This is a genomic window from Kosakonia sp. PSU_27 (assembly GCF_039409795.1).
GTDB lineage: Bacteria > Pseudomonadota > Gammaproteobacteria > Enterobacterales > Enterobacteriaceae > Kosakonia.
The window spans coordinates 401,557-457,947 of the sequence record NZ_JBCIVK010000003.1; the positions used below are offsets into that span (position 1 = coordinate 401,557).

54 protein-coding genes (1 of these 54 only partly in view) are annotated in these 56,391 nt (G+C 55.1%); 35 read left to right on the forward strand and 19 right to left on the reverse strand.

What is annotated here, in order from left to right; translation table 11 throughout:
• Positions 1-977, reverse strand: partial view of a YeiH family putative sulfate export transporter gene (locus AAIG26_RS08820; RefSeq protein WP_020454396.1) — the 5' portion only. 73 nt of this gene lie to the left of the window's left edge; only the first 977 of its 1,050 coding nucleotides appear in the window; its start codon is at positions 975-977; the stop codon falls past the left edge of the window.
• A gap of 101 nt (positions 978-1,078) precedes the next feature.
• Between AAIG26_RS08820 and yieE the strand changes: the two genes are divergently transcribed.
• The 7 genes from yieE to cirA all read left to right on the forward strand — a co-directional run bounded on the left by yieE (position 1,079) and on the right by cirA (position 8,856).
• Positions 1,079-1,945, forward strand: coding sequence for a DNA-binding transcriptional regulator YeiE (gene yieE / locus AAIG26_RS08825; protein ID WP_045514131.1), 867 nt, complete (start codon positions 1,079-1,081; stop codon positions 1,943-1,945).
• 203 nt (positions 1,946-2,148) lie between these two features.
• On the forward strand, positions 2,149-2,907 hold the full coding sequence (locus AAIG26_RS08830; protein ID WP_343180639.1) for a transporter substrate-binding domain-containing protein: 759 nt from the start codon (positions 2,149-2,151) through the stop codon (positions 2,905-2,907).
• Positions 2,908-2,910: 3 nt separating this feature from the next.
• Positions 2,911-3,576 (forward strand): amino acid ABC transporter permease, encoded by a 666-nt coding sequence (locus tag AAIG26_RS08835; RefSeq protein WP_343180498.1) that lies wholly within the window; start codon positions 2,911-2,913, stop codon positions 3,574-3,576.
• A complete protein-coding gene (locus AAIG26_RS08840; RefSeq protein ID WP_045514135.1) occupies positions 3,576-4,232 on the forward strand; it encodes an amino acid ABC transporter permease in 657 nt (218 codons plus the stop codon). Before AAIG26_RS08835 ends, AAIG26_RS08840 begins: the two co-directional genes overlap by 1 nt.
• The gene (locus AAIG26_RS08845; protein ID WP_020454391.1) at positions 4,213-4,950 is read left to right on the forward strand and encodes an amino acid ABC transporter ATP-binding protein; all 738 of its coding nucleotides are present in this window, start codon (positions 4,213-4,215) and stop codon (positions 4,948-4,950) included. The genes AAIG26_RS08840 and AAIG26_RS08845 overlap by 20 nt, the downstream gene beginning before the upstream one ends.
• 182 nt (positions 4,951-5,132) lie before the next feature.
• Positions 5,133-6,602: an amino acid permease gene (locus AAIG26_RS08850; protein ID WP_020454390.1), complete on the forward strand. Its 1,470-nt coding sequence runs from the start codon at positions 5,133-5,135 to the stop codon at positions 6,600-6,602.
• 274 nt (positions 6,603-6,876) lie between these two features.
• Entirely contained in the window at positions 6,877-8,856 is a 1,980-nt protein-coding gene (gene cirA, locus AAIG26_RS08855) for a catecholate siderophore receptor CirA (RefSeq protein WP_343180500.1), read from the forward strand.
• Positions 8,857-8,895: 39 nt separating this feature from the next.
• Here cirA and fghA read toward each other — a convergent pair whose 3' ends face one another.
• Positions 8,896-9,732 (reverse strand): S-formylglutathione hydrolase, encoded by an 837-nt coding sequence (gene fghA, locus AAIG26_RS08860; RefSeq protein WP_160269460.1) that lies wholly within the window; start codon positions 9,730-9,732, stop codon positions 8,896-8,898.
• A 151-nt stretch (positions 9,733-9,883) separates the two neighbouring features.
• On the opposite strand from fghA, the gene AAIG26_RS08865 reads away from it, so the two are divergent.
• The 9 genes from AAIG26_RS08865 to AAIG26_RS08905 all read left to right on the forward strand — a co-directional run bounded on the left by AAIG26_RS08865 (position 9,884) and on the right by AAIG26_RS08905 (position 19,051).
• Entirely contained in the window at positions 9,884-11,011 is a 1,128-nt protein-coding gene (locus AAIG26_RS08865) for a YbfB/YjiJ family MFS transporter (RefSeq protein ID WP_343180502.1), read from the forward strand.
• A gap of 126 nt (positions 11,012-11,137) precedes the next feature.
• Positions 11,138-11,803, forward strand: coding sequence for a GTP cyclohydrolase I FolE (gene folE, locus AAIG26_RS08870; protein WP_017459784.1), 666 nt, complete (start codon positions 11,138-11,140; stop codon positions 11,801-11,803).
• A gap of 18 nt (positions 11,804-11,821) precedes the next feature.
• Positions 11,822-12,982: a DUF418 domain-containing protein YeiB gene (yeiB, locus tag AAIG26_RS08875; protein ID WP_020454386.1), complete on the forward strand. Its 1,161-nt coding sequence runs from the start codon at positions 11,822-11,824 to the stop codon at positions 12,980-12,982.
• A 155-nt stretch (positions 12,983-13,137) separates the two neighbouring features.
• Positions 13,138-14,163, forward strand: coding sequence for an HTH-type transcriptional regulator GalS (gene galS / locus AAIG26_RS08880; RefSeq protein WP_343180505.1), 1,026 nt, complete (start codon positions 13,138-13,140; stop codon positions 14,161-14,163).
• Positions 14,164-14,457: 294 nt separating this feature from the next.
• Positions 14,458-15,456 carry a galactose/glucose ABC transporter substrate-binding protein MglB gene (gene mglB, locus AAIG26_RS08885; RefSeq protein WP_020454384.1) on the forward strand — a complete coding sequence of 333 codons (999 nt, stop codon included), beginning with the start codon at positions 14,458-14,460 and terminating at the stop codon, positions 15,454-15,456.
• Positions 15,457-15,537: 81 nt separating this feature from the next.
• On the forward strand, positions 15,538-17,058 hold the full coding sequence (gene mglA, locus AAIG26_RS08890) for a galactose/methyl galactoside ABC transporter ATP-binding protein MglA (protein ID WP_343180507.1): 1,521 nt from the start codon (positions 15,538-15,540) through the stop codon (positions 17,056-17,058).
• Positions 17,059-17,073: 15 nt separating this feature from the next.
• On the forward strand, positions 17,074-18,084 hold the full coding sequence (gene mglC / locus AAIG26_RS08895) for a galactose/methyl galactoside ABC transporter permease MglC (protein WP_020454382.1): 1,011 nt from the start codon (positions 17,074-17,076) through the stop codon (positions 18,082-18,084).
• Positions 18,085-18,262: 178 nt separating this feature from the next.
• Positions 18,263-18,490, forward strand: coding sequence for a hypothetical protein (locus AAIG26_RS08900; RefSeq protein ID WP_020454381.1), 228 nt, complete (start codon positions 18,263-18,265; stop codon positions 18,488-18,490).
• Between the two features lie 135 nt (positions 18,491-18,625).
• Positions 18,626-19,051 carry a hypothetical protein gene (locus tag AAIG26_RS08905; protein WP_269230683.1) on the forward strand — a complete coding sequence of 142 codons (426 nt, stop codon included), beginning with the start codon at positions 18,626-18,628 and terminating at the stop codon, positions 19,049-19,051.
• Positions 19,052-19,055: 4 nt separating this feature from the next.
• Here the strand turns inward: AAIG26_RS08905 and sanA are convergent, their stop codons facing one another.
• From sanA to AAIG26_RS08925, 4 genes are all read right to left on the reverse strand, one after another.
• Complete coding sequence (gene sanA / locus AAIG26_RS08910) at positions 19,056-19,775, reverse strand: outer membrane permeability protein SanA (protein ID WP_343180508.1); 720 nt, start codon at positions 19,773-19,775, stop codon at positions 19,056-19,058.
• A gap of 121 nt (positions 19,776-19,896) precedes the next feature.
• A complete protein-coding gene (cdd, locus tag AAIG26_RS08915; RefSeq protein WP_020454378.1) occupies positions 19,897-20,784 on the reverse strand; it encodes a cytidine deaminase in 888 nt (295 codons plus the stop codon).
• A 129-nt stretch (positions 20,785-20,913) separates the two neighbouring features.
• The gene (locus AAIG26_RS08920; RefSeq protein ID WP_020454377.1) at positions 20,914-21,609 is read right to left on the reverse strand and encodes a CidB/LrgB family autolysis modulator; all 696 of its coding nucleotides are present in this window, start codon (positions 21,607-21,609) and stop codon (positions 20,914-20,916) included.
• Positions 21,606-22,004: a CidA/LrgA family protein gene (locus tag AAIG26_RS08925; RefSeq protein WP_045510813.1), complete on the reverse strand. Its 399-nt coding sequence runs from the start codon at positions 22,002-22,004 to the stop codon at positions 21,606-21,608. The genes AAIG26_RS08920 and AAIG26_RS08925 overlap by 4 nt, the downstream gene beginning before the upstream one ends.
• Before the next feature lie 220 nt (positions 22,005-22,224).
• On the opposite strand from AAIG26_RS08925, the gene dusC reads away from it, so the two are divergent.
• Positions 22,225-23,175, forward strand: a complete 951-nt coding sequence (gene dusC / locus AAIG26_RS08930) for a tRNA dihydrouridine(16) synthase DusC (protein WP_343180509.1) — start codon at positions 22,225-22,227, stop codon at positions 23,173-23,175.
• A gap of 439 nt (positions 23,176-23,614) precedes the next feature.
• Here the strand turns inward: dusC and AAIG26_RS08935 are convergent, their stop codons facing one another.
• The gene (locus AAIG26_RS08935) at positions 23,615-24,529 is read right to left on the reverse strand and encodes a LysR family transcriptional regulator (RefSeq protein ID WP_343180510.1); all 915 of its coding nucleotides are present in this window, start codon (positions 24,527-24,529) and stop codon (positions 23,615-23,617) included.
• A gap of 73 nt (positions 24,530-24,602) precedes the next feature.
• On the opposite strand from AAIG26_RS08935, the gene AAIG26_RS08940 reads away from it, so the two are divergent.
• Positions 24,603-25,559, forward strand: coding sequence for an MBL fold metallo-hydrolase (locus AAIG26_RS08940; protein WP_343180511.1), 957 nt, complete (start codon positions 24,603-24,605; stop codon positions 25,557-25,559).
• Between the two features lie 38 nt (positions 25,560-25,597).
• Here the strand turns inward: AAIG26_RS08940 and yohP are convergent, their stop codons facing one another.
• Positions 25,598-25,684, reverse strand: coding sequence for a small membrane protein YohP (yohP, locus tag AAIG26_RS08945; RefSeq protein ID WP_017459799.1), 87 nt, complete (start codon positions 25,682-25,684; stop codon positions 25,598-25,600).
• Between the two features lie 106 nt (positions 25,685-25,790).
• Between yohP and AAIG26_RS08950 the strand changes: the two genes are divergently transcribed.
• On the forward strand, positions 25,791-26,564 hold the full coding sequence (locus tag AAIG26_RS08950) for an SDR family oxidoreductase (protein WP_097407461.1): 774 nt from the start codon (positions 25,791-25,793) through the stop codon (positions 26,562-26,564).
• Here the strand turns inward: AAIG26_RS08950 and AAIG26_RS08955 are convergent.
• Complete coding sequence (locus AAIG26_RS08955) at positions 26,561-27,145, reverse strand: DedA family protein (RefSeq protein ID WP_020454371.1); 585 nt, start codon at positions 27,143-27,145, stop codon at positions 26,561-26,563. The genes AAIG26_RS08950 and AAIG26_RS08955 overlap by 4 nt on opposite strands.
• A gap of 170 nt (positions 27,146-27,315) precedes the next feature.
• On the opposite strand from AAIG26_RS08955, the gene AAIG26_RS08960 reads away from it, so the two are divergent.
• Positions 27,316-27,903: a Yip1 family protein gene (locus AAIG26_RS08960; protein WP_020454370.1), complete on the forward strand. Its 588-nt coding sequence runs from the start codon at positions 27,316-27,318 to the stop codon at positions 27,901-27,903.
• A 170-nt stretch (positions 27,904-28,073) separates the two neighbouring features.
• Positions 28,074-29,018, forward strand: coding sequence for a D-alanyl-D-alanine endopeptidase (gene pbpG, locus AAIG26_RS08965; RefSeq protein WP_343180513.1), 945 nt, complete (start codon positions 28,074-28,076; stop codon positions 29,016-29,018).
• Here pbpG and AAIG26_RS08970 read toward each other — a convergent pair whose 3' ends face one another.
• On the reverse strand, positions 29,019-29,573 hold the full coding sequence (locus AAIG26_RS08970; RefSeq protein ID WP_020454368.1) for a GNAT family N-acetyltransferase: 555 nt from the start codon (positions 29,571-29,573) through the stop codon (positions 29,019-29,021). It lies immediately after the preceding gene.
• Between the two features lie 101 nt (positions 29,574-29,674).
• A complete protein-coding gene (gene dld / locus AAIG26_RS08975; protein WP_343180514.1) occupies positions 29,675-31,411 on the reverse strand; it encodes a D-lactate dehydrogenase in 1,737 nt (578 codons plus the stop codon).
• Positions 31,412-31,719: 308 nt separating this feature from the next.
• Here dld and bglX point away from each other — a divergent pair, with 308 nt between their 5' ends.
• From bglX to AAIG26_RS09000, 5 genes are all read left to right on the forward strand, one after another.
• A complete protein-coding gene (gene bglX / locus AAIG26_RS08980) occupies positions 31,720-34,017 on the forward strand; it encodes a beta-glucosidase BglX (RefSeq protein WP_343180516.1) in 2,298 nt (765 codons plus the stop codon).
• 149 nt (positions 34,018-34,166) lie between these two features.
• Complete coding sequence (locus tag AAIG26_RS08985; protein WP_020454365.1) at positions 34,167-35,084, forward strand: ABC transporter substrate-binding protein; 918 nt, start codon at positions 34,167-34,169, stop codon at positions 35,082-35,084.
• Between the two features lie 8 nt (positions 35,085-35,092).
• Positions 35,093-36,247, forward strand: coding sequence for an ABC transporter permease (locus tag AAIG26_RS08990; protein WP_343180517.1), 1,155 nt, complete (start codon positions 35,093-35,095; stop codon positions 36,245-36,247).
• The gene (locus tag AAIG26_RS08995; RefSeq protein WP_020454363.1) at positions 36,240-37,187 is read left to right on the forward strand and encodes an ABC transporter ATP-binding protein; all 948 of its coding nucleotides are present in this window, start codon (positions 36,240-36,242) and stop codon (positions 37,185-37,187) included. Before AAIG26_RS08990 ends, AAIG26_RS08995 begins: the two co-directional genes overlap by 8 nt.
• On the forward strand, positions 37,171-37,908 hold the full coding sequence (locus AAIG26_RS09000; protein WP_160269496.1) for an ABC transporter permease: 738 nt from the start codon (positions 37,171-37,173) through the stop codon (positions 37,906-37,908). The genes AAIG26_RS08995 and AAIG26_RS09000 overlap by 17 nt, the downstream gene beginning before the upstream one ends.
• On the opposite strand, the gene AAIG26_RS09005 is transcribed toward AAIG26_RS09000, so the two are convergent.
• Together AAIG26_RS09005 and mlrA are read right to left on the reverse strand one after the other, a co-directional pair.
• Positions 37,883-37,996, reverse strand: coding sequence for a protein YohO (locus tag AAIG26_RS09005; RefSeq protein WP_020454361.1), 114 nt, complete (start codon positions 37,994-37,996; stop codon positions 37,883-37,885). The genes AAIG26_RS09000 and AAIG26_RS09005 overlap by 26 nt on opposite strands.
• Positions 37,997-38,056: 60 nt before the next feature.
• Positions 38,057-38,788 carry an HTH-type transcriptional regulator MlrA gene (gene mlrA / locus AAIG26_RS09010; protein ID WP_020454360.1) on the reverse strand — a complete coding sequence of 244 codons (732 nt, stop codon included), beginning with the start codon at positions 38,786-38,788 and terminating at the stop codon, positions 38,057-38,059.
• A gap of 219 nt (positions 38,789-39,007) precedes the next feature.
• Here mlrA and AAIG26_RS09015 point away from each other — a divergent pair, with 219 nt between their 5' ends.
• The 3 genes from AAIG26_RS09015 to AAIG26_RS09025 are packed head-to-tail and all read left to right on the forward strand — an operon-like array spanning position 39,008 to position 41,948.
• Positions 39,008-40,696 (forward strand): sensor histidine kinase, encoded by a 1,689-nt coding sequence (locus AAIG26_RS09015; RefSeq protein WP_020454358.1) that lies wholly within the window; start codon positions 39,008-39,010, stop codon positions 40,694-40,696.
• Positions 40,690-41,409 carry a two-component system response regulator BtsR gene (btsR, locus tag AAIG26_RS09020; RefSeq protein WP_017459820.1) on the forward strand — a complete coding sequence of 240 codons (720 nt, stop codon included), beginning with the start codon at positions 40,690-40,692 and terminating at the stop codon, positions 41,407-41,409. The genes AAIG26_RS09015 and btsR overlap by 7 nt, the downstream gene beginning before the upstream one ends.
• A gap of 53 nt (positions 41,410-41,462) precedes the next feature.
• A complete protein-coding gene (locus AAIG26_RS09025; RefSeq protein ID WP_045510781.1) occupies positions 41,463-41,948 on the forward strand; it encodes a DUF1456 family protein in 486 nt (161 codons plus the stop codon).
• Positions 41,949-42,032: 84 nt separating this feature from the next.
• Here AAIG26_RS09025 and AAIG26_RS09030 read toward each other — a convergent pair whose 3' ends face one another.
• Positions 42,033-42,488: a YehR family lipoprotein gene (locus AAIG26_RS09030; protein WP_020454356.1), complete on the reverse strand. Its 456-nt coding sequence runs from the start codon at positions 42,486-42,488 to the stop codon at positions 42,033-42,035.
• Positions 42,489-42,575: 87 nt separating this feature from the next.
• Positions 42,576-44,609: a methionine--tRNA ligase gene (metG, locus tag AAIG26_RS09035; protein WP_343180641.1), complete on the reverse strand. Its 2,034-nt coding sequence runs from the start codon at positions 44,607-44,609 to the stop codon at positions 42,576-42,578.
• A gap of 283 nt (positions 44,610-44,892) precedes the next feature.
• Between metG and apbC the strand changes: the two genes are divergently transcribed.
• A complete protein-coding gene (apbC, locus tag AAIG26_RS09040; protein ID WP_045510777.1) occupies positions 44,893-46,002 on the forward strand; it encodes an iron-sulfur cluster carrier protein ApbC in 1,110 nt (369 codons plus the stop codon).
• A gap of 34 nt (positions 46,003-46,036) precedes the next feature.
• On the opposite strand, the gene AAIG26_RS09045 is transcribed toward apbC, so the two are convergent.
• From AAIG26_RS09045 to ugpC, 4 genes are all read right to left on the reverse strand, one after another.
• Entirely contained in the window at positions 46,037-46,462 is a 426-nt protein-coding gene (locus AAIG26_RS09045; protein WP_020454354.1) for a GNAT family N-acetyltransferase, read from the reverse strand.
• A 12-nt stretch (positions 46,463-46,474) separates the two neighbouring features.
• Positions 46,475-46,810 carry an RcnB family protein gene (locus AAIG26_RS09050; protein WP_020454353.1) on the reverse strand — a complete coding sequence of 112 codons (336 nt, stop codon included), beginning with the start codon at positions 46,808-46,810 and terminating at the stop codon, positions 46,475-46,477.
• A gap of 198 nt (positions 46,811-47,008) precedes the next feature.
• Positions 47,009-48,022, reverse strand: a complete 1,014-nt coding sequence (locus tag AAIG26_RS09055) for a zinc-binding alcohol dehydrogenase family protein (RefSeq protein WP_020454352.1) — start codon at positions 48,020-48,022, stop codon at positions 47,009-47,011.
• 108 nt (positions 48,023-48,130) lie between these two features.
• Positions 48,131-49,261: a sn-glycerol-3-phosphate ABC transporter ATP-binding protein UgpC gene (ugpC, locus tag AAIG26_RS09060; RefSeq protein WP_097407471.1), complete on the reverse strand. Its 1,131-nt coding sequence runs from the start codon at positions 49,259-49,261 to the stop codon at positions 48,131-48,133.
• A 352-nt stretch (positions 49,262-49,613) separates the two neighbouring features.
• Between ugpC and AAIG26_RS09065 the strand changes: the two genes are divergently transcribed.
• The 5 genes from AAIG26_RS09065 to AAIG26_RS09085 are packed head-to-tail and all read left to right on the forward strand — an operon-like array spanning position 49,614 to position 56,367.
• A complete protein-coding gene (locus AAIG26_RS09065; RefSeq protein WP_343180520.1) occupies positions 49,614-50,849 on the forward strand; it encodes an extracellular solute-binding protein in 1,236 nt (411 codons plus the stop codon).
• A 56-nt stretch (positions 50,850-50,905) separates the two neighbouring features.
• Positions 50,906-52,213, forward strand: coding sequence for a sugar ABC transporter permease (locus AAIG26_RS09070; protein WP_343180522.1), 1,308 nt, complete (start codon positions 50,906-50,908; stop codon positions 52,211-52,213).
• A gap of 10 nt (positions 52,214-52,223) precedes the next feature.
• Positions 52,224-53,075, forward strand: coding sequence for a sugar ABC transporter permease (locus AAIG26_RS09075; protein ID WP_343180524.1), 852 nt, complete (start codon positions 52,224-52,226; stop codon positions 53,073-53,075).
• A 4-nt stretch (positions 53,076-53,079) separates the two neighbouring features.
• Complete coding sequence (locus AAIG26_RS09080) at positions 53,080-54,279, forward strand: arabinogalactan endo-beta-1,4-galactanase (RefSeq protein WP_343180526.1); 1,200 nt, start codon at positions 53,080-53,082, stop codon at positions 54,277-54,279.
• Between the two features lie 30 nt (positions 54,280-54,309).
• Positions 54,310-56,367 (forward strand): beta-galactosidase, encoded by a 2,058-nt coding sequence (locus AAIG26_RS09085; RefSeq protein WP_343180528.1) that lies wholly within the window; start codon positions 54,310-54,312, stop codon positions 56,365-56,367.
• The last annotated feature ends 24 nt before the right edge of the window (positions 56,368-56,391 follow it).

Here is a 56,391-nt window from a genome sequence, read left to right on the forward strand (position 1 = left end):
CCCATGACCAGCGGTTTTGCCCCGGCATTCTTCAGCGCACTGACGTGTGTGGTCAATCCCAGCGCCGCCATCGCCATCGCCAGTAGCAGCGTATCCAGCGTATTCAACATGTTCACCATCGATGCCGGCAACAGATGGAACGAGTTAAATACCGCGACAGCCACAAAGCCCAGCGCAAACCACGGAATGGTCAGCTTGCTTTTTTCTGCCCCTTGTTGCGGGCTGAGCTGTTTAACGCGTGCGGCCAGCAGCAGTAAAAACGGTGCCAGCATCATTACGCGTAGCATTTTGGCAATCACGGCGGCATTTTCCGTTTCCGGGCTGATGGCATGACCGGCGGCAACCACTTGCGCCACTTCATGTACCGTTGAACCTACCCAGATGCCATAGGTTTCCGGGCTAAACCAGTGACCAACCAGCGGGTAGAGCGCCGGGTAAATAAAGATTGCCAGCGTGCCGAAAATCACGACAGTAGCGACCGCAACCGTCACTTTACTGGCTTCCGCTTTGACCACCGGTTCGGTTGCCAGCACGGCTGCCGCGCCACAGATACTGCTGCCTGCGCCAATCAGCCAGCTGGTTTTTTTATCCAGCCCGAATACTTTTTGCCCAAGAAAACAGGCCAGCAAAAAAGTACTCGATAGCGTCAGCACATCGATGGCGATACCGCTGACCCCCACGTCGGCAATTTGCGAAAACGTCAGGCGAAAACCATAAAGAATGATCCCCAGTCGTAACAGGTGCTGTTTAGCGAACAGTACGCCACCGTCGCAACGATGGTGCCAGGCGGGGTAGAGCGTGTTGCCAAGCAGCATGCCGATAAGAATAGCCAGTGTTAAGGCGCTCAGCCCAAGGCCTGCGACCGACGGGATCGCGCCAAGCCATAATGCGGCGGCGGTAATCAGGCCGGTCAACAGCAAGCCGGGAACAAAATGCCATGCCGGATGGCGTCGAGTCTGTAACGTGATTTCTGTCATAACCTTCTCCTCTCAATGGAGAAAAGGTTAAGGCGAACTGGTTTAAAGGTAAAATTGATTATATATTTATAATTAATCTTTATAAGTGGTAAGTGACCTCTATGCATATAACGTTACGCCAGCTTGAAGTCTTTGCTGAAGTGCTGAAAAGCGGCTCCACCACCCAGGCTTCGCAGCAGTTAGCGCTCTCGCAATCTGCGGTTAGCGCGGCACTGACCGATCTTGAAGGCCAGCTGGGCGTGCAATTGTTTGACCGCGTGGGTAAACGGCTGGTGGTGAATGAACACGGGCGTTTGCTCTATCCCCGCGCGCTGGCAGCGCTCGAACAGGCGACGGAAATCGAGCAACTGTTTCGCGAAGATAACGGTGCCATCCGCGTATTCGCCAGTAGCACGATTGGTAATTACATCCTGCCGGAGGTGATCGCCCACTACCGCCGCGATTTCCCCGATCTGCCGCTGGAACTGAGCGTGGGTAACAGCCAGGACGTGATCAATGCGGTAGCGGATTTCCGCGTTGATATCGGTTTAATCGAAGGCCCGTGCCACACCGCGGAAATTATCGCCGAGCCGTGGATGGAAGATGAGCTGGTGGTGTTTGCACCGCCATCATCGCCGCTGCTGCAAGGGCGCGTAACGCTGGAGCAACTCGCCGCTGCGCCGTGGATCCTGCGCGAGCGCGGCTCCGGCACACGCGAAATCGTCGACTATTTACTCCTCTCGCATTTGCCGCAGTTTCACCTGGGCATGGAGCTTGGCAACTCAGAAGCCATTAAGCATGCGGTGCGCCACGGGTTGGGCATTAGCTGCCTGTCGCGGCGCGTCATTGCTGAACAGCTTGAAACCGGTAGCTTAGTGGAAGTGCCGGTTCCGCTGCCCCGTCTGGTGCGCACGCTGTGGCGTATCCATCATCGTCAGAAACACCTTTCCAGCGCATTAAACCGCTTTATTCGCTACTGCGAGATTTGATTGCACCATCAGCAGGCGTCTGCACCGTTTTGGTGGTGCAGACGCAGCGCTGCAACCTTCGATTCATCCCTGAACTCCCCGCATGCCGCGCTCCTCCAGAATATATCGTATTGGCACATTAGTTGCAGAAAGTGATTCAAAGAATCTTTTGTTTCATGGGCGATGAGGTGTTGATGATGAAAACGTGGATAAAGGCCGCAGCGATGGCGACAATAATGATGGCTTGTGCCTCGCAGGCGATGGCGGATCAATTACAGGATATTCAGCAGCGCGGCGTATTGCGTGTGGCAGTACCGCAGGATTTCCCGCCGTTTGGCTCTGTTGGCACCGATCTCAAACCGCAGGGTTACGACATTGATATGGCCGAATATCTGGCAAAAGGCATGAAGGTGAAACTGCAACTGGTGCCCGTAACCAGCGCCAACCGCGTACCGTACCTGCAAACGCATAAAGTTGACCTGGTAATTTCCAGCCTTGGCAAAAATGCGGAGCGCGAAAAAGTGATCGACTTCAGCCGTGCCTATGCCCCGTTCTTCCTTGGCGTGTTTGGCCCGAAAGAGGCCACGGTGACCGATGCGAAAGCGTTAAGCGGCAAATCCATCGGCGTTACCCGCGGTGCCGTGGAAGACATGGTGCTGAGCGATATCGCGCCGAAAGATGCCGACGTGAAGCGCTACGAAGATAACAACACCACGCTTTCTGCTTATATGTCCGGCCAGGTGCAGTATCTCGCCACCGGTAACGTTGTTGTGGCGGCAATTGCGCGGCAGAACCCGCAAAAAGCGCCGGTCAGCCAGTTTATGCTGAAAGATTCGCCGTGCTATATCGGGCTAATGAAAAACGAACCAGCGCTGAAAGCGGAAGTCGACAAGCTGGTTGAGCAGGCGCTGAAAGAGGGCGAACTCAACAACTTGTCACAGAAATGGATGCAGGCGCCGTTACCGGCCAACTTTGGCGCGTAACGCATGACGACATCGCTTGATTTCGCCGCGCTCTGGCCGTTCTGGCCGGAGCTGCTGGCTGGGCTCTGGACCACGGTGACCTTAACCACGCTGGCGACGGTTGGCGGTGTGACGATCGGCATCGTCGGTGCGGCGCTGCGTAGCGGTAAACCCGGCGTGATAAGTGCCATCTGGGGCGCGTACGTTGAGCTTATCCGCAACACGCCATTTGTGGTGCAACTGTTCTTTATTGTGTTTGGTTTGCCGGGCCTCGGGCTGAAACTCACCGCCGGTGAAGCGGCGCTGATCGCCATGCTGGTTAACCTCGGTGCCTACAGCACGGAAATTATCCGCGCCGGGATCCAGGTGGCGCCGAAAGGGCAGTGGGAAGCCGCCCGCGTACTGGGGCTTAGCAAATCGCAAACCTTTTTACGGGTGATTTTGCCTCCCGCGCTGAAACGCATTTATCCGGCGCTGGTGAGCCAGTGCATTATCGTCATGCTGGGCTCGTCGGTGGTGTCGCAAGTCTCTTATGAAGAGTTGACCTTTATGGCCAACCTGATTCAGTCGCGCACGTTTTTAAGTTTTGAAGTCTATTTTGTCACCACGTTGCTGTATCTGATGCTGTCGCTGTTGATGCGCCAGCTGCTGCTGGCAATCGGGCGCAAATGGCTGGGGAGCGAGATCTGATGAGTACGTTTACCGACTGGGATATTCTGCGCAACCTGCTGCTGGCGGCGCGCTGGACGGTGCTGCTGTCGCTGATCGCCTTCGTCTGCGGCACGCTGGTAACGCTGCCGCTGCTGGTGTTGCGCATTAGCCGCTGGCGCTTACCAAAACGGTTTATCAGCGCCTACGCCGCGTTATTTCAGGGCACACCGCTATTGATGCAACTGTTCCTCGCTTTTTTTGGCCTTGCGCTGTTTGGTATTGATGTCAGCGCGTGGACGGCGGCGACGCTGGCGCTAACGCTGTTTACCAGCGCCTTCCTGCTTGATATCTGGTACGGCAGCATCAATGCGCTGCCAAAAGGGCAGTGGGAAGCCTGCCGCTGTCTGGGGCTGAGTTTTGGTCAAACGCTGTTTCGCGTGATTGCGCCGCAAGCCATTCGAATCGCCATTGCGCCGACGGTGGGCTTTTCCGTGCAGGTCATTAAAGGCACCGCGCTGGCGTCGATTATCGGTTTTGTCGAACTCACCAAAGCCGGCACCATGCTTAACAACGTCACCTTTGCACCATTCAAAGTGTTCGGGCTGGTGGCGTTGGGCTATTTCCTGCTGTGTTATCCGCTGTCGCGCTACAGCCGCTATCTGGAGAAGAAATTCCATGCCGCTCATCACCATTAATGAAGTGCAGAAATATTATGGCGACAACCATGTGCTGAAGGGCGTAAGCCTCGACATTGAAATGGGCGAAGTGGTGTCGATTATTGGCCGCAGCGGGTCGGGCAAAAGCACCTTACTGCGCTGCATGAACGGGCTGGAAGGCTACCAGGATGGCAGCATCAAACTGGGTGGTATGACGGTAACCGACCGGGAATCGCAGGCGCGTGAGATCAGCCGCTCAGTGGGAATGGTATTCCAGAGCTTTAATCTGTTCCCGCATATGACGGCGCTGGAAAACGTGATGCTGGCACCGCGCCGGGTGCTGAAATTGCCTGCTGACGAGTGCCGTCGCCTTGCCATTGAGATGCTGGAGAAAGTGGGGCTTGGCGAGCGTATCGACTACTATCCGGCCAATCTTTCCGGCGGTCAGCAGCAGCGCGTGGCGATTGCCCGTGCACTGGCGATGAAACCGAAAGTGCTGCTGTGTGATGAAATCACCTCGGCACTGGACCCGGAACTGGTCGGTGAGGTGCTGCGCGTGCTGGAGCAGCTTGCTCGTGAAGGGATGACGCTGATTCTGGTGACCCATGAAATGAACTTTGCCCGCGAAGTGGGTGACCGCGTCGTGTTTATGCATCAGGGAAAAGTCTGGGAGCAGGGTGACAGCAAGGACTTTTTCGCGCAGCCGAAAACACCGGAACTGCAGCAGTTTATCGCCTCGGTACGCGGTCTGAATTGATCTTTCTGCTCCCGTATCCGCGCGGGAGCTTATTTACCGCCTCGCAAGATCGTCCATTCACTGCTTTACTTATAATCCGTTGCCGATCATGAAGGTCTCTAATAAGAGGCGTTTTATGCCGGAAGGCCTGCGTTTCGTTTGCTACAATCGCGCCTCATTTTTTGGATGGATAGCATTTTCTTATGGTTTCCGAAACTAAAACCACAGAAGCGCCCACGCTTCGTCGAGAACTCAAAGCGCGTCATCTGACGATGATCGCCATTGGCGGTTCCATCGGTACAGGTTTGTTTGTCGCATCAGGGGCGACCATTTCTTCAGCGGGCCCCGGCGGCGCGTTGTTCTCCTATATTCTGATTGGCCTGATGGTCTATTTCCTGATGACCAGCCTCGGTGAACTGGCGGCGTTTATGCCGGTTTCCGGTTCGTTCTCCACCTATGGTCAAAAATATGTTGAAGAGGGTTTCGGCTTCGCGCTGGGCTGGAACTACTGGTACAACTGGGCGGTGACCATCGCCGTTGACCTTGTGGCGTCGCAATTAGTCATGACCTGGTGGTTCCCGGACACGCCAGGCTGGATCTGGAGCGCGCTGTTCCTCGCGGTGATTTTCCTGCTTAACTACATCTCAGTGAAAGGCTTTGGTGAAGCGGAGTATTGGTTCTCGCTGATCAAAGTCGCCACCGTCATTATCTTCATCATTGTTGGTGTGATGATGATTGTCGGTATTTTCCAGGGAGAAAAACCGGCGGGCTGGAGCAACTGGACGATTGGCGATGCGCCATTTGCCGGTGGTTTTTCCGCCATGATCGGTGTGGCAATGATTGTCGGTTTCTCTTTCCAGGGGACTGAGCTGATTGGTATCGCGGCGGGGGAATCGGAAGATCCGGAGAAGAACATCCCGCGCGCGGTGCGCCAGGTGTTCTGGCGTATTCTGCTGTTCTATGTGTTTGCGATTTTAATTATCAGCCTGATTATTCCGTACACCGATCCGAGCCTGCTGCGCAACGACGTGAAAGATATCAGCGTCAGCCCGTTCACGCTGGTGTTTGAGCATGCGGGTCTGCTCTCGGCGGCGGCGGTGATGAACGCGGTGATCCTGACGGCGGTGCTGTCGGCGGGGAACTCGGGCATGTACGCTTCCACACGTATGCTCTACACGCTGGCGTGTGACGGCAAAGCGCCGCGCATATTCGCGAAATTATCGAAAGGCGGCGTGCCGCGTAACGCGCTGTATGCCACCACGGTGATTGCCGCGCTGTGCTTCCTGACCTCAATGTTTGGCAACCAGACCGTGTATTTATGGCTGCTGAACACCTCCGGTATGACTGGTTTTATTGCCTGGCTGGGGATTGCCATTAGCCACTACCGTTTTCGCCGTGGCTATGTCGCGCAGGGGCATTCGCTGGATAACCTGCCGTACCGTTCGGGTTTCTTCCCGCTGGGGCCGATTTTCGCCTTCGCTTTGTGCCTCATCATCACGCTTGGGCAGAACTATCAGGCTTTCCTGGCCGACAGCATTGACTGGGGCGCCGTTGCGGCGACGTATATCGGTATCCCGCTGTTCCTTATTATCTGGTTAGGCTATAAATTTTCCAAAGGAACCCGTTTCGTGCGTTATAGTGAAATGGAGTTCCCGGAACGTTTCACGAAATAAATTCACTCTTTAGCCCTCTGTATGGAGGGCTTTTTTTTGCCCCTGCCAACATTCCCTCCCGCTGCGATAATTTACATAACTTTAATTTAACGCAATTGATAATCATTATCACCTAAATTAATGTAAGTGCCTGAATAAAAAGGGTGTCTGCCCGGGCTTTCTGCGCCCGAAGGCCAATAATTTCCTTGTCAGGGTCAATGTAACGCTGACGTGTTTGGCAGTGTGTGAGCACTATTCCTCGCAATTTTTTGTTTTTACCTCATGGAGTTATGGAATGTTTACCTTGAATCCCATCGTCCGGGGAGGCCTCTGCGCGTCCGCACTTTCTTTAGCGCTGCCGGTAATGGCCGTAGAGAATGGCGAAACGCTGGTGGTTACCGCGTCGGCAACGGAACAGAACCTGAAAGACGCACCCGCCAGTATCAGCGTGATCACCCAGGACGATTTGCAGCGCAAGCCGGTGCAAAATCTGAAAGATGTACTGAAAGAGGTGCCTGGCGTTCAGCTCACCAACGAAGGGGACAACCGTAAAGGCGTCAGCCTGCGTGGCCTCAACAGTAGCTACACGCTGATCCTGATTGACGGTAAGCGCGTCAACTCCCGTAATGCGGTTTTCCGCCATAACGATTTTGACCTTAACTGGATCCCGGTCGATGCCATTGAGCGCATTGAAGTGGTGCGCGGCCCGATGTCTTCCCTGTACGGTTCGGACGCCTTGGGTGGCGTGGTGAACATCATTACTAAAAAAATCGGCCAGCGCTGGACGGGCACGATTACTGCGGATAGCACGGTTCAGCAACATCGCGATCGCGGCGATACCTGGAACGGTCAGTTCTACACCAGCGGCCCGCTGATAGATGGGGTGCTTGGGCTGAAAGCCTTTGGTAGCGTGGCGAAACGCGAAAAAGATGGTCAGCAGAGTTCTAAAACGGATGCCAGCGGCCAATCGCCGCGTATTGAAGGTTTCACCAGCCGTGATGGCAACGTTGAGTTTGCCTGGACGCCAACCGACGATCACGATTTTACCGCCGGATATGGCTACGACCGCCAGGACAGGAACTCTGATTCGCTGGATAAAAACCGCCTTGACCGGCAAAACTACTCGCTGGCGCACAATGGCCGCTGGGGCGAAGTAAACAGTGAACTTCGTTTCTACGGTGAACAGATCGATAACAAAAACCCGGGTAACAGCAGCACAATTCGTTCGGAAAGCAACACGCTCGACGGCAAAGTGGTGCTGCCGCTGGGGCAATATAATCAGCTCGTTACGCTGGGTGGCGAGTGGCGCCACGACAAGTTAAAAGATCCTGTTAACCTGACCGGCGGCGACAGCAGCAAAACCTCGACCAGCCAGTACGCGCTGTTTGTTGAAGATGAGTGGCGTATTTTCGAGCCGTTGGCGCTGACCACCGGTGTCCGTATGGATGACCACGACACCTATGGCGATCACTGGAGTCCGCGTGCTTACCTGGTTTACAGCGCCACCGATACGCTGACCGTGAAAGGCGGTTGGGCGACGGCATTTAAAGCGCCTTCTCTGTTGCAGCTCAGCCCGGACTGGGCCACCAACTCCTGCCGGGGCGGTTGCCGCATTGTTGGCAGCCCGGAGCTACAACCAGAGACCAGCGAAAGTTTTGAACTGGGGCTTTATTACAGCGGGGAAAAGGGCTGGCTGGAAGGCGTGCAGGGTAGCGTAACGGCGTTCCAGAACAATATCGACGATATGATCAATATCAGCCGTACGTCGAGCCTGAGCGAAGCACCGGGTTACGCTAACTTCGTCGGTTTTGAGCGTAATGCCAGCGGCGTACTGGTGCCGGTATTCCGTTACTACAACGTTGATAAAGCGCGGATTCAGGGTGTGGAAACCGAGGTGAAAATCCCGTTTGATGAAGCGTGGAAGCTGACGCTGAATTACACCTATAACGATGGACGCAACCTGAGCGGTGGCGGCAACAAACCGTTACAGGATCTGCCGTTCCATACCGCCAACGGCACGCTGGACTGGCAAGCCACGCAGGACTGGTCATTCTATGTTTCTGCCAACTACAGCGGGGAAAAACGCGCCGTATCGCAGGGCGTAACACCGGGTGGCTACGTTATCTGGAATGCGGGCGGCGCATGGCAGGCGACAAAAAATGTCAAGCTGCGCGCGGGTGTGCTTAACCTTGGCGATAAAGATCTCAGCCGCGACGATTACAGCTACAACGAAGATGGCCGCCGCTACTTTATGGCGCTGGATTACCGCTTCTGATATGGAAAGCCCGGCAGCAGGACGCCGCCGGGACTCCCGCTATTTCAGCAGATGCTGCGCATGGAAGCGCAGATGATCTTCAATAAACGCAGCAATAAAGAAGTAACTGTGATCGTAGCCGGACTGGATGCGCAGCGTCAGCGGCCAGGATTTTTGCCGTGCCACTTCCGCAAGCCGCGCGGGCTGGAGTTGATCGGCCAGGAACTGATCATTATCCCCCTGATCGATAAGTGTTGGGATCGCGTCAGTTTCGTTGCTTTCCAGCATCAGCGCGCAGCTATCCCATTCACGCCATTGTTGCGCATCCTCGCCCAGATAAGCGCGAAACGCTTTTTGCCCCCACGGCACCTGCATCGGGTTCACTATCGGTGCAAAGGCGGAAACGCTGGTATAACGGCCGGGGTTTTTCAGCGCCATGATCAACGCGCCGTGGCCGCCCATCGAATGACCACTGATAGCGCAGCGGTCGCTGACGTTAAATTGCGACTGGATAAGCGTCGGTAATTCATCGCGCAGATAATCATACATACGATAATGCGCCGCCCACGGCTGCTCGGTGGCGTTGAGGTAAAAACCTGCGCCTTTGCCGAGGTCATAGCTCTCTGCATCTGCGACATCGTCACCGCGTGGGCTGGTATCCGGCATCACCAGCACAATGCCTAACTCTGCGGCTACGCGTTGCGCACCGGCTTTGGTGGTGAAGTTTTCGTCATTGCAGGTAAGACCGGAGAGCCAGTACAGCACCGGCGGCGGTGTTGCGCTGTATTGCGGCGGTAAGAAGATGCTAAAGGTCATCGTGCAGTTCAGTACGGCGGAGTCGTGGCGCCAGCGCTGTTGCCAGCCTTCAAAACAGCGGTGCTCTTCAAGCATTTCCATGCGGGGCTCCTTAGAATTTTTTACAGACAAAGTAAGGTGACTTCTTGTCATCATACAGGCTATTCCCTTTGCTGCGAGTAACTTTCACTTCCGCATAAACGCAACATACTGCATCATAAACATAACTTTACGTTAACATTTGGGGGCGCTAATGGCGCAACGTGTGGCGCTTTGTGGATTTATTGTGCTGGTGGTCGCGATGGGAATCGGGCGTTTTGCCTTCACGCCGCAGGTGCCGTTGATGATCCGCGACGAGCAACTGACCCTGACCAGCGCCGGGCTGGTGGCGGCGATTAACTACCTCGGTTATCTGCTTGGTGCCTGGGACGCAATGCGCGCGCAGCGACATATCGAAGTCCGTCTCTATCTGGGGATTGGCGGCGCGGTGGCACTCACTTTTCTCTCTTCACTTGCCGATAACGCGCTGCTTCACGGCGCGTTGCGCCTGGTGATTGGCGCAATGAGCGGCTGGGCGATGGTGCTCATTGCCGCCTGGACCAACGATCGGCTGGCACATGCCGGCAAGCCAGGACTGAGTGCCGCGGTATTCGCCGGGCCGGGTGCGGGCATTGCATTAAGCGGCCTGCTGGCGGTGGCGATCCAGGCAAAAGGCTTAAGCGCTGCATCCGCCTGGCAGGTGTATGGTGTGCTGGCGCTGCTGCTGGTGGCGTTGATTGCTCGCTATTTACCGCGTCCTGGCGAGTGGCATCGACCGGGCGAAAAGCCGCAGCCGCTACAGTTAACCACCGATCTTAAACGGCTGGTCTGGAGCTACAGCCTGGCCGGATTTGGCTATATCTTACCGGCGACGTTTCTGTCGCAAATGGCGGCGCTGCGCTTTCCTGGCAGCCTGTTTGCCCAGTTTGTCTGGCCGGTGTTCGGTGCCGCAGCGGTAGTGGGGATTGCGCTCAGTATTTTGCTGCGCCACGTTGGTCACAGCCATCAGCGGCTGGCGGTGGTGCTGTGGCTGCAAGGTGCGGGCGTACTGGCGGCATGGTTGCTGCCGGGGATGAGCGGGCTGGTGTGCGGTGCGGTGCTGGTGGGCGGCGGATTTCTTTGCGCCGTGCAGCTCTCACTGCTGTATGGACGCGAGCTCGCGCCCAATCACACACGTTATATGGCCGGGTTATTGACCACCGGCTATGCGATGGGGCAACTGGTTGGCCCTATGACTTCCGCTCTTTCCACCTGGCTTACGCAGCAGCTTGAACCGGCGCTAGGCGTGGCGGCAATTGCCCTGGTCATTGGCGGGGTTTTGGTCTGGAAACGCACGGCCTGAAAGGCGGCAGCGATTTCAATAATTATCGCCGCCAGGGCTGGATTATGTGCGCGACCTCACGCACAATGTTCGCTCACTTTGCGTTAACAACGCGAAGTTCGCCACACCTGCAGGAGAATAAAAAACATGTCATCACTCAGTAAAGAAGCGGCGCTCGTTCACGAGGCTCTGGTTGCCCGTGGTCTGGAAACGCCGCTGCGCCCACCGGTGCAAATGGATAACGAATCCCGTAAACGTCTTATCGCCGGGCATATGACCGAGATTATGCAACTGCTGAATCTCGATCTGAATGATGACAGCCTGATGGAAACGCCGCATCGCATCGCCAAAATGTATGTTGATGAGATCTTCTCCGGCCTTGATTACGCTAACTTCCCGAAGATCACCGTCATTGAAAACAAAATGAAAGTCGATGAGATGGTGACGGTGCGCGATATCACGCTGACCAGCACCTGCGAGCACCATTTTGTCACTATCGACGGCAAAGCCACCGTTGCCTATATTCCGAAGGATTCGGTGATTGGCCTGTCGAAAATCAACCGTATCGTGCAGTTTTTTGCGCAGCGCCCGCAGGTGCAGGAGCGACTGACGCAGCAGATCCTTACCGCGCTGCAAACGCTGCTCGGCACTAACAATGTCGCGGTTTCTATTGATGCGGTGCATTATTGCGTGAAAGCGCGCGGCATCCGCGACGCGACCAGCGCGACGACGACCACTTCGCTCGGTGGCTTGTTCAAGTCGAGCCAGAATACCCGCCAGGAGTTCCTGCGCGCAGTCCGCCACACTAACTAATTCGCTGGAGCCGCCGACATGGAGAGGAATGTCACGCTGGATTTTATTCGTGGCATCGCCATTCTCGGTATTCTTTTGCTGAATATCACCGCCTTTGGTTTGCCAAAGGCGGCCTACCTTAACCCTGCCTGGTACGGCGACATCACGGCGTCGGATGCCTGGACCTGGGCGCTGCTCGATCTCTTCGCGCAGGTGAAATTCCTCTCGCTGTTTGCCATTTTGTTCGGTGCGGGTCTGCAAATGTTGCTGCCGCGCGGTAAGCGCTGGATCCAGTCGCGCCTGACGCTGCTGGTGCTGCTCGGTTTCATTCATGGTCTCTTTTTCTGGGATGGCGATATTCTGCTGGCTTATGGGCTGGTGGGGTTGATTGCCTGGCGCATGGTGCGAGATGCGCAGAACGTGAAGACGATGTTTAACACTGGTGTGGTGCTGTACCTGATTGGCATTGCGGTTTTGTTGTTGCTGGGGGGAATTTCCGGTTCGCAACCGAACCGCTCCTGGTTGCCGGATGCGGCGAATGTGCAGTACGAGACCTGGTGGCGAGTCAGCGGCAGTATCGGGGAGGCCATCAGTAATCGTGCGGATATGCTCTCTAACGCGCTTCTGGCGCTGGGGGCGCAATATGGCTGGCAACTGGCGGGCATGATGCTGACAGGCGCGGCGCTGATGCGCAGCGGCTGGCTGAAAGGGCAATTCAGCCTGCGCCATTATCGCCGGACGGGGGCGCTGCTGATTGGCTTAGGGTTACTGATCAACATCCCGGCGATTATTGCCCAGTGGCAGCTTGGCTGGTCGTATCGCTGGTGCGCTTTTCTTCTGCAGGCTCCGCGCGAACTTGGCGCGCCGTTACAGGCGGTGGGTTATGCGGCGCTGGCGTGGGGGTTCTGGCCGCAGATCTGCGGTTATAAACTGGTCAATGCTATTGCCTGCGTTGGACGCATGGCGCTCACTAACTACCTGTTGCAAACGCTAATCTGTATCACCTTATTCAATCGTTTCGGGCTGTTTATGCAGTTCGACCGCCTGCAACTGCTGGCCTTTGTGCCGGCGGTGTGGGCCGTAAATATCCTCTTCTCTCTGTTCTGGCTCAGGCGTTTTCGTCAGGGGCCAATGGAATGGCTATGGCGGCAATTGACCGCACGTGCTGCAGGGACATCATTGGCTCGCACATCCAGATAACGATCTGGATCACAATCATTAACAAAACGGATGTAACCGTTTCCATTCATGTGATGCCACTCACGTAGCAATCGCCTGCTCGCTGCCAGAATAGCCTCCTTACTTAACACAGGGGGTGGCTGTGAACTGCCGCAATCCAGAAAAGGTGGGTAAAAATGATCACCATTCGTGACGTTGCCCGGCATGCGGGCGTCTCTGTCGCGACGGTGTCCCGCGTGCTTAATAACAGCGCGCTGGTCAGCCCGGAAACGCGCGAAACGGTGATGAAAGCCGTCGCCCAGCTGGGTTATCGCCCGAATGCCAACGCTCAGGCGCTGGCGACGCAGGTTAGCGACACCATTGGCGTGGTGGTGATGGACGTCTCTGATGCCTTTTTCGGTGCGCTGGTGAAAGCGGTGGATACGGTTGCGCAGCAGCACGAAAAATATGTGTTGATTGGCAACAGTTATCACGAGGCGGAAAAAGAGCGTCACGCCATCGAAGTCCTGATTCGCCAGCGTTGTAACGCCCTGATTGTTCACTCAAAAGCGCTAAGCGATGAAGAGCTGACAGGCTTTATGGAGCAGATCCCCGGCATGGTGCTGATCAACCGGCTGGTGCCAGGCTATGCGCACCGCTGCGTCTGCCTTGATAACGTCAGCGGGGCGGTGATGGCCACGCGCATGCTGCTCAATAACGGCCATCAGCGCATCGGTTATCTGGCCTCCAGCCACCAGATTGAAGACAACGATATGCGCCGCGAAGGGTGGTTCCGCGCGCTGGAAGAGCAGGGGATTAACGTCCCGGATAGCTGGGTTGGCACCGGTTCGCCGGACATGCAGGGCGGTGAAGCGGCGATGGTTGAGCTGCTGGGGCGCAACCTGCAACTTACCGCGGTCTTTGCCTATAACGACAGCATGGCGGCGGGGGCGCTGACGGCGCTGAAAGACAACGGCATTGCGGTGCCACAGCATTTATCACTGATTGGTTTCGATGATATTCCCATTGCGCGTTACACCGACCCGCAACTGACCACGGTGCGTTACCCGGTCGCTTCAATGGCGCGACTGGCGACCGAGCTGGCGTTGCAGGGGGCCGCAGGTAAGCTGGATCCAGAGGCTGCGCACTGCTTTATGCCGACGCTGGTACGCCGCCATTCCGTGACCGCACGACAAACTGTGGCACCGATCACTAACTTATAAACTTCGATGATGTAACCGTTTTCAATCTGTGAGTAAATTCACAGTATCTTAACAAGGCGCTGACTATGATGTCAGCGTTTTAGAAGCTGAAACACGATGTAACGGTGATTAATCACTTTCACTACAAGTGAGCGCTTTGAAACATCGAAGAAAGCGAACTTCTGGAGCGTTACCCGGACACGGACGAATGGAATTTTAGAGTGAACTTCGGTCGGCAGTAACGTCTTCGTAACAACTGACCCGCCGAGCATTATTCACAAGAACTACCCTGCATATAAAAAAACCGGAGATACCATGAATAAGAAGGTGTTGACTCTGTCTGCTGTTATGGCAAGCATGCTTTTTGGCGCAGCCGCACACGCAGCGGATACCCGCATTGGTGTGACCATCTATAAATATGACGACAACTTTATGTCGGTTGTCCGTAAGGCTATTGAGAAAGACGCCAAAGCAGCGCCAGATGTTCAGCTGCTGATGAACGACTCGCAGAATGACCAATCCAAACAGAACGACCAGATCGACGTGCTGCTGGCGAAAGGCGTAAAAGCACTGGCGATCAACCTGGTTGACCCGGCAGCGGCAGGTACGGTGATTGAGAAAGCGCGTGGTCAAAACGTTCCGGTTGTTTTCTTCAACAAAGAACCTTCCCGCAAAGCGCTGGATAGCTACGATAAAGCCTATTACGTGGGTACCGATTCCAAAGAATCCGGCGTGATTCAGGGCGACCTGATTGCTAAACACTGGGCGGCGAACCAGGGCTGGGATCTGAACAAAGATGGCCAGATCCAGTACGTGTTGCTGAAAGGCGAGCCGGGTCATCCGGATGCTGAAGCACGTACCACTTACGTTATCAAAGAGCTGAATGATAAGGGCATCAAAACTCAGCAGCTGGCTCTGGATACCGCAATGTGGGATACCGCTCAGGCGAAAGACAAAATGGACGCCTGGCTCTCTGGCCCGAACGCTAACAAAATTGAAGTGGTTATCGCGAACAACGACGCGATGGCAATGGGCGCGGTTGAAGCCCTGAAAGCACACAACAAATCGTCTATCCCGGTCTTCGGTGTCGATGCGCTGCCAGAAGCGCTGGCGCTGGTGAAATCCGGTGCAATGGCCGGTACCGTGCTGAACGATGCTAACAACCAGGCGAAAGCGAGCTTCGAGCTGGCGAAAAACCTGGCCGAAGGCAAAGGCGCGGCAGATGGCACTAACTGGAAAATCGAAAATAAAGTCGTTCGTATTCCATACGTTGGTGTAGATAAAGACAACCTGGCTGAAATCGCCGGTAAATAATATTAAGAAAGCATGTTCTCATTGGGCGCAACGACTGTTGCGCCCTTATAACACGATATGCCAGGCCAACAAGGTATAATTATGGTCAGCAATAATACTCAGTCGTCAGGTGAATTCTTGTTGGAAATGAGCAATATCAACAAGTCTTTTCCAGGCGTAAAGGCACTCGATAATGTCAATTTGAAAGTCCGTCCGCACTCTATCCATGCATTAATGGGCGAGAACGGTGCGGGGAAATCAACATTATTAAAATGTCTTTTTGGGATCTATCAAAAAGATTCCGGTAGCATTCTTTTTCAGGGGAAAGAGATCGACTTCCATTCCGCGAAAGAAGCGCTGGAAAATGGTATTTCGATGGTTCACCAGGAACTCAACCTGGTATTGCAACGTTCCGTGATGGACAATATGTGGCTGGGGCGTTATCCAACCAAAGGCATGTTTGTCGATCAGGATAAAATGTTCCACGATACCAAAGCCATTTTTGATGAGCTGGATATTGATATCGACCCTAAAGCACGCGTGGGAACATTATCTGTATCGCAAATGCAGATGATTGAAATTGCCAAAGCGTTCTCTTATGACGCCAAAATTGTCATTATGGATGAACCGACTTCTTCGCTGACGGAAAAAGAAGTCAATCATCTGTTTAAAATTATCCGTAAACTGAAAGAGCGTGGCTGTGGAATTGTTTATATCTCCCATAAAATGGAAGAGATATTCCAGCTGTGCGATGAAATTACGATTCTGCGTGACGGTCAGTGGATTGCCACCCAGCCGCTGGAAGGGCTGGATATGGACAAGATCATCGCCATGATGGTTGGTCGTTCGCTGAACCAGCGCTTCCCGGACAAGCACAACGTGCCGGGCGAAACCATTCTTGAAGTGCGTAATCTTACCTCGTTGCGCCAGCCCTCTATTCGCGATATCTCCTTTGATTTGCGCAAAGGCGAAATACTCGGTATCGCAGGTCTGGTCGGGGCGAAACGTACAGATATCGTTGAAACGTTATTTGGGATTCGTGAAAAATCCTCTGGCACCATTAAATTGCATGGCAAAGTGATTAATAACCACAACGCCAATGAGGCGATTAATAATGGTTTTGCCCTGGTGACCGAAGAACGTCGTTCCACCGGTATTTACGCCTATCTTGATATCGGATTTAATTCACTTATTTCCAATATTCAGAATTACAAAAACAAAGTGGGCTTGTTGGATAATAGCCGCATGAAGAGTGATACCCAGTGGGTCATCGACTCGATGCGTGTAAAAACACCAGGCCACCGCACGCAAATTGGTTCTCTTTCCGGTGGTAACCAACAAAAGGTTATTATTGGTCGTTGGTTATTAACTCAGCCAGAAATTTTAATGCTCGATGAGCCGACCCGTGGTATTGACGTTGGTGCGAAGTTTGAAATTTACCAATTGATTGCCGAGCTGGCGAAAAAGAATAAGGGGATTATTATTATTTCCTCTGAAATGCCTGAGTTGTTAGGCATCACTGACCGTATTCTGGTAATGAGCAATGGCCTCGTTTCCGGAATTGTTGATACTAAAACGACAACGCAAAACGAAATTCTCCGTCTTGCGTCTTTGCACCTTTAAGATCAGGGGCTCCTCATGAGTGCGTTAAATAAGAAAACTTTTCTCACTTATCTGAAAGACGGCGGTATTTACGTTGTTCTTTTAGTGTTACTGGCCATTATCATTTTTCAGGATCCCACTTTCTTAAGTCTGCTGAACTTAAGTAACATTCTGACCCAATCCTCCGTGCGTATTATTATCGCGCTGGGCGTAGCGGGGCTGATTGTGACCCAGGGTACCGACCTTTCCGCCGGGCGCCAGGTTGGCCTCGCGGCGGTGGTTGCCGCCACGCTGCTGCAATCAATGGAAAACGCCAACAAAGTATTCCCGGATATGGCTACCATGCCGATTCCGGTGGTGATCCTGATTGTCTGCGCCATCGGCGCGGTTATCGGCCTGGTGAACGGCCTTGTCATCGCTTACCTGAACGTGACTCCGTTTATCACCACGCTGGGTACGATGATCATCGTTTACGGTATCAACTCCCTGTACTACGACTTTGTTGGTGCATCGCCGATTTCCGGCTTTGACAGCGGCTTCTCGACCTTTACGCAGGGTTTTATTGCGCTGGGCAGTTTCCGTTTGTCCTATATCACTTTCTACGCCTTGATTGCGGTGGCGTTCGTCTGGGTGCTGTGGAATAAAACCCGCTTTGGCAAAAACATTTTTGCTATCGGCGGTAACCCGGAAGCGGCGAAAGTCTCCGGCGTTAACGTAGCGCTGAACCTGCTGATGATTTACGCGCTGTCCGGTGTGTTCTATGCCTTCGGCGGGATGCTGGAAGCGGGCCGTATCGGTTCTGCGACCAACAACCTCGGCTTTATGTATGAACTGGATGCCATCGCAGCTTGCGTAGTGGGCGGGGTTTCCTTCAGCGGCGGTGTGGGTACGGTTCTGGGTGTGGTGACCGGTGTGATTATCTTCACCGTCATCAACTACGGCCTGACCTATATCGGTATTAACCCGTACTGGCAGTACATCATCAAGGGCGGCATCATTATCTTCGCTGTGGCGCTGGACTCGCTGAAATACGCACGTAAAAAATAATCCCATCGTCTGTACCAGGCCCGCTCAACGAGCGGGCTTTTTTTTGCCCGTTTGCCGCCTTCTGTCATGGAGTAAGCCCACGCCTTCCCCCCAAAAAAGTTCTCTCGCAGTGAGTTGTTAAATTTTTTGCTTCGGTGCTACGCTCAATAAAGTTGCAATATTAATAAGGAGATTAAGGATGAACAGTGAGGGCGCGTTTCCTGCACTTCCCGTGATTGGCTGGCAGGTAGGGGTGGTTGAGGATTTGGATGGTGTGGTCGTGAAGTTTGGTTGCAGCACAGGGCCTTGCGGCGCGGGAGCAACGACGTTTGATTCGCCCTTTTTTAATTTAACGCCTGATATGGTGAGAAGCCTGATCTACGATCTTCAGCGTAGCCTGCAACAGCATGAGAGCAAAGTGGCCTGACGCTTCGCTTGCACGTCGGGTACATCCCATGTGCCCGATATTTAAGTCAATTCTGAATGCCTGTATGCCCATAGCTACTTACGCTTGAAAGAATGAATCTGTGAATGATGTTGTATCCGCAGCTCAGGGGCGCTTATGAATTTTGTTTATTTTACTGTTGATAATTTACCGCATGAAAAAAACTCACCCGTTAACTTCTCTTTGAAAAATGTCGAACTGTTGCGCGATGGCGACGTGATTGCCTCACTTGGCGATATCAAAATCACCGCATTGCCGTTTTTTTACTTTTGCCCGGTACCGACCGGCTTTCGCAAAATTGAGTTCAGAATGAAGAACAGCCCGCCTGCGCGAATCGTGTGTAGCGCAGGGTACTTAAAAAGCGGGGAATACCTGGTTAATACGCCGGACGGGGAGAAAGCTTTGTCCTTCAACGCGTTAAATGGCCACTGGACGCTCGATAAAGCCAGCCGTGCGGTTATCGATCATCGCCATTTTGTTGAGCGTGGTTTTACGCTTGTCCGTCCAGTAAAAACCAACAGCCGCAACGCATCCATTAACTGATGCTTCAGTTTTTTCCTTTCTTTTGTATATCGATAAGCTGCTCGGCGGTGACGGCCGGGTAGCCTTGTGCGTCGTCCGGCACTTCCTGCATTGACGGAATCGGCACCAGCGGGCCGAGGAAGCGCGGCTCCCGCTTGAACATGTAAAGATCGGCAATTGTGCCCAACCGCGCACCAAACTCGCGTACGCGTACGCTCCACATATCTTTCGGCGACGGCACAGCGTAACACTGCGCCTGGATGCCCATATGCCGGGCGATAAATAACGCGCGTTCGCAGTGGAAACGCTGGGTAATGATGATGAAATCGTTCGTGTCGAAGACTTTGCGGGTGCGCACAATCGAATCCAGCGTGCGGAAACCGGCGTAATCGAGCACGATGTCGGCAGGATCGACACCGGCGGCAATCAAATCCTTACGCATGGTCATCGGTTCGTTGTAGCTTTGCAGCGCGTTATCGCCGCTCAGCAACAGGTAGTTAACCTTGCCGCTGTTATATGCATTAAGCGCGCCCTGAATCCGGTAGCGGTAATATTGATTGATAACGCCAGTGCGGTAGTACTTCGCGGTGCCGAGGACAACGCCGACCTGGCGCCAGGGGAGATCCTGCAGGTCGTCGTAAATATAGGGGGCGGTTTTCCAGCTCATCCAGCGGTCTAAGCCAAGCGCAGTTAACAGCAGTAAGCCGATAAGGACTAACAAGCTGTAAGTAAAACGCTTTAACATGCAGCAGACTCGAACAGGATTAGAATGTCCCTCAGGCTACTTTACCCGTACGGCAAGCGCAAGAAACGGTAGTTCAATTGCGGGGTTTTTCATCACTGCGGGCGCGAACCCGCAGCGAGGATCATTTACTCAGCAAAACGCGTTCGACCTTCTCACATCCCAGCGCGCGCAATGTGGCGGCGGTGGCATCCCATTGGGTGAGCGGCGCATCGGCGCGTTCCGCCAGTACGGCGCGTTGAATATCCGCGTAATCAAAACCGCTGAGGCTAAGCAGATTCAGCGCGCCCTGCAATGGCGGCAGCGTTGGGTTGAAGGCGGCGTTTTCCGCGTAGCTACCGCTGAAGATGCGCCCGTCGCGACAAAGAATTGCCACGCCTGACGGCGAAGTCGTGTAGGGCGAGTGGCTTTTATTGGCCGCGTGAATAGCTGCCTGCGCGACGTCATCCCCGCGCAGTGAAAAACCGTGATCCTGTTGATCCATTAACAACGTTTTGATGTCGAGATCTTTTGGACCAAACGCGTCCGGCAGGTAATCGCCCAGCGTATGCGGCGCACGACCCGGCAGGTTAATGCGCAGATTCAGACCGCTGTTCAGTTCATTCATAAACTGGCGGCAGTGGCCGCACGGCGTGTAGTTGACGGTGATGGAAGAGAGCGCTTTTTCACCACGCAGCCAGGCGTGGCTGATAGCGCTCTGCTCGGCATGCACGGTTTGCTGCATTGTCGCGCCAGAAAACTCCATATTGGCACCGAAGTACCATGTTCCGCTGACGCCACGCGCAATCGCGCCCACGTTAAAGTGGGAAAGGTCGGTGCGGGCGCAGGCGGCGGCGAGCGGCAGCAACGCAAACGCCAGCGCGTCCTCGTCCAGCCCCGTCGCGCTTTGCAATGTTGCCACCTGCTCTGCGCTCAGCATGGCGGGGAAGTGCTCATCCGCCAGCAGAGGAGCCAGTGCGGTCTGTAGATTCTCCGCAAGCCCGGAAAAAGCAGTGTGAAAACGTGAATGCATAGCTGTGCCTCATAGCAGGGTATTGGAATCGTAGTTTACGGGGCTGCCTGGCCTCTATGTGTGATTCACTTCACACTATATGTGCAACTTATGAAACTCAAACGAAAAATGCGCGACGTATCGCAAATTTTAGCCCAGCAGCGCGAGGATAACCGGGAACAGAAACGGGGCGACCAGCGAAGTGATAATCCCGCAAATCACCAGCGCCAGCGAACTGAACGCCCCTTCCTGATAATCCAGCTCGGCGCAGCGCGCGGTGCCCAGCGCATGTGAGGCGGTGCCCATTGCCAGCCCGCGTGCCGATTTCGTGGTGATACGCATCAGGTTCAGCAAGGTATGGCCGAACACCGCGCCCAATACGCCAACAAAGATCACGCAGACCGCACTGATTGCCGGGATACCGCCAATGCTGCCGCCAACCGCCATCGCGATCGGTGTGGTGACGGATTTGGGTAATATCGACGCCGCAATTTCTGGTGTCGCGCCCATCAGCAGCGCCACAGCGGTACCGGAAAACATCGCCACCATGCTGCCGATAAAGCAGATAGTAATGATCGATTTCCAGCGGGCGCGAATCTGATGTAACTGCTCATAGAGCGGAAACGCCAGCGCAACAACGGCGGGTTGCAGCAGATCGTTAAGAATTTTACTGCCCTGGAAATAGTGGTCATACGGAATGCCCGTCACCAGCAGGATCGGGATAATCACCACCATCGCCACCAGCAGCGGGTTGAGCAGCGGTAGCTTGAAACGCGTGGCGAGTTTACGCGCGGCGAAAAACACCGCCAGTGTCAGCGGTAACGACCACCAGATATACGCCATCATTCTTTCTGCCCTTTTTGTCCTGCCACCTTACGCTCGCCGTGCACCAGATGGGTGCTCCAGCTCACCACCAAAAAGACGATAATTGTGCTCACCGCACAGGAAACAACAATCGGGCCGAACTGCGCGCGCAGCAGGTCGTAATATTGCATTACGCCAACGCCGATGGGCACGAACAGCAGCGCCATGTAACGGATCAAAATAAAGCAGCCGGGATTTACCCATTTGGCGGGCAGAATTTGCAGCGCCAGCAGCACGAACATAATCAGCATGCCGATAATGCTGCCCGGAATAGCAATAGGCAGCAGCGATGAAACAAAAATGCCTGCGTAGAGACAAGCGTAAATAAGCACAAACGCACGAAGGTACTGCCAGATAATATTCAGTGAGTTACTCATGGTGAAAGCCCTTGTCGAAACGCATTCATCATACAATTAAAGCGAAAAACGTGCTACTGATCACATCATGAATTGTGAGCATACCAAACATTCCATTCAGGAACGTTATGCATTCCCACAAGATTTACCGCGCGATATAGCCAAAAGTGTAGTGAAGAAAGGCACTTTCCACGCCTGAACAGAGACGCTACTATGGCGCCTCTTTTTTATGGGGCGAGATATGCGTGTATTACTGGCGCCGATGGAAGGCGTGCTCGATTCGCTGGTGCGCGAGCTGCTGACCGAGGTTAACGATTATGATTTATGCATCACCGAATTCTTGCGCGTGGTGGATCAACGCCTGCCGGTAAAATCCTTCTATAAAATCTGCCCGGAACTGCATCGTCAAAGCCGTACGCCTTCCGGTACGCTGGTGCGTATTCAACTCTTAGGACAATACCCGCAGTGGCTGGCGGAAAATGCGGCGCGCGCGGTTGAACTGGGCTCCTGGGGCGTCGATCTCAACTGTGGTTGCCCGTCGAAGCTGGTCAACGGCAGCGGTGGTGGCGCGACGTTGCTCAAAGATCCTGAGCTTATTTACCGTGGCGCAAAAGCGATGCGTGAAGCGGTGCCGTCGCACCTGCCGGTGACGGTAAAAGTGCGTCTTGGCTGGGACAGCCCCGCACGCGCGTTTGAAATTGCCGATGCGGTACAGCAGGCCGGCGCCAGCGAACTGGCGGTACACGGGCGCACCAAAGAAGATGGCTACAAAGCGGAGTGCATTAACTGGCACGCCATCGGCGAGATCCGCAAGCGGTTAACCATTCCGGTGATTGCCAATGGCGAGATCTGGGACTGGCAAAGTGCGCAGGATTGTATGGCCGCCACCGGCTGTGATGCGGTGATGATTGGCCGTGGCGCACTGAATGTGCCGAATCTGAGCCGGGTGGTGAAGTACAACGAGCCGCGTATGCCGTGGCCGGAGGTTGTCGCGCTACTGGCGAAATATTCGCGGCTGGAAAAGCAGGGCGATACCGGTTTGTATCACGTTGCACGCATCAAACAGTGGCTCGGCTATTTACGCAAAGAATATTCTGAGGCCAGCGAGTTGTTTACCGAGATCCGCGCCTATAAACATTCCGCCGATATCGCACAAGCAATCGCCCGCCAGCGCAGCCGCGTTGGCGTCTGACACGCGCCGGTGAACCTTTCGCAGGCTGTCTCGTTATGCGCTCGAATAAAGCTGGGTTGAAGCGCGGGTGTGGATTGTTACTGTGCAAGCAGGCGAAACCTGATCATCTGGCAACTGCCGGAGGTCAGGTTTTTTTGTTTCCGGGGTCTGAATGAATAGCGCCAAAACAGTAAACAACGTTGTTGTAGTGGTGCAGGGTGGCGGCCGCGCGCACAAGTGGTGATGAGTTACACCCGGTGAAAGCCGATTGATCTGGAAAGCGCCGCCAAAGCGGAGATCGCCAGACGTTGCAGTTTTATTGATGTCGAACGCGAGATAACGGCAGCGGCCCGGTATGCAGCCGTAAGAACTGTTTCTGCTGGTATCGCGCTGTCATCGCCAGTAACGGCGAGAGCCTGAAATAACCCGCATTCCGCCCGCGCAAACCGGGCAGAACGCGTCAGTTAAGACGCTTAGCAATAAACTCTTTCAGCCACATTACCGCCGGATCGCTGCTGTGGCGCTGATGCCACAGCAGCGCCAGCTCAATTGGCTGCACATCCAGCGGCAGCGGGCTGCTCGCAAAACCTCGTCTGCGCTGCCACTCCTGCGCCAGGCCTGCCGGTACGGTCGCCAGGGCTGGCATGGTCTCCAGTAATCCCGGCAGGGCGGCGAAGTGTGGCGTGGTGTAGTGGATGCGGCGCTGATGGCCGGTTTTGGCCAGTAGCGTGTCGAAGTGGCTGCTGGTGGCTTCCCGGTAGCTGACCATTAAATGCGGCTGTGCGGCAAAAGTATCGATATCCAGCGGTGCGCTCAACGCCAGCTGTTGCGGGTGCCAGAGCGTGATAAACGGCATGGTGGTCAGCACTTCGCGCTCCAGCCAGCGCGGCCCGGCCTCGGCGACGCTTATCGCCATATCCATTTCGCCGCCTTCCAGCCGACCGGCATCGCTGAATGGATCGCTGGCCACCACATTCAGACGCATGCCGGGCGCGGCCTGTTGCAGCGCCGGGATCAGCTTTGGCATCAGCCACATTTCCACCCAGTCCGCCATGCCAAGCGTCAGCGTGACGCTGGCAGTCTGCGGATCAAAGGCCGTTTGCTGAAACAGCGCGCTTTGCAACTGTTCCAGCAGCGGTAGCAGTTCCGTATGCAGTTCGATGGCGCGGGCCGTCGGCTGCATTTTATGGCCGCTACGGATAAACAACGGGTCGTCAAACAGCGTGCGCAGGCGTGACAATACGCCGCTCACCGCCGGTTGACCCAGATGCAGCTTATCCGCCGCAACGGAAACGCTCTGTTCGCGAAACAGCACGGCAAAGGCGATCAGCAAGTTAAGATCGATTTTGCGAAAATCATTCTCTTTGATAGTCATTATTACTCCAATCAATTGGAGTGATAGTAGCCGTTGCCGGATACTGGCGCAATGAAAACGACTGGAGAAGAGTATGAAACATTATCCACTTCTGTTGGCGCTGGCGACGGCAGGTTTGAGTTTTGGCGCTATTGCCGCCACACCGCTCTCAACGCACCAGCCGCAAGCGCCGGGCTTTTACCGTATGGCAATGGGCGACTGGCAAATCACCGCCGTTTCCGATGGCACCGTCGCGGTGCCGTTCGACAAATTGCTGACCCATATCACCCCGGAGCAGTTGCAGGAACGGATGGCGCAGGCCAGTTTACCCGTCAATGCCGAAACCTCGATCAACGCCTTTGTGATTAACACCGGTAAGCAATTAATTCTGGTGGATGCCGGTGCCGGGCAGTTGTTTGGCGACGCGGGCGGCCATCTGCCGGAAAACCTGCGTGCGGCGGGCATTGATCCGGCCACCATCGATACCGTGCTGCTGACGCATATCCATGCCGATCACTCCGGCGGCGTTCAGCGCGACGGCAAACCGGTGTTCGCCAATGCCACCGTACGGGTCGATCAGCGGGATGTTGATTTCTGGCTCAACCCGGCACATGAAAAAGAGGTGGAAGAGGGGCAGCGCCATACTTTTGCGGAATCCGAGCGCTCACTGCGCCCGGTGATAGATACCGGTAAGCTCAGCCCTTTCCGCGCGCCGACGCAAATTATCCCCGGCATTGAAGCGATCCCGGCACCGGGTCATACGCCAGGTAGCGTGATTTACCGCGTCACTCACGGCGGTAAGACGCTGATGCTGTGGGGCGATATTATTCACGCGCATCCGGTGCAATTACCGCAGCCGGAAGTGGCGATCCATTTTGATGTTAACCAGCAGCAGGCGGTAAAAACCCGGGAAAAGGTGCTGGCGCAGGTCGCGCGCGAAGGTGACTGGGTGGCAGCGGCGCATATCGCTTTCCCCGGTATGGGTAAAGTGATGAAAGCGGAGAATGGCTATCGCTGGGTGCCGGTGAATTACAGCGCGAAGGGGAATTAACCAGCCATGCCGGGTAGCGCCCGCTACCCGGCGGTACTTTAGAAGATCATCTTAAATACACCGGTGACCACCAGCAGACCAATCAGAAAGATAATCAGGATTGCCCAAAGCAGTATCTTCATCATTTTCTTCGTCCTTTTTATATGCAGGTAGTTAAAAGCGTAGGCAATCTCACGCAGTTGTGCCTTTTTCCTATACTTACCTGTCTATTTGTTAACCAGAGGACGACCTATGCCTGTAACCAAAGTTGCGATTGTGACCGCCGCCGATTCCGGGATTGGCCGACAGTGTGCACTGATGCTGGCCGAACAGGGATTTGATATCGGCATTACCTGGCATTCGGATGAAAACGGCGCGAAAGAGGCTGCGTTGCATGTTGAGGATCTTGGGCGGCGGGCGGAAACCATCCATCTCGATCTCAGCCAGTTGCCGGAAGGGGCGCAGGCGATTGAGACATTGATTTCCCGCTTCGGGCGTATCGATGTGCTGGTGAATAACGCCGGGGCGATGAGCAAAGCCCCGTTTCTTGATATGAAATTTGATGACTGGCGCAGCATTTTCACCGTTGATGTCGACGGTGCGTTTCTCTGCTCGCAAATCGCCGCCAGGCACATGGTGCAGCAGGGGCAGGGCGGGCGCATCGTCAATATCACCTCGGTGCATGAGCATACGCCGTTGCCGGACGCCAGCGCCTATACTGCAGCCAAACACGCGCTCGGCGGCTTAACCAAATCGATGGCGCTGGAGCTGGTGGATCACAACATTCTGGTAAACGCCGTCGCACCGGGGGCAATAGCCACGCCGATGAATAACATGCGCGACGAAGATGCAAAACCGGGGTCGTTACCCATTGTTCCACTGACAAGACCGGGCACCACCAAAGAGATAGCCAGCATGGTCGCCTGGCTCTGTTCAGAACATGCCAGCTACACCACCGGACAATCGTTGATTATTGATGGCGGTTTTATGCTGGCTAACCCGCAGTTCAAACCGAAAACGGCTTAGTCGTTTGACGCGTTGCGCTGGCGTTTTTTCCGCCGATGATGGAACCACCAGCGCAGCGCAACCACCAGCACGATGGCTAGAATCAGCCAGATCCAGCGTTTTACATGCTGGTCGAACTGGTGCAGCCACGGGCCAATCACTTCTCCGCCTACGTAACCGAGGGTGGTAAACAGCAGCGCCCAGACGATGGCGCCAACAATGTTGAGCGGCAGAAAGATTTTCGGTCGCAAGCGACTGGTGCCAATCAACAGTGGGCCAATAATGCGAAAGCCGTACATAAAACGTGAGCCGATAACAAACAGGTAGGGATGGCGGCGGATGAGCGACTGCGCCTGGTGGATTTTTTCCCGGTGGCGGGAGAAGCGGCGCAGGATTTTCGTGCCGTAGCGTCTGCCGACCAGATAAAGCAGCTGATCGCCGATCATGCCGCCAAGCGCCACGGATACCACCACCAGCCAGAACCGTAACAGCCCCTGGTGCGCGGCAACACCGCCCAGCAGGGTAATTGTCTCTCCTTCAGCCACACTGCCAATCACCAGCGCGGCGTAGCCGTACTGGCTAATCAGATGATTGATATCCATTGTTTTTACGTCCTCCCGGTAAAACGCTTATAAGCATACACCCGATATCGCGCCTTCGCCGGAATGACGCCGTTTCGTTGTCGCGGCATTTTTGTTGCTGTACAAAAAATAATCGCAATAGTGAATTATACTGACAGTGTCGATGTTCGGGCTGTCAGCGAGGGGGCGTTATGAACCATGTCTGGGGACTCTTTTCCCATCCCGATCGTGAAATGCAGGTTATCAAAGGCGAAAACGAGACAATTTCGCATCACTACACCCACCATGTATTAATCATGGCGGCCATTCCGGTTGTATGCGCGTTTATTGGTACCACGCAAATCGGCTGGAATTTTGGCGAAAACAGTGTGGTGACGCTGTCATTGTTTACCGGTTTCTATCTGGCGGTGCTGTTCTATGCGTTGATGCTCGGAGGCGTGGCGGTGATGGGCCGCGTTATCTGGTGGATGGCGCGTAGCTTGCCGCAACGGCCTTCATTAGGGCGCTGTATGGTGTTCGCCGGTTATGTGGCGACGCCGCTGTTTCTCAGTGGGATTGTGGCGCTTTATCCGCTGGTCTGGCTTTGCGCGCTGGTGGGGACGGTGGCGCTGTTTTACACCGGCTACTTGCTGTATGTCGGTATCCCGACCTTCCTGAATATCAATAAAGAAGAGGGCTTAAGTTTCTCAAGCTCGACGCTGGCGATCGGGGTGCTGGTGCTCGAAGTGCTGCTGGCGCTGACGGTGATCCTGTGGGGTTACGGTTATCGCTTGTTCTAAACCTGTTGCGTTGCTGGCGTAAATGTCGGCAACGCAATCTCTCGCAACGATTATCCTCTGGCGACAACCCTGCGTGGCGGCTATTATGCCAAAGCCAGCTCTGTTATTGCTCCGGCTGACAGAAGCGGTGTGCGTAATAACGTGCGTGAATAATTTTCAGAAGTCTCACCATGCAGAAATTTCGAGTTTCCTTATTAAGCCTGGCGTTAATCCTGGCTGCGCCCGTGGCGCCGTTTGCCGTCGCGAAAACCACAGCGGCGGCCACCGCCGCACAACCTGAAATTGCTTCAGGTAGCGCGATGATTGTCGATCTGCAAACCAATCAGGTTATCTACTCCAGCCACCCTGATCTGGTGCGTCCTATTGCTTCCATTACCAAGCTGATGACGGCGATGGTGGTACTGGATGCGCACCTGCCGCTGGATGAGAAACTCAAAGTGGATATCAGCCAGACGCCGGAGATGAAAGGGATCTATTCTCGCGTGCGCCTCAATAGCGAAATCAGCCGTAAAGATATGCTGCTGCTGGCGCTGATGTCCTCGGAAAACCGCGCGGCAGCAAGCCTTGCGCACCACTATCCGGGCGGTTATAACGCCTTTATCGCGGCGATGAACGCCAAAGCGAAAGCCTTAGGCATGACGAATACGCGCTATGTGGAACCGACGGGGCTGTCGATTCACAACGTCTCCACCGCCCGCGATCTGAGCAAACTGCTGATTGCCACCAAACAGTATCCGCTGATTGGTCAGCTCAGCACCACGCGTGAAGAGATGGCCACCTTCTCTAACCCGGCGTACACGCTGCCGTTTCGCAACACTAACCACCTGGTGTACCGTGATAACTGGAACATTCAGCTAACCAAAACGGGCTTTACCAATGCGGCAGGGCACTGCCTGGTGATGCGCACCGTCATTAACAACAAACCGGTGGCGCTGGTGGTGATGGATGCGTTTGGCAAATTTACCCATTTTGCCGATGCCAGCCGTTTACGCACCTGGATTGAAACCGGCAAAGTGCAGCCGGTTCCGGCTTCTGCATTGAGCTATAAGCGCCAGAAAGCGGCGCAGATGGCGCAAAACCCGTCTGCGGGTGAGCAGACCGCGCAAAACGATTAATTACTCCGGCAGCGTCCAGTCACCGTCGTTGAGTGGACGCTGCATAATCAGCGTATCCCGCCAGTCGCCTTTCTTGTAGCCGACGCTTCGCAACTGCCCGGCAATCTCAAAACCGTGCTTTTTATGCAGTCGCAGCGAACCGGAATTGTTGTTGCCATCTCCAATCACTGCAATCAGTTGCCGCCACGGGCCCGCTTCACAGCGTGCGATCAACGCGCTCATCAACGTACTGCCAATACCGCGCCCGGTCATACTGGCATCCACGTAAATCGACTCTTCAAGGGTATAGCGATACGCCTCGCGGGGACGGTAATAACCGGCATAGCAATAGCCGACCACGATGCCGTGATAGAGCGCCACCATCCACGGTAAACCCTCTCTGGCGATGTTGTTCATGCGGGTGCGCATTTCATCAATAGTAGGCGGGACTTCTTCAAAGGAGGCGCGGCCGTGCAGAACATGCCAGGCGTAAAGCGAAGCAATGGCGTGAACGTCTTCAGGGCAGGCGTCGCGCACTACCACCGCAGGACCGGATAAGATATCGACAGCTGACATGACGGGTGTGCTCCTTCAAAGCAGGCGGCCATAGAAACGTTTCTCTGGCGCTGTTCGCTACTCTATTACGAAAGGAGCACACAATACAGCCCGTCGCCGGGTTATTTCATCGCCGTTGACGATGCGTTATCCGTAGCAGCGTCTTCCTGCCAGAACTTACGCTTGCTGGTTTTACCGATGCCGGGGTTCATGCTGTTTGTCGGGTCGTTTTCTTTATAAAAACGTTTTAACGGCTCGGCGGCTTCATACAGATGGCCGACGTTATGCTCGGCCGGATACTGCGCGCCACGCTGGCGTAACAGTTCCAGCATTTGCGCTTTCAGCGCATGGGCATCCACGCCTTTTTTCACAATGTAATCCTGGTGGAAAACATGGCACATAAAGTGGCCGTAATAGAGCTTATGCACCAGTTGGCTGTCGATTTCCGGCGGCAGATGCTCAAACCAGTCGTTGTCATTGCGGCGCAGCGCGATATCCAGCGCCAGAATATCTTCCACTTCATCGGCATGAACCGCCTGGTAACGGATCGCCGCACCGGCGGCGGCAAAGCGGTGTAAAAACGCTTTGCTCCCTTCTTCCGGCGTACAGACAAAGAAATCCCCCTCGGCACTGGCAAAGTAGGTTTTCAGCCAATTTTCTGCTTCCGCAATGCCATCGCCGGACATTTTCAGCAGCAGGTGATGTTCATATTTATCGCGCCACGCTTTCATGCGCGGCGGCAGGTGAGACGGGAAAAAGCCGCTGATTTTTTGCAATGAGCGGTCAATAAAATGCGGCTTAAACACCGTCGCTTTTTCCAGTAACGCTTCGGTGCGGCCTTTCATGGTGAAGAAGAACGGCATTTTGTCAGTGCCGAGTTTATCGATCATCAGGAAGGTGTCTTTGCCGTAGCGTTCGGCGATATCGTAAATATCGCGATGCATATACTCACCGGCGATCGGCAGATGCTCGAAGTTCGCCAGAATATGACGGCGGATCTCCGCCAGCACTGCCGTTTGATTCGTACCGATGTAGAAGACCTGCTGGCGCGTTTCGGCCGGGAAGGTGTCCAGACGCACGGCGAAAACCGCTAGTTTCCCCGCACAGCCGGACGCTTCGAACAACCGCTGCGGATCGGCGTTGTAACGCGCCGGGGTGTCGGCATCGACATCGCGCACGCGGGTGACGTAATCATGATCGTGGCCGTGGCGCTGGTCGTGCAGTACGTCGCTATCGCTCACACGATCGTCATCAAGTTTACTGAGGATCTGCTCCGGCGTTTCCCCCAGCGAAATGCCTAAATGGTTCACCAGCACCAGTTTGCCCTGCTCATCGATACGCGCGAACAACGACATTTCGGTGTAGGCCGGACCGCGTTGCACCAGCGAACCGCCGGAGTTATTGCAGATCCCGCCGATAACAGATGCGCCAATGCACGAGGAGCCGATCACCGAATGCGGTTCGCGACCCAGCGGTTTAAGCGCTTTTTCCAGCGAATAGAGCGTGGTACCAGGGTAGGCCAGCACCTGTTCGCCGTTATCCAGCAGATGCAGCTTATCAAGACGCAGGGTGCTGATAATTACGATTTCCCGGTCATAATCATTGCCGTTTGGCGTTGATCCTTCCGTCAGCCCGGTGTTCGCCGCCTGCATCAGAATAATTTTATCGGCGTTAACACAGGCCTGCAGAACGCGCCACAATTCGACCAGCGAGCCGGGAAAAACCACAGCCAGCGCATTGCCCTGGCCAGAACGAAAGCCTTTACGATAGCGGGCCGTTTTGGCCGGGTCGGTAAGCAGATGAGAAGCGCCAACCAGCCGTTTGAGTTCGCTGATAAACGCGTTGTTTGGATGTGACATTATCCACTCCTTGTGGCTAATCATTGTTCAAGACATTTCATTCTTCGGGCCGCTTTTTACTGGCGTTAGCGCCCGGAAGCTTATCTCAGTAAGCGTCATAAGAATGTGAAGACCTGCCGCTTTGGCGCGTTATGCATGATGACGTGTAAAGTGCGCATTAATGTTAGCCCCGTAAAACCAAACGGGGGAGCGAATTCGCATAAAAATCAGAGTCCAACTCTGCAACACGTGCCAGGATTATGGCACACTGCGTTTCTTTCGCGGCCAGTGACCGCGGTTATGGGTGAAAAAACAAGAGAGTAAACGACATGAAATGGCTATGTTCTGTAGGTGTCGCTGTGAGCCTCGCGCTGCAACCAGCGCTGGCGGAAGAGATGTTCGGCAACCATCCGCTGACGCCAGAAGCAAGGGATGCGTTTGTCACTGAGTTGCTCAAAAAAATGACGGTCGATGAAAAAATCGGCCAGCTGCGTTTAATCAGCGTCGGGCCGGATAACCCAAAAGAAGCCATTCGCGACATGATCAAAGCAAGCCAGGTCGGCGCAATTTTTAACACCGTCACCCGGCAGGATATTCGCGCCATGCAGGATCAGGCGATGCAGCTAAGCCGCCTGAAAATCCCTCTGTTTTTTGCCTATGACGTGGTACACGGCCAGCGTACCGTCTTCCCGATTAGCCTCGGTCTTGCCTCCAGCTTTAACCTTGATGCGGTGAAAACCGTTGGTCGCGTTTCTGCCTATGAAGCCGCTGACGACGGCCTGAATATGACCTGGGCGCCGATGGTTGATGTCTCGCGCGATCCGCGCTGGGGCCGCGTTTCCGAAGGGTTTGGCGAAGATACGTACCTGACCTCTGAAATGGGGCGCACCATGGTCGAAGCGATGCAGGGCAAAAGCCCGGCCGATCGCTACGCGGTGATGACCAGCGTGAAACACTTCGCCGCTTATGGCGCGGTAGAGGGCGGTAAAGAGTACAACACCGTTGATATGAGCCCGCAGCGCCTGTTCAACGACTATATGCCGCCGTATAAAGCCGCGTTGGACGCTGGCAGCGGCGGCGTGATGGTGGCACTGAACTCCCTCAACGGCACACCGGCTTCCTCCGATTCATGGCTGCTGAAAGATCTGCTGCGTGATGAGTGGGGCTTTAAAGGCATCACCATTTCCGATCACGGGGCGATTAAAGAGCTGATTAAACACGGCACCGCCGCCGATCCGGAAGATGCCGTGCGCGTTGCGCTGAAATCCGGCATCAACATGAGTATGAGCGACGAGTACTACAGCAAATACCTGCCGGGCCTGGTGAAATCCGGCAAAGTGACGATGGCGGAGCTGGATGATGCCACCCGCCACGTGCTGAATGTGAAATACGATATGGGGCTGTTTAACGATCCGTACAGCCACCTGGGGCCGAAAGAGAGCGACCCGAAAGATACCAATGCCGAAAGCCGTCTGCACCGCAAAGAAGCGCGGGAAGTGGCGCGTGAAAGCATGGTGCTGCTGAAAAACCGTCTGGAAACGCTGCCGCTGAAAAAATCGGGCACCGTGGCGGTGGTGGGCCCGCTGGCCGACAGCAAACGCGATTCGATGGGCAGCTGGTCTGCGGCAGGCGTTGCCGATCAGTCCGTTACCGTGCTGACCGGTATTCGCAACGCGCTGGCTGGTAAAGGTGAAGTGGTGTATGCCAAAGGGGCAAACATCACCAATGACAAAGATATCGTTAATTTCCTCAATCTTTATGAACCGGCAGTGGTTGTCGATCCGCGCTCCCCGCAAGCGATGATTGATGAAGCGGTCGCCGCGGCGAAAAAATCCGACGTGGTTGTTGCGGTAGTGGGCGAAGCGCAGGGCATGGCGCATGAAGCCTCCAGCCGTACCGATATCACCATTCCGCAGAGCCAGCGTGATTTGATTGCCGCGCTGAAAGCCACCGGCAAACCGCTGGTATTGGTGCTGATGAACGGTCGCCCGCTGGCGCTGGTGAAAGAGGATCAGCAAGCCGACGCCATTCTGGAAACCTGGTTTGCCGGCACCGAAGGCGGCAACGCCATTGCCGATATTCTGTTTGGTGACTACAACCCGTCCGGTAAGCTGCCGATGTCCTTCCCGCGCTCTGTCGGGCAGATCCCGGTTTATTACAGCCACCTGAACACCGGGCGTCCGTATGATGCCGATAAACCGAATAAATATACCTCTCGTTACTTCGACGAAGCGAACGGTCCGCTCTATCCGTTTGGCTATGGCCTGAGCTACACCACCTTCAAGGTTTCTGACGTGAAGATGTCTGCACCGTCGATGACGCGCACCGGCAAAGTGACCGCCAGCGTTGAAGTGACCAATACCGGCAAACGCGAAGGCGAAACGGTTATTCAGATGTATTTGCAGGATGTCACCGCGTCAATGAGCCGTCCGGTCAAACAACTGCGCGGCTTTGATAAGGTGAACCTGAAACCGGGCGAAACCCAAACCGTTAGCTTCCCGATCGATATCAATGCGCTGAAATTCTGGAACCAGAAGATGAAGTACGATGCGGAGCCAGGCAAATTCAATGTCTTTATCGGCATTGATTCCGCACGCGTTAACCAGGGCGAGTTCGAACTGCGTTAACCTCTCACAGGCCGGGAAACCGGCCTGATTTCCCTCGCTATACCTTATTCCTTAATCGTTTAACCTTCTGACGCGACAAAGCCGCTAATTTTCGGCTACGCTCTTTTCTCAAGCTGCTGAAAAAGGCGGTAAAAAATGAGGGAAGTACAATGACAATCATGAAAAAGATTGCGTGCTCAATAGGGTTGATTGCCGCGGTGAGCCTCCCGCTGCAGGCGGCGGAGCCGGTGAAGGTCGGTTCCAAAATTGATACCGAAGGGGCGCTGCTGGGCAATATCATTTTGCAGGTTCTGGAAAGTCATGGCGTAAAAACAGTCAATAAAGTGCAACTCGGCACCACGCCAGTGGTGCGCGGCGCGATCACCTCTGGCGAGCTGGATATTTACCCGGAGTACACCGGTAACGGCGCCTTCTTCTTTAAAGATGAGAACGATGCCGCGTGGAAAAACGCGCAGCAGGGCTACGAAAAAGTCAAAAAGCTGGATGCTGAAAAAAACAAACTGGTATGGCTAACCCCCGCCCCGGCGAACAACACCTGGACAATCGCGGTGCGTCAGGATGTGGCGCAAAAAAACAAACTTAACTCCCTTGAGGATCTGAGCCGCTACCTGAAGCAGGGCGGTGAATTTAAGCTCGCCGCGTCGGCTGAATTCATTGAACGTACCGATGCGCTGCCCGCGTTTGAAAAAGCCTATGACTTTAAATTGAAGCAGGATCAGCTGCTGTCGCTGGCCGGTGGCGATACGGCGGTCACCATCAAAGCGGCGGCGCAGCAAACCTCCGGTGTTAACGCGGCGATGGCCTACGGTACGGATGGCCCGGTGGCGGCGCTCGGTCTGCAAACCCTGAGCGACCCGAAAGGTGTGCAACCCATCTACGCACCAACGCCGGTAGTACGCGAATCTGTGCTGAAAGCCTACCCGGAACTCGATACGTGGCTGAAGCCGGTATTTGCCAGCCTGGATGAGAAAACGCTGCAAAAACTCAACGCCAGTATTGCGGTGGAAGGGCTGGATGCGAAGAAAGTCGCGGCAGACTACCTGAAAGAAAAAGGTCTGGTGAAATAATTACCCCTATGGATGTTTCGATACGCTGCCATAACCGTGTGTTGTTGCTGTTGGCGGTGCTGGGCGGGCTGGCGGCGTGGCTGCCGTTTGTGAACTATGCGCCAAACCGGCTGGTTTCCGGTGAAAGCCGCGCCTTATGGCAGCTTTTTTCCGCGCTGTGGCTACTTGCGCCCTGTCTCTTACTGGCAATCAGCTTTATTCCCGGTCGCGGTGCGCAGGTGGCAACGTTGCTGTTTACCGAAGCGCTGTTCTGCCTGCTGGTATGGAGCGCGGGCAGGGCGGCGACCGATCTCGTGCAGACGGGCAGCCCGCTGGCGCGCACATCGCCCGGCAGCGGGTTGTGGCTGTGGCTGGCGCTAACGCTGTTGGCCTGTAGCGATGCGATTCGCCGCGTTGTGTCCAACCCCGTGTGGCGCTGGTTGCTGCATGCGCAGGTGTGGTGCCTTCCTCTCTATTTATTGATCAGCGGCGCGCTGGATAATCTCTCGCTGCTACGCGAATACACCAATCGGCAGGATGTGTTCAACGATGCGCTGGCGCAGCATTTAACGCTGTTGTTTGGCACGTTGCTACCTGCGCTGGTGGTCGGCTTTGCCATCGGGCTGTGGTGCTATCGTCATCCCTCTCGACAGGGGCCGGTGTTCGCGGTGCTCAACGTTATTCAAACCATTCCGTCGGTGGCGCTGTTTGGCTTACTGATTGCGCCGTTAGCCGGGCTGGTAAAGCAATTCCCCGAGCTTAGCCAGTTGGGGATTGCCGGCACTGGCATGACACCCGCGCTGATTGCGTTAATCCTCTATGCCTTACTGCCGCTGGTGCGCGGTGTGGTCGCCGGGTTAAACCAGGTGCCGCAGGAGGTGCTGGAAAGCGCCGAAGCGATGGGCATGAGCGCGCGCCAGCGTTTCTGGCAGGTGCGCGTGCCGCTGGCGCTTCCGCTGCTTCTGCGCAGCCTGCGAGTGGTGGCGGTACAAACGGTCGGGATGGCGGTGATTGCCGCATTGATCGGTGCGGGTGGGTTTGGTGCGCTGGTCTTTCAGGGGCTGCTGAGCAGCGCACTGGATCTGGTGCTGCTGGGCGTCATTCCGGTTATCGCAATGGCGGTGATCGTTGATGCGTTATTTGGCTTAGGGATAGCGCTGCTGAAGGTGAAACAGCATGATTGAATTTAATAACGTCAGTAAAACCTTTGCCGGGCAGTCCGCGGTGAGCCATCTCGATTTGCACGTTAAAACGGGCGCGTTTTCGGTGCTGATTGGCACCTCGGGTTCCGGAAAATCCACCACCCTGAAGATGATTAACCGGCTGGTGGAACACGATGAAGGCACAATTACTTTTGCCGGGACGGATATCCGCTCGCTGCCGGTGCTGGAGCTGCGCCGTCGCATGGGGTATGCCATTCAGTCGATAGGTTTATTTCCTCACTGGACGGTGGCGCAGAACATAGCCACCGTGCTGCAACTGCAAAAGTGGTCACGCGCGAAGCGCGACGCGCGGGTCGATGAACTGATGGCTCTGCTGGGGCTGGAGCCTGCCCTGCGCGAGCGCTTTCCGCATCAGCTCTCCGGCGGGCAGCAGCAGCGGGTGGGCGTTGCCCGCGCGCTTGCCGCCGACCCGGAAGTGCTGTTAATGGATGAACCTTTCGGCGCGCTTGATCCCGTAACCCGCGCGGCGTTACAGCAGGAGATGGTGCGCATTCACCGTCTGCTTGGACGCACCATTGTGCTGGTGACGCATGACATTGATGAAGCCTTACAACTGGCCGATCACCTGGTACTGATGGATGGCGGAAAGGTGGTCCAGCAGGGGACGCCGTTATCGATGCTGACCGCGCCGCGTAACGATTTTGTGCGCGAGTTTTTTGGCCGCAGCGAGCTTGGCGTGCGGCTGCTCTCATTGCGGCAGGTGAGCGCTTATCTGCGCAGTGAACGCGTTGCTGTCGGCGAACCGCTTCAGGAAGCGATGACGCTGCGTGAAGCGCTCTCGGCGTTTGTCGCTCAGCAGTGCGAAGTATTGCCGGTGAATAATGCGCAGGGGCAGCCCTGCGGGAGCCTGCATTTTCGCGATTTGCTGCGCGTGGAGGCCGCCTGTGAAGATCCTGCGTGACCCGCTGCTGTGGCTGATGGCGCTGTTTGTTGCGCTGCTGGTCTGGTTACCGCATAGCGCGGCGCTGTTCAGTACACTTTTTCCGCAGCTCCCGCGCCCGGTCTATTTGCAGGAGAGTTTTATTTCGCTGACCGTCGCCCATTTCTCGCTGGTCGCGGTTTCCAGTGTGATTGCGATTGTGCTGGGGGTTGGCGCAGGCGTTGCGGTCACGCGTTCTGCCGGGCGGGAGTTTCGCCCGCTGGCGGAAACCATTGCCGCCGTGGGGCAAACTTTTCCCCCGGTGGCGGTGCTGGCGATTGCCGTGCCGGTAATGGGCTTTGGTAAACAACCGGCGATTATTGCGCTGGTGCTATATGGCGTATTGCCGATCTTGCAGGGCACACTGGCGGGGATCGCCTCGGTGCCGGAAAGCGTGCAAAGCGTGGCGAAAGGCATGGGCATGAGCACATGGCAGCGGTTGTTAAAGGCGGAGTTGCCGCTCGCCGCACCGATGATCATCGCCGGGGTACGCACGTCGGTGATCATTAATATCGGCACCGCCACCATCGCGTCTACGGTCGGTGCAAGTACGCTGGGGACGCCAATCATCATTGGCCTGAGCGGTTTTAATACGGCTTATGTGGTGCAGGGGGCGGTGTTGGTGGCGCTGGCAGCGATTATTGTCGATCGGGGATTTGAGCGGCTGGCGCAGCGGCTCAACCGACACCGCCACGCACAATAAACGAATAACCGGCGAGCATGACGCCACCAATTCCGCCGATGGCCATCAGCAAAAAGATAGCGATAACAACAATTTTACCAGACTTCATTTTATGCTCCTTCTGAATCAGGCTGGCATTATAAAGGCAAGTTGAGTTGTTAATAAAACATTAAATGCCGAGCAACCAGACGCTGTGCCCCGCTTCGCGCCATGCCAGCATCTGCTGTTGCTGTGCTTCGCCCGGTGTTTCGCCGCACCACACCAGCAGTGTCCGGCCGGGAAACATCTCCGGGCGCAACTGGGGCAGGGCGTGCGCCAGAATGTCCACCCGCCATCCCTGCTGGCTTGCCATCCAGCCCTCCAGCCACAGCCGCGTGGTGTCCTGCACATTCCAGCCAATCACCAGCGCGTCTTTACCCGGTTTTTTACGCGCAGAAGTCAGGCAGCCGGAAATGTAATTGATCAGGATCCCGTCAAGCAGGCTCAGCATCGCCAGCAGGGCAGGCTGCTGAGTTTGTAGCCGCAATCGTAAGGGGATAAGCAGATGTGTTGCCAGCGCCTGCGCCGGGTAGTCGCGCCCGTGCTCTTTGATCCACTGATGCAGGCGATGCGGGTCGCCCTGTTGCAGGTATTGCAGGGCGGTTTCCTGCTGGGCGCGCCAGCCATCTCGCGTCTCTTCCAGCGCTGAAGAGAGCAGCTTTTGCACTTTGCTGACCTGCACGCCGGTCTCTATCCAGCGTTTGATCTCCCGGATGCGGTCAATGTCCTCTTCGGTGAATAACCGGTGGCCACCATCCGTGCGCTGGGGTTGCAATAGTCCATAACGTCGCTGCCAGGCCCGCAGCGTCACGGGGTTGATTTCGCATAACAACGCCACTTCACCGATTGTGTAAAGCGCCATGGTGTTACCCTCGCCAGCCGACTCCCTGTATAACTGTAGCCTCTGCCGCCTGGCACAGGATGCGCAGCCGCAAAATTGCGCAAAATGTGTGCGAACGGTTAATCAATGTGGCTTACTTTGTGATGCGGAGCACGATTTTGTATTTTTTTGCAGCGCTTCAAAGAAACATCTGAAAACACCCTGTATGTTACGCGCTTTAGTTGATGTGGTGTGGCGGGTATGTACGAGTTCAATCTGGTGTTGCTGCTGCTTCAGCAGATGTGCGTGTTTCTGGTTATCGCCTGGTTGATGAGCAAAACGCGGCTGTTTATTCCGCTGATGCAGGTAACCGTGCGCTTACCGCATAAGCTGCTGTGCTATGTCACCTTCTCCATTTTCTGCATCCTCGGCACCTATTTCGGCCTGCATATCGAGGATTCTATTGCCAACACGCGCGCGATTGGCGCGGTAATGGGCGGCCTGCTCGGTGGCCCGTTAGTGGGCGGTCTTGTCGGGTTAACCGGCGGTATTCACCGCTATTCGATGGGCGGCATGACCGCGCTGAGCTGCATGCTCTCTACGTTTGTTGAAGGGTTGCTCGGCGGCCTGGTACACCGCGCGCTTATCAAACGCGGGCGCACCGATCTGGTGTTCAGCCCGTTTACCGCCGGGGCGGTAACTTGCGTGGCGGAGCTGATCCAGATGCTGATTATTCTGCTTATCGCCCGTCCATTTGATAGCGCGTTACACCTGGTGCAAAGCATCGCTGCGCCGATGATGGTCACCAATACCGTTGGTGCGGCGCTGTTTATGCGCATCCTGCTCGATAAGCGCGCAATGTTCGAAAAGTACACCTCGGCGTTTTCCGCCACTGCATTAAAAGTGGCAGCGTCGACGGAAGGGTTTTTGCGCCAGGGTTTTAACGAAGAGAACAGCATGAAGGTGGCGCTGGTGCTCTATAAAGAGCTCGATATTGGCGCGGTGGCGATAACCGACAGGGAAAAACTGCTGGCCTTCACCGGCACCGGCGACGATCACCATCTGCCGGGGCGGCCCATCTCGTCGGTCTGGACGCAGCGCGCCATTGAAACCGGGGAAGTGGTTTATGCCGACGGCAACGAAGTGCCTTACCAATGTTCGCTCCACCCGCAATGCAAGCTCGGTTCGACGCTGGTGATCCCGCTGCGCGGCGAAAACCAGCGCGTGGTGGGGACGATTAAGTTGTATGAAGCGAAAAACCGCCTGTTCAGCTCCATCAACCGCACGCTGGGCGAGGGGATTGCACAACTGCTTTCGGCGCAGATCCTTGCCGGGCAGTATGAGCGGCAAAAGGCGCTGCTAACCCAGTCGGAAATCAAACTGCTGCACGCGCAGGTAAATCCGCATTTCCTGTTTAATGCCCTGAACACGCTAAAAGCAGTGATCCGCCGCGACAGCGATCAGGCCGGGTTGCTGGTGCAATATCTCTCAACGTTCTTTCGTAAGAACTTAAAACGCCCGTCGGAAGTGGTAACGCTGGCGGACGAAATTGAACATGTGAACGCCTACCTGCAAATTGAAAAAGCGCGTTTTCAGTCGCGCTTGCAGGTGCAATTACATGTGCCGGAAGCGCTGTCGCACCTGCAACTTCCGGCGTTTACCCTGCAACCGATCGTGGAAAATGCCATCAAACATGGCACGTCGCACCTGCTCGGCGTGGGCGAGATTATGATTAACGCCAGCCAGGACGGGCGGCATCTGGTGCTGGATATTGAAGACAATGCCGGGTTGTACCAGCCGAAAACCGACGCCAGTGGATTAGGGATGAGCCTGGTGGATAAGCGCCTGCGCGCGCGGTTTGGCGATGAGTGCGGCATTACTATTGCCTGTGAGCCGGATCTGTTTACCCGCATTACCCTACGACTCCCGCTGGAGGAACACGCATGTTAAAAGTGCTGATTGTTGATGATGAACCGCTGGCCCGGGAAAACCTGCGTATCCTGCTTCAGGAAGAGAGCGATATTGAGATCGTTGGCGAGTGCGGCAACGCCGTCGAAGCGATTGGCGCGGTGCATAAACTGCGTCCGGATGTGCTGTTTCTTGATATCCAGATGCCGCGCATTAGCGGGCTGGAGATGGTCGGGATGCTCGATCCGGGAAACCGGCCGTATGTCGTGTTCCTGACCGCGTTTGACGAATACGCGGTGCAGGCGTTTGAAGAACACGCGTTCGATTATCTGCTTAAACCGATTGAAGCCCGCCGCCTGGAGAAAACCCTCAGCCGTCTGCGTCTTGAGCGAAACGTGCAGGATGTGTCGGTGCTGCCGGAAAACCAGGAAGCGCTGAAATTCATTCCCTGTACCGGGCACAGCCGGATCTGGTTATTGCAGATGGACGAAGTGGCGTTTGTCAGTAGCCGCATGAGCGGCGTGTATGTGACCAGCCAGGAGGGCAAAGAAGGGTTTACCGAGCTGACGCTGCGCACGCTGGAGAGCCGTACGCCGCTGGTGCGCTGCCACCGCCAGTACCTGGTCAATATGGCGCATCTGAAAGAGATCCGCCTGGAAGATAACGGCCAGGCGGAGCTACTGCTGCGCGATGGCCTGACGGTGCCGGTGAGTCGACGTTATCTGAAAAATTTAAAAGAGGCGTTGGGGTTGTAAATTCCTGTGCGATGCCTACACTGCGCGCTGGTTCATCATTTCCGGAAACAAATATGCTTAATAACGATATCCTGCGCAGCGTGCGTTACACCCTGCAAGCTGATAACACCGCGCTGGTGCGCATTCTGGCACTGGCAGACACGGCAGTGACCGTTGAACAGCTGGCGCCCTGGTTGCGCAAAGAAGACGAGGAAGGTTATAAGCCGTGCCCGGATATTGTGTTGTCCGCGTTTCTGAACGGTCTTATTTACGAAAAGCGCGGCAAAGATGAAACCGCGCCGCCGCTGGTGGCTGAACGCAAGCTGAATAACAACATTGTGCTGAAAAAGCTGCGCATCGCCTTTTCGTTAAAGACTGACGATATTCTGGCTATTCTGACCGCCCAGCAGTTCCGCATCTCGATGCCGGAAATCACTGCCATGATGCGAGCGCCGGATCATAAGAATTTCCGCGAATGCGGCGATCAGGTTATGCGTTATTTCCTACGTGGTCTGGCGGTACGCGAGCAAAAACCGAAGGGTAAAACCGACGCGGAATAATCGATAATCCTTCAGGCTGCATCGCTGGTGGTTTAGCGCCAGGCGGGCATCGCCAACAACGCGCAGCTTGAAGGAGAACAGGACTTACTGCACTTCTTTAAAGCCGCGTGATTTCAGCAGCTCTTCTGATTTCTTCATGCTGATTTTGCCATTGACCGTGCCGGTAAACTCGGAACCCTGCAGGTTGTTCAGCGCAGCAAAATCGACCTCGTTGTAATCCACATCCAGCGTCTCTTGCGCGTAGGTTTCCTGATAATCCACGCTCTCTTTGATCCCTTTAATGCTCTGGTATTTTTTGCTGATCGGATCCAGCACTTTCATCGCCTCGTCTTTTGTCTTCGCGCCAATGGAAGCGTACTCGATTTTATTTTTGGCGGTCTGGCGTTCAACCTCGTCACCTTTGTAGTAATAGGTCAGCGTCACTTCCGTGCCCGCCTGCGCAAAGGTAAAGGTTTTACTCTGCTCTTTTTCCCCACAGCCGGTCAGACCAATGAGTAAAGCGACAGAAAAGAGTGCGGCGATGAATTTACTCAATTTCACGATATTCCCCTGTTTTCCATGTGAAGTAATGTTTGGTAATGCAAAATTGAGTATAGAAAAAGGCGCTGAATTCAGCGCCTTATTTTTTTACTTCACTTGCTGGCCTGCTTTTGCGCCGCTATCGGGGCTTAACAGGAAGATATTTTTTCCGCCAGGGCCGGCGGCCATCACCATCCCTTCGGAGATACCAAAACGCATTTTGCGCGGCGCGAGGTTGGCGACCATCACCGTCAGGCGACCGATCAGCGCGCTCGGGTCCGGGTACGCGGAACGGATGCCGGAGAAGACATTGCGTTTTTCGCCATCCAGATCCAGCGTCAGGCGCAGCAGTTTGTCGGAACCTTCGACGAATTCGGCGTTTTCAATCAGCGCCACGCGCAGATCGACTTTCGCGAAATCGTCAAAGCTGATGGTTTCCTGAATCGGGTTATCCGCCAGCTCGCCGGTTACCGGTGCGGCAGCCGCTTTCACTTCCTCTTTTGACGCTTCCACCAGTGCTTCCACCTGTTTCATTTCGATACGGTTATACAACGCTTTGAAAGCGTTAACTTTGTGGCCGAGCAGCGGCTGGTTGATGGCATCCCACTCAAGCGTCGTGTTGAGGAACGCTTCGGCGCGCTCCGCCAGCGACGGCAGAACCGGTTTCAGCCACGTCATCAGCACGCGGAACATGTTCAGCCCCATGGTGCAAATGGCCTGCAGATCGGAGTCGCGGCCTTCCTGTTTCGCCACAACCCACGGTGCTTGTTCGTCAACGTAACGGTTCGCCACATCGGCCAGCGCCATAATTTCGCGTACCGCTTTGCCGAACTCACGGCTCTCCCACGCTTCGCTGATGGTCGCTGCCGCGTCGGTAAAGGTTTTGTACAGCGCAGGGTCTGCAAGCTCTGCTGCCAGCACGCCGTCAAAACGTTTATTGATAAAACCGGCGTTACGCGAGGCGAGGTTCACCACTTTGTTGACGATGTCGGCATTCACGCGCTGGATGAAATCTTCGAGGTTAAGATCGATATCATCAATGCGCGAAGAGAGCTTCGCCGCGTAGTAATAGCGCAGGCTGTCGGCGTCGAAATGGTTCAGCCAGGTGCTGGCTTTGATAAACGTCCCGCGCGATTTGGACATCTTCGCGCCGTTCACCGTCACGTAGCCGTGGACAAACAGGTTGGTCGGCTTGCGGAAACCGCTGCCTTCGAGCATTGCGGGCCAGAACAGGCTGTGGAAATAGACGATATCTTTACCGATGAAGTGATACAGATCGGCGTCGGAATCTTTCTGCCAGTACGCGTCAAAGCTGGTGGTATCGCCGCGCTTGTCGCACAGGTTTTTGAACGACCCCATGTAGCCAATCGGCGCATCCAGCCAGACGTAGAAATATTTGCCCGGCGCGCCTGGAATTTCGAAACCGAAGTAAGGCGCATCGCGGGAGATATCCCACTGCTGCAAGCCGGATTCGAACCACTCCTGCATTTTGTTCGCCACCTGCTCCTGCAACGCGCCGCTGCGCGTCCACGCCTGCAACATTTCGCTAAATGAGGGCAGATCGAAGAAGAAGTGCTCGGAATCACGCATGACCGGCGTCGCGCCGGAAACCACCGACTTCGGCTCAATCAGCTCGGTCGGGCTGTAGGTCGCGCCACATACTTCGCAGTTATCGCCATACTGATCCGGTGATTTGCATTTCGGGCAGGTGCCTTTGACAAAACGGTCCGGCAGGAACATGCCTTTTTCCGGATCGTAGAGCTGAGAGATGGTGCGGTTTTTAATAAAACCGTTCTCTTTCAGGCGGGTATAGATAAGCTCCGACAGCTCGCGGTTCTCGTCGCTGTGCGTCGAGTGGTAGTTGTCGTAGCTGATGTTAAAGCCAGCAAAATCGGTCTGATGCTCCTGACTCATGTCGGCAATCATCTGCTCCGGGGTGATCCCCAGTTGCTGCGCTTTCAGCATGATCGGCGTGCCGTGGGCATCGTCGGCGCAGATGAAGTTGACCTCGTGGCCGCGCATTCGCTGGTAACGGACCCAGACATCAGCCTGGATGTGCTCCAGCATATGGCCGAGGTGGATGGAGCCGTTGGCGTACGGCAGTGCGCACGTTACCAGAATTTTCTTCGCGACTTGAGTCATAGTAGGCATTACATCTTCTTGAGAAAAAGGGGTATCGATAGTACCAAAAGGGGAATTAGCGCGCTACGCGATCTGCGGACGTTTTAATTCAGACAGGGATTTTTGGATAAAGATTGCGCCTTCGGTGATAAGGGCTTTAAGAACCTTTCAATCCATATATCAATACATGAGTAATAATTAATCCATGCGTTAACGGCATTTATCCGTAAATGAATAATTGTTGCCCGTGGGGTAAACTTGCTGGCTACAATGTCGTTTTCAGAACAACTACAAAGGAGTCGGGATGAGTTCGCAATCCCAGGCCAAATCCCCGGAAGCGTTACGCGCGATTGTCACCGGGACGCTGGCCGATTTTCAGCACCCAACCCTGAAGCACAATCTCACTGCTTTAAAAGCGGTACATCATGTCGCATGGCTGGATGACACCCTGCACGTTGAGTTGCTGATGCCGTTTGTCTGGCGCAGCGCGTTTGAAGCGTTAAAAGCGCAGTGCAGCGCCGAATTGCTGCGGCTGACCGGCGCGCGCGCCATCGACTGGAAGCTGTCGCACAACATCGCCACCTTAAAACGTGTGAAGAACCAGCCGGGCGTCAACGGTGTGAAAAACATCATTGCCGTCAGTTCCGGCAAGGGCGGGGTAGGGAAATCCTCCACGGCGGTAAACCTGGCGCTGGCGCTGGCGGCGGAAGGGGCGAAAGTCGGTATTCTCGACGCCGATATTTATGGCCCGTCGATCCCGGTCATGCTCGGTGCGGAGCACGAGCGTCCGACCTCGCCGGACGGTACGCATATGGCGCCGATTATCGCCCACGGTCTGGCGACCAACTCGATTGGCTACCTGGTTACCGATGATAACGCCATGGTGTGGCGCGGCCCGATGGCCAGCAAAGCGCTGCTGCAATTGTTGCAGGAGTCCATGTGGCCGGATCTGGATTACCTGGTACTGGATATGCCGCCAGGCACCGGTGATATTCAGCTGACGCTGGCGCAAAACATTCCGGTGACCGGCGCGCTGGTGGTGACAACGCCGCAGGATATCGCGCTGATCGACGCCAAAAAAGGCATCGTTATGTTCGAGAAAGTGGAAGTGCCGGTGCTCGGTATTGTTGAAAACATGAGCATGCACATTTGTAGCAACTGCGGTCATCACGAACCGATTTTCGGCACTGGCGGTGCGGAAAAACTGGCCGAGCAGTATCACACCGAGTTGTTGGGGCAGATGCCGCTGCACATTTCGCTGCGTGAAGATCTGGATAAAGGTACGCCGACCGTGGTGAGCCGCCCGGACAGCGAATTTACCGCTATCTACCGTCAACTTGCCGGGCGCGTAGCCGCACAGCTCTACTGGCAGGGTGAAGTCATTCCTGGCGATATCGCGTTTCGCGCGGTGTAAATCCGTCAACCTCTCCCGTTCGGGAGAGGTTTTTTTACTTCTTGAGATAGTGCATCAGCACGTAATCCCCTTCCGGCGAAACGCCCTGTGCTTCGATATGCCAGCCATGGTGCTGATAAAACGCCAGTGCGGCTTTGTTATGCAGCAGGCATTTCAGTGCGCCAGTGCCGGTAAAGGTGGATTGCGCATGTTTGAGCAGAGCGCTGCCGACGCCTTTGCCCTGAAAGGCCGGGTCGACAAACAGGTTGTGCAGGAAATTGTCGTTTTCGTACACCGAGGCGAACCCCAGCCGGTGGCCCTCTTCTTCGGCGACCCAGATGGTTTCATCGAGCGTGGCGGCGTCAAAATCTTCCAGCCGCCAGTCGCTGCCATCAAGCCAGTGCCAGCTCTCTTTGCGGGCGTGTAAAAAAAGGGTGCGTAAAAACGGTCTGTCACTTTCCTGCCAGCGGCGAATAATCATTCAGCTCCTGGTTTAGCGATGGTAAAAGATGTCGCCGTTATAGGCTTTGAGGATTTTGCCTTCGGCATCGGTGATAAGCACATAGTTGCCGCCCATATAGGTCCAGTGGCTACCGGCTTCGGGGGCTGGCAGGTTACGCAGTTGCCACTGTTTGATGTTGTACTCTTCGCTGCGGTACATTTCCGGTACGGTGTCGCCAATGGTGAATTTCGTAAAGTCGGCGACAAACTCATTAATTTCGTAAGATTGCGGCCCGGTAGCGCCTGGTGTAGCGGTTTGCGGTGCGGCAAAGGCCGTCGAGGCGGTTGCCAACAGCGCGCCCAGAAGCATCATTTTTGTTTTACTCATACTCTCTCCAGGTTGTTCTTATACATTTCACGCGGTTGCATAAATAGCACGCCATCATTGCCGTTAACGGACAGTGGAGCAACTACGAAAAAATAACGCTTTGGTAAAAAGTGTAAGCAAACCCAGGGCAGAGCAGGAAAAGCGGACGGCGATTTTCGCTATCCGCTTGTAACCTTTAAGAATAATCCTGGCTAATCGTCAGCCCGCAAACCCTTCCAGCACGATTTTTCCCACCGCCCGCTGGCTTTCCAGCAGCGCATGGGCTTTGCGCAGATTCACGGCATTGATGGTGCCAAAGTGCTCGCCAAGCGTGGTTTTTAACACGCCTTCATCGATCAACTGCGCCACGCGTGAAAGCAACTGATGCTGGGCAATCATATCGTCAGTGGTGAACATTGAGCGGGTAAACATAAACTCCCAGTGCAGCGAAATGCTTTTCACCTTCAGCGGCATCGCGTCCAGGCTGTGCGGATCGTCAATCAGCGCCAGTTTACCCTGCGGTTTCAGGGCGTTAATCAGCTGCTGATAATGCTCTTCGGTATTATTGAGGCTGGCGACGTGTGAAACCTGTTTGATGCCAATGCGCGCCAGCTCTTCGGTCAGCGGTTTGCTGTGGTCAATCACATAATGCGCACCCAGCTCTTTTACCCACTGCTGGCTGGCGGGGCGGGATGCCGTACCAATGACCGTTAAGCGCGTTAGCTTACGAGCCAGCTGCGTCATGATCGAGCCTACGCCGCCCGCCGCGCCAACAATCAGCAGCACATCATTTTCGTTGCCGCCCTCTTTGATGCCAAGACGGTCGAACAATAACTCCCAGGCGGTAATGGCGGTTAAGGGCAGCGCGGCGGCGGCAGCGTTATCCAGCGTTTTCGGTTTGCGCGCCGCAATGCGTTCGTCCACCAACTGGAATTCACTGTTGCTGCCGGGGCGGGTCAACGCGCCGGCGTACCACACTTCATCGCCCGGCTGGAACAACGTTACCGCTTCCCCCACGGCAGTCACCACGCCAACGGCATCCCAGCCCAGCACGCGCGGTGTATCGGCGTTAAAACCGGCGCGCACTTTGGTGTCCACCGGGTTGACGGAAACGGCTTTCACTTCCACCAGTAAGTCGTGGCCGCTGGCGGTCGGTTGCGGCAGTTCAATGTCGGTAAGAAAATCCAGATTACTGCCGTTCTGCGCGGCGCGGGTAATAGCGATAGCTTTCATCATGGCTCCGTTAATGTGTTTTTGGTGTCGATGCAGATAAGGGTAGTCAAAGCCTATCTGATGAAAAACACGCAAAACGGAGCAGCACTTATCCTTGATGAGTGAAAATCAATTGATCGGGCCGTCCGGGGAGTCCGGGTTTGGCACCGGAATATCGGCGCTGACGCGCAGATCCCGATCGTCGAAAATCATGCAGTGGCGGCTATCAAAGGCGAGGGTAATTTTCTGCCACGGGCGGAAATGGACATCCCCCGGCAGCAGAATTTTGATGTTGTCATGACCGTAGCACTGACCAAACAGGTAGGTGTTATTACCCAGCCGTTCCACCACTTCACACTGAAATTCCAGCGGCGTACCACGCGTGACATCCGTGGATAGATGCTCCGGACGAATGCCGAGCGTGATCGACGCACCGGGCTCCAGCCGCGAGGTGTCGATACCGAGCGTTAATTGATGCCCCTGCGCCAGCGTGATAGTCACTTCGCCGGGTTGCCAGGCGTTAACCGTTGCGGGCAGGAAATTCATCTTCGGCGAGCCAATAAACCCGGCGACAAATTTGTTTTTCGGGTTGTAGTAGAGCGACATCGGCGAGCCCATCTGCTCGACATTGCCGTAGTTCATCACCACGATTTTATCCGCCAGCGTCATTGCTTCCACCTGATCGTGCGTGACATACACCATGGTGGTTTTCAGCTCCTGGTGCAGGCGCGCAATGTGCAGGCGCATCTCGACGCGCAGTTCGGCATCGAGGTTTGAGAGCGGCTCGTCGAACATAAACACACGCGGGTTACGCACAATCGCGCGGCCAATGGCGACGCGCTGGCGCTGGCCGCCGGAGAGCTGTTTCGGTTTTCGGTCCAGCAGGTGGCTTAGTTGCAGGGTTTTCGCCACCATCTCCACCTGGCGGCGGATCTCCTCTTTCGGCACTTTGTTCACTTTCAGCCCGTAGCCCATATTTTCCGCCACGGTCATATGCGGATAGAGCGCGTAAGACTGAAACACCATCGACACGCCGCGATGTGCCGGCGCGACATCGTTCATCACTTCATCGCCAATCAACACTTCGCCTTCGCTGACCTCTTCCAGACCGGCAATCATGCGCAGCATGGTGGATTTACCGCAGCCGGAAGGGCCGACAAATACCGCGAATTCGCCATCATCAATCGACAAATTGACATTGTTCAGCGTCACCGTGTCGCCAAACCGTTTGGTGACATTCCTCAGTCGTATATTGGACATCAACGTTCCCCGAATGTAGTAGCCGTTATTTACCGTTTATGCCGTGCGCTGAGTGTTTTTGTATTACGTATAACAATCATCTGGCGTTGCTGCGTAACGGCGAAAAATCTTGCTATGACTATAACTTCCAGTGTTTTTGCGCCCTATATCGAATTTTCATTTCTGTAATGCCGGTCACATAACTCACCGTTTATGCTCGTTTTATTAATTGTTAAAGCGTAGCGTATAACAAATTCAATAAGGCGGGTGAATACGTCTTAAACCCTGCAATATCAGGTGGTTTGTTTAAAAGGTATCCTGATGCTGCGCCATAAAAACCACAAAATTGTTATACCTTGACATGAGGTTGATAATGAGAAAGAACACACTTACTGTACTGATCCTCTCTGCACTCGCCGTTGGCCAGACGGTTAGCCTGTCGGCGCACGCCGCCACTCAGCAGCTTAATGTCTGGGAAGACATCAAAAAGTCGGTCGGCATTCAGGACGCCGTAAAAGATTTCGAACAAAAGTACGACGTCAAAGTTAATGTGCAGGAGATGCCCTACGCGCAGCAGCTGGAGAAATTACGCCTCGATGGCCCGGCCGGCATTGGCCCGGATGTGCTGGTCATTCCTAATGATCAACTGGGTGGCGCGGTGGTGCAAGGGTTGCTGACCCCCCTGAATCTGGATAAAGAAAAAGTTGACGCCTTTACGCCAGCCTCGATCAATGCCTTTCGTCTGGATAACACGCTGTATGGTGTGCCGAAAGCGGTGGAAACCCTCGTGCTTATCTATAACAAGGAACTGATTGATAAGCTGCTGCAAAGCCTGCCGGAGTGGCTCGACTATTCGAAAAAACAGCGCGCGCAGGATAAATACGGGCTGCTGGCCAAGTTTGACCAGATTTACTACAGCTGGGGCGCGATCGGGCCGGAGGGCGGCTACCTGTTTGGTAAAAACGATAAAGGCGGTTTCAACCCGCAGGATATTTGCCTCAATAAACCGGGCGCGGTGGAAGCCGTCACTTTCCTGAAAAAATTCTACGCCGAAGGTGTGTTCCCCTCTGGCATCCTCGGCGATAACGGTCTGAACGCCATCGATTCGCTGTTTACCGAGAAAAAAGCCGCAGCGGTAATCAATGGCCCATGGGCGTTCCAGCCATATGAAGCGGCGGGGATCAATTACGGCGTTGCGCCGCTGCCAGACTTACCAGACGGCAAACCGATGAGTTCTTTCCTCGGTGTGAAAGGTTATGTCGTTTCGACCTGGAGCAAAGACAAAAAGCTCGCCCAACAATTCATCGAATTTATCAACCAGCCGCAGTACGTGAAAACGCGCTATATCGCCACGCGTGAAATCCCGGCGCAGAAAGCGATGATTGACGATCCGGTTATCAAAAACGACGAAAAAGCCAGCGCAGTGGCGGTACAGGCGGCGCGTGCGACGGCAATGCCGGGTATTCCGGAAATGGGCGAAGTGTGGGGGCCGGCAAACGCTGCGCTGGAGCTGAGCCTGACCGGAAAACAGGAACCGCAGGCGGCGCTCGATGCGGCCACCAAACAGATCCATATGCAAGTTGAAGCGATGCAGGCCAGTAACCAGTAACCGCGTGTTGTTGCGAAACGGGAGGGGCACCTCCCGTTGTTGAAAAGGAGTCGTACGTGATTATCAGTCCCAGCGAAAATTTTGCCAAAACGCATGGCGCAGGGCGGCATGCGTGGTGCGGGCTGCTGCTGGCCGTTGTGCCGGGTTTTGGTCAGTTTTATCACCGCCAGTGGTTAAAGGGCCTTATCTTCCTGGTGCTGCTTAGCAGCTTTATGGGCATTTTTTACGATTTTCTGCGCGAAGGATTGTGGGGGTTATACACGCTTGGCGAAGAAGTCCCGCGTGACAACTCCATTTTCTTGCTGGCGGAAGGGATTATCAGCGTACTGATCATCGCCTTTGGCGTGATGGTCTATTACCTCTCGCTGCGCGATGCGTGGGTAAACGGTAAAAAACGCGACGCAGGGAAGCCGCTCAACAGCGTACGCAAGCAGTACCAGTTGTTACTCAGCGACGGCTTCCCGTACCTGATGATCACGCCAGGCTTTATTCTGCTGGTGTTCGTGGTGATTTTCCCGATCCTCTTCGGTTTCGCCATCGCCTTCACTAACTACAACCTTTACCACACGCCGCCGGCCAGGCTGGTGGACTGGGTAGGGTTAAAGAACTTCGTCAACATCTTTACCTTGTCGATCTGGCGTTCGACCTTCCTTGATGTGCTGCAATGGACGGTGGTCTGGACGCTGTTGGCCACCACGTTGCAGTGCTCCGTTGGTGTACTGCTGGCGATTCTGGTGAACCAGAAAGATCTGCGCTTTAAGCCGCTGATACGCACCATTTTTATCCTGCCGTGGGCGGTGCCTGGGTTTGTCACCATTCTGGTGTTCGCCGGGATGTTTAACGACTCGTTCGGCGTGATTAACAATGCCATTCTCGCGTTCTTCGGCATTGCGCCGAAAGCGTGGCTGACGGATCCGTTCTGGAGCAAAACGGCGTTGATCATGATGCAAACCTGGCTCGGTTTCCCGTTTGTTTTCGCCATGACGACCGGCGTGTTGCAGGCTATCCCGGACGATCTGTACGAAGCGGCGAAGATGGATGGCGCGGGCACCTGGACGCGGCTGCGCACCATTACGCTGCCGCTGGTGCTCTACTCAATTGCACCGATCATCATCACCCAGTACACCTTCAACTTTAACAACTTCAACATCATCTATCTGTTTAACAACGGCGGCCCGGCAGTTGCGGGGGCGAACGCGGGTGGGACGGATATCCTGGTGTCGTGGATTTACAAGCTGACGATGTCCTCCTCGCAGTACGCGATTGCGGCGACCATCACCATTTTGCTGTCGATTTTTGTCGTCGGTCTGGCGCTGTGGCAGTTCCGCGCAACCAAATCCTTTAAAAACGACGACATGGCATAAGGGAAGAAAAATGGCTCAATCACAAAGTATCCGCCGCGAGAAGTGGATCCGCCTGACGCTCTCCTGGCTGGTTATCGCGCTGGTCTCGCTGATGATTATCTACCCGCTGGTGTGGACGATTGGCGCGTCGCTGAACGCCGGTAACAGCCTGCTCAGCACCTCGATAATTCCGGAAAATCTTTCGTTTCAGCACTACGCCGATCTGTTTAATGGCCAGGTCAATTACCTGACCTGGTACTGGAACTCAATGAAGATCAGCCTGCTGACAATGGCGCTAACGCTTATCAGCGTCAGTTTCACCGCCTATGCCTTTTCCCGCTTTCGTTTTAAAGGGCGGCAGAACGGGCTGATGCTGTTTTTGCTGCTGCAGATGATCCCGCAGTTTTCGGCGCTGATCGCCATTTTCGTGCTGTCGCAACTGTTGGGCTTAATCAACAGCCATATGGCGCTGGTGCTGATTTATGTCGCCGGAATGATCCCGATGAACACCTATCTGATGAAAGGCTATCTCGATGCCATTCCGCGTGACCTGGATGAATCCGCACGCATGGACGGCGCGAGTAACTTCCGCATTTTTATTGAGATCATCATGCCGCTGTCAAAACCGATTGTGGCCGTAGTGGCACTGTTCTCTTTCACCGGGCCGCTGGGGGATTTCATTCTCTCCAGCACCATTCTGCGTACCCCGGACAAATACACGCTGCCGATTGGGCTTTACAACCTGGTGGCGCAAAAAATGGGCGCCAGTTACACCACCTACGCGGCGGGCGCGGTCTTGATCGCCGTTCCGGTGGCCATTCTTTATCTGGCACTGCAAAAATACTTCGTCTCCGGCCTGACCTCCGGCAGCACCAAAGGATAACCACATGAAAAGATTTGCACCCGCTCTGCTTGCTGTCTGTCTTGGTAGTTTGTCCGCCAGCACCTTTGCCGCCGACGCGTTAAAGACGCGTCCTTTTAGCGGCATGCCCGCCGATTTCATCAAAGGCGCGGATATTTCAACGCTGCTCGACGCCGAGAAACACGGGGCGAAGTTTTATAACGAAAATAACCAGCCGCAGGATGCGATCGCCATTCTGAAAGCCAACGGCGTCAACTATGTGCGCTTGCGGTTGTGGGTGGACCCGAAAGATGCGCAAGGCCAGGCCTACGGCGGCGGTAACAACGATTTAGCCAGCACGCTGGCGCTGGCGAAGCGGGCGAAAGCGCAGGGCATGAAACTGCTGCTTGATTTCCACTACAGCGATTTCTGGACCGATCCGGGCAAGCAATACAAACCGAAAGCCTGGGAAAAAATGGATTACCCGCAACTGAAAACGGCAATCCATGACTATACCCGCGACACCATCGCCCGCTTTAAGCAGGAGGGCGTGCTGCCGGATATGGTGCAAATCGGCAATGAGATCAACGGCGGCATGCTGTGGCCGGAAGGCAAAAGCTGGGGGCAGGGCGGCGGTGAGTTTGACCGGCTGGCGGGCTTGCTGAATTCCGCTATTGACGGCCTGAAAGAGAACCTGAAGAACGGCGAGCAGGTGAAAATCATGCTGCATCTGGCGGAAGGCACCAAGAACGATACCTTCCGCTGGTGGTTTGATGAAATCACCAAACGCAACGTGCCGTTCGATGTCATTGGCCTCTCTATGTACACCTACTGGAACGGGCCAATCAGCGCGTTGCAGGCCAATATGAACGACATCAGCAAGCGCTACAACAAAGATGTGATTGTGGTGGAAGCGGCCTACGGCTATACGCTGGCGAACTGTGATAACGCGGAAAACAGCTTCCAGGCGAAAGAAGAAAAAGAGGGCGGCTACCCCGGCACCGTGCAGGGGCAATATGACTATATCCACGATTTAATGCAGTCGGTGATGAATGTTCAGGGCCATCGCGGCAAGGGTATTTTTTATTGGGAACCGACCTGGATTGCCGTTCCCGGAAATACCTGGGCTACGCAAGCGGGGATGAAATATATCAACGACCAGTGGAAAGAGGGAAATGCCCGCGAAAACCAGGCGTTATTTGATTGCCAGGGGAAAGTGCTGCCATCGGTAAAAGTTTTTAATTAATTTTGGTGTGGTAAATTTCAGGAATTCATTATGAATAAATTTGCGCCTTTAAGCCCGAAGGTTGTCTCGCTATTGCATGGCGCGGACTATAACCCGGAACAGTGGGAAAACTATCCCGATATTATTGATAAAGACATTGCCATGATGCGGCAGGCAAAATGCAATGTGATGTCCGTCGGCATATTCAGCTGGTCGAAACTCGAACCGCAGGAAGGGGTATTTAATTTCGCCTGGCTGGATGAGGTCATCGATAAATTATATGCCGCCGGTATTCATATATTTCTGGCCACACCAAGCGGCGCGCGTCCGGCCTGGATGTCGCAAAAATACCCGGAGGTGTTGCGGGTCGGGCGCGATCGCGTTCCGGCGCTGCACGGCGGGCGGCACAATCACTGCATGACCTCGCCGGTGTACCGGGAAAAGACGCTGAAAATCAACACGCTGCTGGCAGAGCGCTATGCGCATCATCCGTCGGTGCTGGGCTGGCACATTTCCAATGAATACGGCGGTGAATGCCACTGCGCGCTGTGTCAGGAGAAATTCCGTGGCTGGCTGAAAGCACGTTATCAGACGCTGGACAACCTCAATCACGCCTGGTGGAGCGACTTCTGGAGCCACACTTACAGCGACTGGTCGCAGATCCAGTCACCGGCGCCGCAGGGGGAAGTCTCCATTCACGGGCTGAACCTCGACTGGCGGCGTTTTAACACCGCGCAGGTAACCGATTTTTGCCGCCATGAAGTGGCCCCGCTGAAAGCTGCCAATGCGGCACTGCCGGTGACCACCAATTTTATGGAGTATTTCTACGATTACGACTACTGGCAGCTGGCTGAAGCGATCGATTTTATCTCCTGGGACAGCTACCCGATGTGGCACCGGGATAAAGACGAAACGGCGCTGGCTTGCTACACCGCCATGTATCACGACATGATGCGCACGCTGAAAGGCGGCAAACCGTTTGTGCTGATGGAGTCGACCCCGAGCGTCACCAACTGGCAGCCGACCAGCAAGCTGAAAAAGCCGGGAATGCACATTCTCTCGTCGCTGCAGGCGGTGGCGCACGGTGCCGATTCAGTGCAGTACTTCCAGTGGCGTAAAAGCCGTGGTTCGGTCGAGAAGTTCCACGGCGCGGTTATCGATCACGTCGGACATCTGGATACGCGCGTGGGGCGTGAAGTGTGCGCGCTGGGCGACATGCTCAGCAAACTCACCCCGGTAATGGGGTGCCGAACCGATGCCCGCGTGGCGATTATCTTCGATCAGCAGAACCGCTGGGCGCTGGATGACGCTGAAGGGCCGCGCAATAAAGGCCTTGAGTATGAAAAAACGGTTAACGAGCACTATCGCCCGTTCTGGGAAAAAGGCATTGCCGTGGATGTGATCAATGCCGATGCCGATCTCAACCGTTACCAGCTGGTGATTGCGCCGATGCTGTATATGGTGCGCGACGGTTTTGCCGGGCGAGCAGAAGCGTTTGTTGCGGCGGGCGGTCATCTGGTGACCTCCTACTGGACCGGCGTGGTCAATGAAAGCGATCTCTGTTATCTCGGCGGTTTTCCTGGCCCGCTGCGCAAATTGCTGGGTATCTGGGCAGAAGAAATTGATTGCCTGGACGACAACGAGCGCAATCTGGTACAGGGGCTGGCGGGTAACGAGGCCGGATTACAGGGGCCGTATCAGGTGCGCCATCTGTGTGAGTTGATCCATACCGAGAGCGCGCAGGCGCTGGCAACCTACCGGGATGATTTCTACGCCGGGCGACCCGCCGTGACGGTCAATCATGTCGGCAAAGGCAAGGCCTGGCACGTCGCATCACGCAACGATCTCGCCTTCCAGCGTGATTTCTTCGCCAACATTATTGAGGAGTTGAAGTTGCCGCGCGCGTTACAACATGATTTGCCGCCGGGCGTCGTTGCCACGGCGCGTACGGATGGCGAAAGCACGTTTGTCTTTATTCAGAACTTTAGCGCCCAGCAGCAGGTGATAACGCTGCCTGACGGTTATCAGGATTGTTTATCCGGTTCGTCGGTCAGCGGCGCGATGTCGCTGGCTCCCTGGGATTGCCGGGTTATTAGCCGTAACGCATAAGTGAACCTTCCGCGCCTGCCCATT

Coding starts and splice junctions, on each gene's coding strand:
- AAIG26_RS08940 (WP_343180511.1), top strand. CDS start 24,603: ATGAAACATTATCCACTTCTGTTGGCGCTGGCGACGGCAGGTTTGAGT.
- AAIG26_RS08850 (WP_020454390.1), top strand. CDS start 5,133: ATGGTTTCCGAAACTAAAACCACAGAAGCGCCCACGCTTCGTCGAGAA.
- AAIG26_RS09015 (WP_020454358.1), top strand. CDS start 39,008: ATGTACGAGTTCAATCTGGTGTTGCTGCTGCTTCAGCAGATGTGCGTG.
- galS (WP_343180505.1), top strand. CDS start 13,138: ATGATCACCATTCGTGACGTTGCCCGGCATGCGGGCGTCTCTGTCGCG.
- AAIG26_RS08845 (WP_020454391.1), top strand. CDS start 4,213: ATGCCGCTCATCACCATTAATGAAGTGCAGAAATATTATGGCGACAAC.
- AAIG26_RS08925 (WP_045510813.1), bottom strand. CDS start 22,004: ATGAGTAACTCACTGAATATTATCTGGCAGTACCTTCGTGCGTTTGTG.
- AAIG26_RS08955 (WP_020454371.1), bottom strand. CDS start 27,145: ATGGATATCAATCATCTGATTAGCCAGTACGGCTACGCCGCGCTGGTG.
- AAIG26_RS08970 (WP_020454368.1), bottom strand. CDS start 29,573: ATGTCAGCTGTCGATATCTTATCCGGTCCTGCGGTGGTAGTGCGCGAC.
- AAIG26_RS08830 (WP_343180639.1), top strand. CDS start 2,149: ATGGCGACAATAATGATGGCTTGTGCCTCGCAGGCGATGGCGGATCAA.
- AAIG26_RS08900 (WP_020454381.1), top strand. CDS start 18,263: ATGAACAGTGAGGGCGCGTTTCCTGCACTTCCCGTGATTGGCTGGCAG.
- AAIG26_RS08935 (WP_343180510.1), bottom strand. CDS start 24,529: ATGACTATCAAAGAGAATGATTTTCGCAAAATCGATCTTAACTTGCTG.
- AAIG26_RS09085 (WP_343180528.1), top strand. CDS start 54,310: ATGAATAAATTTGCGCCTTTAAGCCCGAAGGTTGTCTCGCTATTGCAT.
- AAIG26_RS08950 (WP_097407461.1), top strand. CDS start 25,791: ATGCCTGTAACCAAAGTTGCGATTGTGACCGCCGCCGATTCCGGGATT.
- mlrA (WP_020454360.1), bottom strand. CDS start 38,788: ATGGCGCTTTACACAATCGGTGAAGTGGCGTTGTTATGCGAAATCAAC.
- AAIG26_RS08835 (WP_343180498.1), top strand. CDS start 2,911: ATGACGACATCGCTTGATTTCGCCGCGCTCTGGCCGTTCTGGCCGGAG.
- yohP (WP_017459799.1), bottom strand. CDS start 25,684: ATGATGAAGATACTGCTTTGGGCAATCCTGATTATCTTTCTGATTGGT.
- mglA (WP_343180507.1), top strand. CDS start 15,538: ATGGTCAGCAATAATACTCAGTCGTCAGGTGAATTCTTGTTGGAAATG.
- AAIG26_RS09045 (WP_020454354.1), bottom strand. CDS start 46,462: ATGATTATTCGCCGCTGGCAGGAAAGTGACAGACCGTTTTTACGCACC.
- AAIG26_RS08960 (WP_020454370.1), top strand. CDS start 27,316: ATGAACCATGTCTGGGGACTCTTTTCCCATCCCGATCGTGAAATGCAG.
- AAIG26_RS09075 (WP_343180524.1), top strand. CDS start 52,224: ATGGCTCAATCACAAAGTATCCGCCGCGAGAAGTGGATCCGCCTGACG.
- yeiB (WP_020454386.1), top strand. CDS start 11,822: ATGGAGAGGAATGTCACGCTGGATTTTATTCGTGGCATCGCCATTCTC.
- cdd (WP_020454378.1), bottom strand. CDS start 20,784: ATGCATTCACGTTTTCACACTGCTTTTTCCGGGCTTGCGGAGAATCTA.
- AAIG26_RS09025 (WP_045510781.1), top strand. CDS start 41,463: ATGCTTAATAACGATATCCTGCGCAGCGTGCGTTACACCCTGCAAGCT.
- bglX (WP_343180516.1), top strand. CDS start 31,720: ATGAAATGGCTATGTTCTGTAGGTGTCGCTGTGAGCCTCGCGCTGCAA.
- AAIG26_RS08865 (WP_343180502.1), top strand. CDS start 9,884: ATGGCGCAACGTGTGGCGCTTTGTGGATTTATTGTGCTGGTGGTCGCG.
- apbC (WP_045510777.1), top strand. CDS start 44,893: ATGAGTTCGCAATCCCAGGCCAAATCCCCGGAAGCGTTACGCGCGATT.
- AAIG26_RS09005 (WP_020454361.1), bottom strand. CDS start 37,996: ATGAAGTCTGGTAAAATTGTTGTTATCGCTATCTTTTTGCTGATGGCC.
- AAIG26_RS09080 (WP_343180526.1), top strand. CDS start 53,080: ATGAAAAGATTTGCACCCGCTCTGCTTGCTGTCTGTCTTGGTAGTTTG.
- yieE (WP_045514131.1), top strand. CDS start 1,079: ATGCATATAACGTTACGCCAGCTTGAAGTCTTTGCTGAAGTGCTGAAA.
- folE (WP_017459784.1), top strand. CDS start 11,138: ATGTCATCACTCAGTAAAGAAGCGGCGCTCGTTCACGAGGCTCTGGTT.
- AAIG26_RS08990 (WP_343180517.1), top strand. CDS start 35,093: ATGGATGTTTCGATACGCTGCCATAACCGTGTGTTGTTGCTGTTGGCG.
- dld (WP_343180514.1), bottom strand. CDS start 31,411: ATGTCACATCCAAACAACGCGTTTATCAGCGAACTCAAACGGCTGGTT.
- sanA (WP_343180508.1), bottom strand. CDS start 19,775: ATGTTAAAGCGTTTTACTTACAGCTTGTTAGTCCTTATCGGCTTACTG.
- mglC (WP_020454382.1), top strand. CDS start 17,074: ATGAGTGCGTTAAATAAGAAAACTTTTCTCACTTATCTGAAAGACGGC.
- fghA (WP_160269460.1), bottom strand. CDS start 9,732: ATGGAAATGCTTGAAGAGCACCGCTGTTTTGAAGGCTGGCAACAGCGC.
- metG (WP_343180641.1), bottom strand. CDS start 44,609: ATGACTCAAGTCGCGAAGAAAATTCTGGTAACGTGCGCACTGCCGTAC.
- ugpC (WP_097407471.1), bottom strand. CDS start 49,261: ATGTCCAATATACGACTGAGGAATGTCACCAAACGGTTTGGCGACACG.
- AAIG26_RS08840 (WP_045514135.1), top strand. CDS start 3,576: ATGAGTACGTTTACCGACTGGGATATTCTGCGCAACCTGCTGCTGGCG.
- btsR (WP_017459820.1), top strand. CDS start 40,690: ATGTTAAAAGTGCTGATTGTTGATGATGAACCGCTGGCCCGGGAAAAC.
- AAIG26_RS09055 (WP_020454352.1), bottom strand. CDS start 48,022: ATGAAAGCTATCGCTATTACCCGCGCCGCGCAGAACGGCAGTAATCTG.
- cirA (WP_343180500.1), top strand. CDS start 6,877: ATGTTTACCTTGAATCCCATCGTCCGGGGAGGCCTCTGCGCGTCCGCA.
- AAIG26_RS08985 (WP_020454365.1), top strand. CDS start 34,167: ATGACAATCATGAAAAAGATTGCGTGCTCAATAGGGTTGATTGCCGCG.
- AAIG26_RS09050 (WP_020454353.1), bottom strand. CDS start 46,810: ATGAGTAAAACAAAAATGATGCTTCTGGGCGCGCTGTTGGCAACCGCC.
- AAIG26_RS08995 (WP_020454363.1), top strand. CDS start 36,240: ATGATTGAATTTAATAACGTCAGTAAAACCTTTGCCGGGCAGTCCGCG.
- pbpG (WP_343180513.1), top strand. CDS start 28,074: ATGCAGAAATTTCGAGTTTCCTTATTAAGCCTGGCGTTAATCCTGGCT.
- AAIG26_RS09065 (WP_343180520.1), top strand. CDS start 49,614: ATGAGAAAGAACACACTTACTGTACTGATCCTCTCTGCACTCGCCGTT.
- AAIG26_RS08920 (WP_020454377.1), bottom strand. CDS start 21,609: ATGATGGCGTATATCTGGTGGTCGTTACCGCTGACACTGGCGGTGTTT.
- AAIG26_RS08905 (WP_269230683.1), top strand. CDS start 18,626: ATGAATTTTGTTTATTTTACTGTTGATAATTTACCGCATGAAAAAAAC.
- dusC (WP_343180509.1), top strand. CDS start 22,225: ATGCGTGTATTACTGGCGCCGATGGAAGGCGTGCTCGATTCGCTGGTG.
- mglB (WP_020454384.1), top strand. CDS start 14,458: ATGAATAAGAAGGTGTTGACTCTGTCTGCTGTTATGGCAAGCATGCTT.